The sequence below is a fragment of the Asaia sp. A2 genome (assembly GCF_057319415.1).
In genome coordinates, this window is the sequence record NZ_JBXWTO010000014.1 from 1 (window position 1) to 57,671 (window position 57,671).

45 protein-coding genes, 1 tRNA gene and 3 pseudogenes (1 of these 49 running past the window's edge) are annotated in these 57,671 nt (G+C 59.4%); 34 read left to right on the top strand and 15 right to left on the bottom strand.

Features of this window, described 5'->3' with window-relative positions:
• Nucleotides 1-559: pseudogene (locus ACWNRM_RS11820) on the bottom strand (hypothetical protein); the annotation flags it as partial.
• Nucleotides 560-844: 285 nt separating this feature from the next.
• Here ACWNRM_RS11820 and ACWNRM_RS11825 point away from each other — a divergent pair.
• From ACWNRM_RS11825 to ACWNRM_RS11860, 8 genes and pseudogenes are all read left to right on the top strand, one after another.
• Nucleotides 845-1,645, top strand: coding sequence for a DUF1460 domain-containing protein (locus tag ACWNRM_RS11825; RefSeq protein WP_485172215.1), 801 nt, complete (start codon nucleotides 845-847; stop codon nucleotides 1,643-1,645).
• Between the two features lie 340 nt (nucleotides 1,646-1,985).
• Nucleotides 1,986-4,238, top strand: coding sequence for a TonB-dependent siderophore receptor (locus ACWNRM_RS11830; protein ID WP_485170961.1), 2,253 nt, complete (start codon nucleotides 1,986-1,988; stop codon nucleotides 4,236-4,238).
• Complete coding sequence (locus ACWNRM_RS11835; RefSeq protein ID WP_485170962.1) at nucleotides 4,235-4,549, top strand: hypothetical protein; 315 nt, start codon at nucleotides 4,235-4,237, stop codon at nucleotides 4,547-4,549. Before ACWNRM_RS11830 ends, ACWNRM_RS11835 begins: the two co-directional genes overlap by 4 nt.
• Nucleotides 4,546-4,854 carry a hypothetical protein gene (locus tag ACWNRM_RS11840; protein WP_485170963.1) on the top strand — a complete coding sequence of 103 codons (309 nt, stop codon included), beginning with the start codon at nucleotides 4,546-4,548 and terminating at the stop codon, nucleotides 4,852-4,854. The genes ACWNRM_RS11835 and ACWNRM_RS11840 overlap by 4 nt, the downstream gene beginning before the upstream one ends.
• Nucleotides 4,851-6,428, top strand: coding sequence for a PepSY-associated TM helix domain-containing protein (locus ACWNRM_RS11845; RefSeq protein WP_485170964.1), 1,578 nt, complete (start codon nucleotides 4,851-4,853; stop codon nucleotides 6,426-6,428). The genes ACWNRM_RS11840 and ACWNRM_RS11845 overlap by 4 nt, the downstream gene beginning before the upstream one ends.
• A 172-nt stretch (nucleotides 6,429-6,600) precedes the next feature.
• A pseudogene (locus ACWNRM_RS11850) lies at nucleotides 6,601-7,040 on the top strand (integrase core domain-containing protein); the annotation flags it as partial.
• Nucleotides 7,041-7,376: 336 nt separating this feature from the next.
• Nucleotides 7,377-9,206 carry a Hint domain-containing protein gene (locus ACWNRM_RS11855; RefSeq protein WP_485170965.1) on the top strand — a complete coding sequence of 610 codons (1,830 nt, stop codon included), beginning with the start codon at nucleotides 7,377-7,379 and terminating at the stop codon, nucleotides 9,204-9,206.
• Between the two features lie 416 nt (nucleotides 9,207-9,622).
• Nucleotides 9,623-10,159, top strand: a complete 537-nt coding sequence (locus tag ACWNRM_RS11860; protein ID WP_485170966.1) for a transposase — start codon at nucleotides 9,623-9,625, stop codon at nucleotides 10,157-10,159.
• A 47-nt stretch (nucleotides 10,160-10,206) separates the two neighbouring features.
• Here ACWNRM_RS11860 and ACWNRM_RS11865 read toward each other — a convergent pair.
• The 7 genes and pseudogenes from ACWNRM_RS11865 to ACWNRM_RS11895 all read right to left on the bottom strand — a co-directional run.
• Nucleotides 10,207-10,540: pseudogene (locus tag ACWNRM_RS11865) on the bottom strand (transposase); the annotation flags it as partial.
• 97 nt (nucleotides 10,541-10,637) lie between these two features.
• Nucleotides 10,638-11,435, bottom strand: coding sequence for an L-iditol 2-dehydrogenase (locus tag ACWNRM_RS11870; RefSeq protein WP_485170967.1), 798 nt, complete (start codon nucleotides 11,433-11,435; stop codon nucleotides 10,638-10,640).
• Nucleotides 11,436-11,557: 122 nt separating this feature from the next.
• Complete coding sequence (locus ACWNRM_RS11875; protein ID WP_485170968.1) at nucleotides 11,558-12,808, bottom strand: D-tagatose-bisphosphate aldolase, class II, non-catalytic subunit; 1,251 nt, start codon at nucleotides 12,806-12,808, stop codon at nucleotides 11,558-11,560.
• Nucleotides 12,805-13,797 carry a tagatose kinase gene (locus tag ACWNRM_RS11880; protein ID WP_485170969.1) on the bottom strand — a complete coding sequence of 331 codons (993 nt, stop codon included), beginning with the start codon at nucleotides 13,795-13,797 and terminating at the stop codon, nucleotides 12,805-12,807. Before ACWNRM_RS11880 ends, ACWNRM_RS11875 begins: the two co-directional genes overlap by 4 nt.
• A 58-nt stretch (nucleotides 13,798-13,855) precedes the next feature.
• Nucleotides 13,856-14,626, bottom strand: a complete 771-nt coding sequence (locus ACWNRM_RS11885) for a DeoR/GlpR family DNA-binding transcription regulator (RefSeq protein ID WP_485170970.1) — start codon at nucleotides 14,624-14,626, stop codon at nucleotides 13,856-13,858.
• Nucleotides 14,627-14,778: 152 nt separating this feature from the next.
• The gene (locus tag ACWNRM_RS11890; protein ID WP_485170971.1) at nucleotides 14,779-15,438 is read right to left on the bottom strand and encodes an NUDIX domain-containing protein; all 660 of its coding nucleotides are present in this window, start codon (nucleotides 15,436-15,438) and stop codon (nucleotides 14,779-14,781) included.
• A gap of 210 nt (nucleotides 15,439-15,648) precedes the next feature.
• A complete protein-coding gene (locus ACWNRM_RS11895; protein ID WP_485170972.1) occupies nucleotides 15,649-16,188 on the bottom strand; it encodes a phosphate-starvation-inducible PsiE family protein in 540 nt (179 codons plus the stop codon).
• A 417-nt stretch (nucleotides 16,189-16,605) separates the two neighbouring features.
• Between ACWNRM_RS11895 and ACWNRM_RS11900 the strand changes: the two genes are divergently transcribed.
• The 3 genes from ACWNRM_RS11900 to ACWNRM_RS11910 all read left to right on the top strand — a co-directional run bounded on the left by ACWNRM_RS11900 (nucleotide 16,606) and on the right by ACWNRM_RS11910 (nucleotide 20,225).
• On the top strand, nucleotides 16,606-17,556 hold the full coding sequence (locus ACWNRM_RS11900; protein WP_485170973.1) for a bile acid:sodium symporter family protein: 951 nt from the start codon (nucleotides 16,606-16,608) through the stop codon (nucleotides 17,554-17,556).
• Nucleotides 17,557-17,772: 216 nt separating this feature from the next.
• On the top strand, nucleotides 17,773-18,963 hold the full coding sequence (locus ACWNRM_RS11905; protein ID WP_485170974.1) for a mechanosensitive ion channel family protein: 1,191 nt from the start codon (nucleotides 17,773-17,775) through the stop codon (nucleotides 18,961-18,963).
• A gap of 362 nt (nucleotides 18,964-19,325) precedes the next feature.
• Entirely contained in the window at nucleotides 19,326-20,225 is a 900-nt protein-coding gene (locus ACWNRM_RS11910) for a sugar phosphate isomerase/epimerase family protein (protein ID WP_485170975.1), read from the top strand.
• A gap of 47 nt (nucleotides 20,226-20,272) precedes the next feature.
• On the opposite strand, the gene ACWNRM_RS11915 is transcribed toward ACWNRM_RS11910, so the two are convergent.
• Entirely contained in the window at nucleotides 20,273-21,955 is a 1,683-nt protein-coding gene (locus ACWNRM_RS11915) for a Na+/H+ antiporter (protein ID WP_485172216.1), read from the bottom strand.
• A 77-nt stretch (nucleotides 21,956-22,032) separates the two neighbouring features.
• Here ACWNRM_RS11915 and ACWNRM_RS11920 point away from each other — a divergent pair, with 77 nt between their 5' ends.
• The 6 genes from ACWNRM_RS11920 (at nucleotide 22,033) to ACWNRM_RS11945 (ending at nucleotide 34,291) form a co-directional block, all read left to right on the top strand.
• The gene (locus ACWNRM_RS11920) at nucleotides 22,033-23,397 is read left to right on the top strand and encodes a metallophosphoesterase family protein (protein ID WP_485172217.1); all 1,365 of its coding nucleotides are present in this window, start codon (nucleotides 22,033-22,035) and stop codon (nucleotides 23,395-23,397) included.
• A complete protein-coding gene (locus ACWNRM_RS11925; RefSeq protein ID WP_485170978.1) occupies nucleotides 23,394-26,837 on the top strand; it encodes an AAA family ATPase in 3,444 nt (1,147 codons plus the stop codon). The genes ACWNRM_RS11920 and ACWNRM_RS11925 overlap by 4 nt, the downstream gene beginning before the upstream one ends.
• Nucleotides 26,838-26,847: 10 nt before the next feature.
• The gene (locus ACWNRM_RS11930) at nucleotides 26,848-27,750 is read left to right on the top strand and encodes an SDR family NAD(P)-dependent oxidoreductase (protein WP_485170979.1); all 903 of its coding nucleotides are present in this window, start codon (nucleotides 26,848-26,850) and stop codon (nucleotides 27,748-27,750) included.
• A gap of 143 nt (nucleotides 27,751-27,893) precedes the next feature.
• Nucleotides 27,894-31,202, top strand: a complete 3,309-nt coding sequence (locus tag ACWNRM_RS11935; RefSeq protein WP_485170980.1) for an efflux RND transporter permease subunit — start codon at nucleotides 27,894-27,896, stop codon at nucleotides 31,200-31,202.
• An 8-nt stretch (nucleotides 31,203-31,210) separates the two neighbouring features.
• The gene (locus tag ACWNRM_RS11940) at nucleotides 31,211-33,220 is read left to right on the top strand and encodes a S9 family peptidase (protein ID WP_485170981.1); all 2,010 of its coding nucleotides are present in this window, start codon (nucleotides 31,211-31,213) and stop codon (nucleotides 33,218-33,220) included.
• Nucleotides 33,221-33,298: 78 nt separating this feature from the next.
• A complete protein-coding gene (locus ACWNRM_RS11945) occupies nucleotides 33,299-34,291 on the top strand; it encodes a L,D-transpeptidase (protein ID WP_485170982.1) in 993 nt (330 codons plus the stop codon).
• An 11-nt stretch (nucleotides 34,292-34,302) separates the two neighbouring features.
• Here the strand turns inward: ACWNRM_RS11945 and ACWNRM_RS11950 are convergent, their stop codons facing one another.
• Nucleotides 34,303-35,223 (bottom strand): LysR family transcriptional regulator, encoded by a 921-nt coding sequence (locus ACWNRM_RS11950; protein WP_485170983.1) that lies wholly within the window; start codon nucleotides 35,221-35,223, stop codon nucleotides 34,303-34,305.
• Between the two features lie 110 nt (nucleotides 35,224-35,333).
• Here ACWNRM_RS11950 and ACWNRM_RS11955 point away from each other — a divergent pair, with 110 nt between their 5' ends.
• Entirely contained in the window at nucleotides 35,334-36,374 is a 1,041-nt protein-coding gene (locus ACWNRM_RS11955) for a Rieske 2Fe-2S domain-containing protein (protein ID WP_485170984.1), read from the top strand.
• A gap of 189 nt (nucleotides 36,375-36,563) precedes the next feature.
• Nucleotides 36,564-37,964 (top strand): aspartate ammonia-lyase, encoded by a 1,401-nt coding sequence (locus ACWNRM_RS11960; protein WP_485170985.1) that lies wholly within the window; start codon nucleotides 36,564-36,566, stop codon nucleotides 37,962-37,964.
• Between the two features lie 228 nt (nucleotides 37,965-38,192).
• Here ACWNRM_RS11960 and ACWNRM_RS11965 read toward each other — a convergent pair whose 3' ends face one another.
• The gene (locus ACWNRM_RS11965; protein ID WP_485170986.1) at nucleotides 38,193-38,912 is read right to left on the bottom strand and encodes an MgtC/SapB family protein; all 720 of its coding nucleotides are present in this window, start codon (nucleotides 38,910-38,912) and stop codon (nucleotides 38,193-38,195) included.
• 237 nt (nucleotides 38,913-39,149) lie between these two features.
• Between ACWNRM_RS11965 and ACWNRM_RS11970 the strand changes: the two genes are divergently transcribed.
• Nucleotides 39,150-40,649 (top strand): replicative DNA helicase, encoded by a 1,500-nt coding sequence (locus ACWNRM_RS11970; RefSeq protein WP_031241669.1) that lies wholly within the window; start codon nucleotides 39,150-39,152, stop codon nucleotides 40,647-40,649.
• A gap of 560 nt (nucleotides 40,650-41,209) precedes the next feature.
• Here the strand turns inward: ACWNRM_RS11970 and ACWNRM_RS11975 are convergent.
• Nucleotides 41,210-42,079, bottom strand: a complete 870-nt coding sequence (locus tag ACWNRM_RS11975; protein WP_485170987.1) for an aldo/keto reductase — start codon at nucleotides 42,077-42,079, stop codon at nucleotides 41,210-41,212.
• 240 nt (nucleotides 42,080-42,319) lie between these two features.
• Here ACWNRM_RS11975 and hisG point away from each other — a divergent pair, with 240 nt between their 5' ends.
• From hisG to ACWNRM_RS12025, 10 genes are all read left to right on the top strand, one after another.
• Nucleotides 42,320-43,054, top strand: coding sequence for an ATP phosphoribosyltransferase (hisG, locus tag ACWNRM_RS11980; protein WP_485170988.1), 735 nt, complete (start codon nucleotides 42,320-42,322; stop codon nucleotides 43,052-43,054).
• Nucleotides 43,051-44,346, top strand: coding sequence for a histidinol dehydrogenase (hisD, locus tag ACWNRM_RS11985; RefSeq protein WP_485170989.1), 1,296 nt, complete (start codon nucleotides 43,051-43,053; stop codon nucleotides 44,344-44,346). The genes hisG and hisD overlap by 4 nt, the downstream gene beginning before the upstream one ends.
• A 237-nt stretch (nucleotides 44,347-44,583) precedes the next feature.
• Nucleotides 44,584-44,802, top strand: a complete 219-nt coding sequence (infA, locus tag ACWNRM_RS11990) for a translation initiation factor IF-1 (RefSeq protein WP_023979930.1) — start codon at nucleotides 44,584-44,586, stop codon at nucleotides 44,800-44,802.
• A 10-nt stretch (nucleotides 44,803-44,812) separates the two neighbouring features.
• A complete protein-coding gene (locus tag ACWNRM_RS11995; protein ID WP_485170990.1) occupies nucleotides 44,813-45,421 on the top strand; it encodes a Maf family protein in 609 nt (202 codons plus the stop codon).
• Nucleotides 45,418-46,506 carry a ribonuclease E/G gene (locus tag ACWNRM_RS12000; RefSeq protein WP_485170991.1) on the top strand — a complete coding sequence of 363 codons (1,089 nt, stop codon included), beginning with the start codon at nucleotides 45,418-45,420 and terminating at the stop codon, nucleotides 46,504-46,506. Before ACWNRM_RS11995 ends, ACWNRM_RS12000 begins: the two co-directional genes overlap by 4 nt.
• Nucleotides 46,503-46,688, top strand: coding sequence for a DNA gyrase inhibitor YacG (locus ACWNRM_RS12005; protein ID WP_062165496.1), 186 nt, complete (start codon nucleotides 46,503-46,505; stop codon nucleotides 46,686-46,688). The genes ACWNRM_RS12000 and ACWNRM_RS12005 overlap by 4 nt, the downstream gene beginning before the upstream one ends.
• 28 nt (nucleotides 46,689-46,716) lie before the next feature.
• A tRNA-Phe gene (locus ACWNRM_RS12010) sits at nucleotides 46,717-46,792 on the top strand.
• A 476-nt stretch (nucleotides 46,793-47,268) separates the two neighbouring features.
• A complete protein-coding gene (locus ACWNRM_RS12015) occupies nucleotides 47,269-47,643 on the top strand; it encodes an HAD family hydrolase (RefSeq protein ID WP_062165498.1) in 375 nt (124 codons plus the stop codon).
• A complete protein-coding gene (locus ACWNRM_RS12020) occupies nucleotides 47,640-49,262 on the top strand; it encodes a capsular biosynthesis protein (RefSeq protein ID WP_485170992.1) in 1,623 nt (540 codons plus the stop codon). The genes ACWNRM_RS12015 and ACWNRM_RS12020 overlap by 4 nt, the downstream gene beginning before the upstream one ends.
• Complete coding sequence (locus ACWNRM_RS12025; RefSeq protein WP_485170993.1) at nucleotides 49,262-49,990, top strand: glycosyltransferase family 2 protein; 729 nt, start codon at nucleotides 49,262-49,264, stop codon at nucleotides 49,988-49,990. The genes ACWNRM_RS12020 and ACWNRM_RS12025 overlap by 1 nt, the downstream gene beginning before the upstream one ends.
• A gap of 55 nt (nucleotides 49,991-50,045) precedes the next feature.
• Here ACWNRM_RS12025 and ACWNRM_RS12030 read toward each other — a convergent pair whose 3' ends face one another.
• Together ACWNRM_RS12030 and ACWNRM_RS12035 are read right to left on the bottom strand one after the other, a co-directional pair.
• Nucleotides 50,046-50,777, bottom strand: coding sequence for an SDR family NAD(P)-dependent oxidoreductase (locus tag ACWNRM_RS12030; RefSeq protein ID WP_485170994.1), 732 nt, complete (start codon nucleotides 50,775-50,777; stop codon nucleotides 50,046-50,048).
• Between the two features lie 92 nt (nucleotides 50,778-50,869).
• Nucleotides 50,870-51,085, bottom strand: coding sequence for a hypothetical protein (locus ACWNRM_RS12035; RefSeq protein WP_485170995.1), 216 nt, complete (start codon nucleotides 51,083-51,085; stop codon nucleotides 50,870-50,872).
• A gap of 154 nt (nucleotides 51,086-51,239) precedes the next feature.
• On the opposite strand from ACWNRM_RS12035, the gene ACWNRM_RS12040 reads away from it, so the two are divergent.
• Both ACWNRM_RS12040 and ACWNRM_RS12045 read left to right on the top strand, forming a co-directional pair.
• Nucleotides 51,240-52,154 carry an AraC family transcriptional regulator gene (locus ACWNRM_RS12040; RefSeq protein ID WP_485170996.1) on the top strand — a complete coding sequence of 305 codons (915 nt, stop codon included), beginning with the start codon at nucleotides 51,240-51,242 and terminating at the stop codon, nucleotides 52,152-52,154.
• A 107-nt stretch (nucleotides 52,155-52,261) separates the two neighbouring features.
• A complete protein-coding gene (locus ACWNRM_RS12045; RefSeq protein WP_146926687.1) occupies nucleotides 52,262-52,477 on the top strand; it encodes a hypothetical protein in 216 nt (71 codons plus the stop codon).
• A 26-nt stretch (nucleotides 52,478-52,503) separates the two neighbouring features.
• On the opposite strand, the gene ACWNRM_RS12050 is transcribed toward ACWNRM_RS12045, so the two are convergent.
• On the bottom strand, nucleotides 52,504-54,684 hold the full coding sequence (locus ACWNRM_RS12050) for a protein-disulfide reductase DsbD family protein (protein WP_485170997.1): 2,181 nt from the start codon (nucleotides 54,682-54,684) through the stop codon (nucleotides 52,504-52,506).
• A gap of 10 nt (nucleotides 54,685-54,694) precedes the next feature.
• Between ACWNRM_RS12050 and hrpB the strand changes: the two genes are divergently transcribed.
• Together hrpB and ACWNRM_RS12060 are read left to right on the top strand one after the other, a co-directional pair.
• Nucleotides 54,695-57,223, top strand: coding sequence for an ATP-dependent helicase HrpB (gene hrpB / locus ACWNRM_RS12055; RefSeq protein WP_485170998.1), 2,529 nt, complete (start codon nucleotides 54,695-54,697; stop codon nucleotides 57,221-57,223).
• 238 nt (nucleotides 57,224-57,461) lie between these two features.
• Nucleotides 57,462-57,671, top strand: partial view of a sugar porter family MFS transporter gene (locus ACWNRM_RS12060; RefSeq protein ID WP_485170999.1) — the 5' end (the start) only. The gene runs 1,242 nt beyond the window's last position; only the first 210 of its 1,452 coding nucleotides appear in the window; its start codon is at nucleotides 57,462-57,464; the stop codon falls past the right edge of the window.

Sequence of the window (57,671 nt, forward strand, 5' to 3'; positions counted from 1 at the left end):
TGATGCTGATGCCGGAATAGGTGATGCCGCTGGAGGTAGCATAGGCGCCATTGCTGACGACGAAATTATTGACAGTCCCACCATCCATGGAGAGGCTGCCGCCGCTGGATAGCATTACTCCGTTGCCACTGGCGCCAGACTGGAACTGAAGCCCGCCACCTGACTGGATGGTTGCGTTGGAGACCACGCCGCCGTTTGAGACGACGGAATAATCCATTCCCATTCCGCCCGCGTTGTTCCAGGTATCGGAGAGAGAATATCCACCTGACTGAACATAGGTCAATGTGGAGTCAAAGATGTTTGAGGTGGTGTTGCCACCCGAGCTGAGATACAGGGTGCCGTTGTTGATATAGGAGCTGAGAAGCGCACCGCCGCTGGAAATATTGATAATACCCCCTGTGACGGCTGACATGTTTGATACCGTCGCACCACTCGCAATGTTGAGGGTGACCCTTGCTCCGAGAGAGACCGGGCCAGAAATAACCGCATTACCGCTCTGATATACTGTGGAATCACCATTGAATATGGCAGACCATACGCCCGCAGAGAGGGTATTCATGTTTATTCTCGATTCTTGGTTGTTTTATATAAACATAGAATAGCATTGTCCTTTAATTTACCATCGTCAACTGCCATTTATTCTTAAAAATTTGAAGCAAATGAGATTTATTGAATGAAATCAGCTGTCTATTAATTTATGTTGTAAAAATACGATTTACAAATAATTGCATAATCTATGCTTATAATGTTTTACACTGATCCGGATGGCCTGGTCTTGCGAACCGGTAGGGTGTTCTGGCGAGACATGATATCGCTTTTCCTCAAAGAGAGGGGCGACACTATCATGTTGAAACCACTATATTGGATGGCATCGAGCGTGGCCGTGCTGGCTCACGCAACTTTCGGGTGTGCGTGGGCGGCGGACAGCTCATCCATATCGGTTGATCATGTGCGATTGCATCAGATCGAAACGGCAGTTCCGGCCAGTTCAGGTTTCGTCCAGCGTATTACCGACATTTCGTCGTTGTTCCTGGGGACGCCTTATGTTGCTAATACGCTTGTGGGTGGCCCCCAGAAAACGGAGCAGTTGGTCGCACGCCTTGATGCAGTTGATTGCTATACTTTCATCGATCTTGTGCGTGCTCTTGCGCTTTCAAACAATGAAACAGACTTCATTGCGACGCTAAAAAGAACCAGGTACCGTGACGGGCGTGTAGCCTATCTGAATCGCCGTCATTTTCTGACTGATTGGGTCGCTCTTGCGCCGCATAATGCGCAGGATATCACGCATTCTTTGTCGCCGCAGGCCAGAGTGACGCATAAGAGACTTAATCAGCGTGCTGGCGGGGGCGTCTTCATCCAGGGGCTTGATATCCACCCACGCGATATTGTGTGGCTGCCACCCGAGGCCCTGACATCTGAAGTTGCGTCGAAAATCCATACAGGAGATGTGATAGGGATCTACACCCCCCTTGCGGGACTGGATGTGACCCATACCGGTCTGGCGATCTGGGAGAATGGCCAGCTTCTGTTCCGGAATGCTTCGTCACTCAAGGCAAAGATGCAGGTGGTCGATACGCCTCTGGGGGATTACCTCAAAGGCAAGCCCGGTTTTATCGTGCTGCGCATGCGTGAGGCTGACTGACGTTGCGGCAATGCACGCCTCGCGCGATATTATGGGGACATTGCTCCATGAGAAGTCTTTCCTCGTTGGCTGAAGAGATGCCTCCAGACCTGGTATGACGGGTACCAGCCGCCAGAAGGAACTTCACGCCCGGAAGCAGCCCGACGCGCAAATTGATACGATCTCGCAATGCGCAGGCGGTGGAGGCCGTTGTAAACCCGCAGATCAGGAGTGTGGCCCGATTGCTGCACTTGATCGGTGAAACCTGACTCGGGAGACATTAATGAATTGACAATGATTCGCAATTGCACGAATTCAGCGCCAGTTATTGGCCCACCATTATGATGTTGAATTTGAAACAATGCGCAGGATCACCGGTCTTGTCGCCCTGGCTCTGGCAGGCGCGACCTCCCTCACAACCGCACAGGCAGCAGACACACAGCCGCAATCGATCCTGCGAAAAAAACCGACAGCTGCACAAAAGAAAAAACCTGACGAGATCATTGTCGTCTCGGCCACGGGCCTGTCTCAGGCCGGAGCAACCACCAAGACACGCACCCCCATTATCGAGTCACCGCAGACCATCTCGATCGTCACGCGTGAGGAAATCGAGCTGCGCGCTTCCCCCACCATTGCCGATGCGCTGTCCTATATGGCGGGTGTGCAGGCTGAGCCCTCGGGCGTGGATAATCGCGTGGATGAGGTTTCAGTACGCGGCTTTGGAGCAGGCGGCTTCTCGTCAAACAACAATTTTGTCGATGGGCTGCGTCTGCCTTCTGGCGGGCAATGGACACGTACATCATTCGATCCGTTCGCTCTTCAGCAGATCGAGGTGCTGAAAGGGCCGTCTGGCGCGCTTTATGGCCAGACCGCGCCCGGTGGTATCGTCAATCTCACCACCAAGCGTCCGACCGAGAAATCGCATGGCGAGTTTTTCCTTCAGACCATCGGCTATACCAAGCTCGGCAACTGGCAGGGTCAGGCCTCGGGTGACGTCTCCGGCAAACTCAACAAATCCGGTACGGTGCGAGGACGGATCGTTGCAGTGGCCCGTTATGGCGGCACACAGGTCAATGATGTGAATAGCGGGCGGTATTATGTCTCGCCCAGCCTGACATGGGCCTATGCGCCGGGGTCGAGCTGGACGCTGCTGGCGCAGTATCAGCGTGACACCGGCGGCTCGACCTTCCAGTTCCTGCCCATGACCGGCACGCTTGTGCCGTCCAAGGGGCGCTATATCCGCAATGACGAAAACATAGGCGAGCCCGACTGGAATACCTTTGATCGCACGCAGGTACTGACGGGGTCATTCCTCGAACATCGCTTCAACAATATCCTCACGCTGCGCAACAATACGCGCTACACCTATCTGGATAACCTTTACCGCTCGACGGTACTTTCGGGTGATACGCTGACGAAATGCAGCACCAGCATCAAGGGATGCGTGCCCTATCAGACCGTCAATCGTCGTGCCGTCGAAGGACGCGGGCGCTCGCAGGGTGTGGCGACAGATACCCAGCTTGAGGTCAGGGCCAGAACAGGCATGGTGCGTCATACGCTGTTGTTCGGCACGGATTATTTCTACACAAACTGGGAAAGCTCGCGCGATCTGGTCAATTCGGCGCTTGTGCTGCCCCTGCTGAATATCTTCGACCCGGTGGCGCGTGGCACGACCGGTTATTCGGCCGGTCTGGCGCCGCAGGTCTATGGCGCCACGGAATCGCAGCAGAACGGTCTGTATTTTCAGGACCAGATGAAGATCGAAAATCTCTACATTACGGTCGGCGGTCGTCAGGACTGGGCGCGTGACAATACCCTCAATATTCTGACCAAAAAGCGCTATCTGAACGATAATGACCGCTTCACTTGGCGTGCTGGCGCGGTCTATCGCACCAAAATCGGTCTGGCGCCCTATTTCAGCTATGCCACGTCCTTCCAGCCGCAGGTGTCAGATCCTTCCACCGCACTCGACAACAAGCCTTTCAAGCCGACGACAGGCGACCAGTATGAGGCTGGGCTGCGTTATCAGTACGGGAAGAGCATTTACGTCACTTTCGGCGGGTATCAGATCACACAGCAGAATGTGACGACCCCTGCGCCCAACGGTCAGCTTTGCGGCACGGCGACATGCCTTGTGCAGACGGGTGAAATGCGCGTGCGTGGTCTTGAACTTGAAGGCCGCGCAACCCTGCCTTGGGATATGGCGGTTATTTTCACCGGCACGCGCAGCGCTGCCAAGATTACGGAATCGAACACAGCTTCGCAGATCGGCAATTATATGCCTCAGGCCCCGAAATGGATGGCCTCGCTTTTTGTCGATCAGCGCCTGCTGCATGGCCCGATGCGCGGTGCCGGTTTTGGCGGCGGCGTGCGCTATACGGGCCATTCCTACGGCGATACGGCCAATACGCTCTCCATCCCCGGCTACACGCTCTATGACATGTTCCTGCGCTATGATTTTGGCGTGGCGCGACCCCGCTATAATGGCCTCTCTTTCTCGCTCAACATGCGCAATATCGCCAATAAGCGCTTCGTGGCGACCTGCACGGCGGTCTCCGCCTGCTATTATGGTCAGGGCAGAAGCCTGACCATGCGTCTGGAATATCGCTGGTGAGCGGGGCAAGCTTGTTGGGCCTTGCAGGATTTTATCCGGCCTGCCTGGTCCTGGCCGGGTTTTGTCTGGCCGTGGCCGCTGGCGCTGCTTTCTACCTCGCCAGTGGGCAACAGCAATGGTGTCAGGTACGCCCCCCATCGCGCCTCTGCCTTGGGGCTGGCGCATTGTTCTCGGTACTCTCGCTGGTCGGGTTTGTGGCAGCGACTGACTGGCTTGTCGGGGTTTTCATGACAGTGGCACTGCTGATGCTCGTGCTCAGTCTGCTCCCCCTTGGGGTTGCGCTTCATGCGCGAAAGGGCGCGCGCCCATGAAGGCTGCGAAACTCGATAACCGTCGCTGGCTCGCCAAGACGCTGGCCGGTTTGATTCCCGGTGCTGCATTGGCACTGGGGGCGATGGTTCTGGCCGGACATCTCTGTGGCGCGACAGGCAACCCGATGATGCTCTCATCGCAGTTTCTCATGTGGGGGGCGGCGCTGCTCTGGGTGATCTGTCTCAGCCTGTGCTTCCTGTTTCGCTCAGGCCTGGGGGCATGGTTCGGCCTTGGCTGGATTGCCTGTCTGCTATGGCTGGCCAACACGCTGCTTGCCGGGTTTTTCGGGGGTGAGCAGCCATGAAACTGCGCGCTGATATCGTGGCGGTCTATCGTGAGGTTCATAGCTGGGTCGGTGTGGTGGCAGGCCTGTTCCTGTTCATCGCCTTTTACGCGGGCGCCATCAGCATGTTCGAGCCAACGCTCGAATCCTGGTTGACACCACGGCCCGACCTGCCTGCTGCCGTCTCCATCGAACATGTTCCGGATCTGCTCGACAAGGCCTTTGCCGTCTATCCTGAGGCACGGCGCCAATACAGCATTGTCGTGAGCCCCGATGCCGCCCATCCGGCGCGTCTGGTATGGCCACTGGGCGAAGGGCGTCATGGCCACGGGTCATCGGCCATGATGCTCGCGGCGCTCGATGCGCAGGGCGGTCTTGTGACCACAACGCATAAACCCTCGCCCGTCGCCCAGCTGATCGACACGGTTCATCAGCGCATGGGGCTACCCTTGCCGCACGAGCCCGCCATGATCGTGATGGGATTTATTGCGCTGGCCTATGCGCTGGCTCTGGTGTCAGGCACCATCGTTTTCATCCCGGCACTGGCACGGGCGCTTTTTGCCGTGCGGCTGGTGGGGAGCGTCAGACGCAAATGGCTGGACCTGCATAATCTGCTCGGGTTCTGTTCCTTGCCGTTTCACATCGTCATGGCCCTGACATCGGTTGTCTTTGCCTTTCACGACGTGATTTTTACGGTGCAGGGTGAGTTTCTCTCCCATGCCCAGAGTTCGAGCGCACATGGTCATCATGGGGCGGGGCATGGTGGTGGTCGGGGCATGGGCGGCATGGTTGCACAGCCTCATGCGGGAGTGGGGGCCGTGTTGCTGGCTCCGGCGGAAATACTGGCGCGTCTGGCCCAGACTGCTCCGGGTTTCGTGCCTGACACGCTCGATTATTCCACGCGCCCTGGTGGGCCGTCCGGTTCAGGCGCGGTCTTGCGCGTCTCGGGGCATGATCCCGCCCATGTCATGCGAGGTCCCACCAGCGGATTTGCAACACTCGACCCCTATACGGGCCAAATCCTGTGGAGCGCTTATCTGCCGGGGTACCAGTCGGCAGGGTTTGCAGCACTGACCAGTTTCTTTGCCCTGCATTTTGGCAGCTACGGGGGTGCCCCGATACGCTGGACCTATCTCGTTCTCGGTTTTGCCGGGGCGTTTCTTTTCTATACCGGCAGCAAGCTCTGGATTGCGGTGCGGCGACGCAAGGAGAAGGCCACAGGGTGCCTGACAGACACGCGCAGCACCCGCTTTCTGTCCCGCCTGACGACCGGTTGCTGCACGGGCTGTATGACGGCCATTGCCCTCCTGCTTTGTGTCTCGCTGGTGCTTCCGCACCCATTGAGTGAAGGCGGGGCGTTCCGGCTCTATCACGGCGTTTTCTGGGTGATGATGCTGGGTGCGTTGCCCTTCGCATGGGGCGAGTCCCTCATGCTCTGGCTGGCAACGCTCGCCCATGCGGCGCTGGCAGCCATCGTTCTACTCAGGGGCGGACAGACCGATGCCGTCAACTGGGGCGTGGCCTTAGTGGCGCTCGGCCTGACAATCGTGTTGATGCGGCTGGCCCGCCAGGGGAGCGCGGTGCGTCCTGCCTGACCGGTACAGTGCCCTCTGCAATCAGGGGGGGATCACCGCGAGGTTTATTTGTGACGTGGACCGATCATGCGTTCTACCCAGATGCGCGCAGATCCCTACCCCGGAGAAGTTACGCAATATAACCGGTAGAGGGATCACTATCTGAGCCCCATTCATGGGTCCTGTTTTCTGGGCGAACATGATGGATGCGAAATTTTTCATCGTGGCACTGCAGGAAGTTCCGATCCGCTACGGTGCACCGTAGACCTTCGACACGGATCAGGAGTCACAATTCACGACGCCCCGGTTTATGGATGTGCCGGATGCGCGTTCAATCCTTATCAGCATGGACGGGCGCGGACGCGGGCTGGACAACGTGTTCATCGAGCGCCTGTGGCGGGCGGTCGCTGAAATATGGATGAGCCTCTCTGCACGTGTTTGAGACCGCTTCGGAACCGCGGGCGGGGCTCACGCCCATGGATCGTGCATTACAACGGGCAGTGTCCGCGTTGGGCATTGGCTGGATGCACGCCCGATGAGGCGTATCATGACGTGCGGATGCGACTGGGCCCGGAGTTAACCCAGGACCTGATGGCCAATAGCAACAGCCACGCCGTCAAACAGGCGGCATGACAACGGCCGATTATAGCTTATCAGGCCCGCAAACTTGCCCAAAGAAACGGGACCATCTCTCATGGACAATCAGCCTATGCGGGAAACTATGCCGTTTATAGATCACACAGGACGCCCCCATCGCCTGTGTCTATCACGCCAGCCTTAATGTGGCATTATCGACTCGCACAATGCAATATAAATTCATATTATAATTGAATAGTGATAATTTTTGCTAACATCATTTCGTATATAATATGAAATATATGAATCTATAGTTACACTGGTTTTATTGTATAAACATTTATGATAAATTAACAGTTTAGTAAGAAACAACGATAAAATTAGGTGTGAGTTATGGCATCGTCTTATTCTCAGATCAGTGGTGCGAATCCGTGGGCGGATGGCACTGTTGCCTATGGTGATACGAAAACTATCGACGTGCAGTTCCTGACACCGGCGGCCTCTGCAGGTAGCGCCGGAGGGCTATTGTGCAATCAGGATTGGCCTTCAGCACCTGATGGTCCAATGATTGTCAGCGGTGACTTAAACGTCAATATGAACTTCCCAATATCTACCATGTATTTTGGGTATGGTTACCAGACAATTGGAAGCTATACTCAGCCCACCATCACACCGACAGGAAGTGCAACGCTCACAGGAAGTGGGGCGTATGACGGCACATCTTTCGTTAACTTCATCAATACGACGCATAATGATGGCACTCTTACGATTAAAGACCTGGTTATGTTCTCGGGTGACGCGAACAGTGTCATAGAAGGAAGTGGTACTCTAAATCTTGTTAACTCAAGATTGGTCGGCAATATTGATAATTTCAATGCATGTATGGTTGGATCTATTACGGGAGGTCAGACTATAAATATGAATGGTTCAGATCTCGCCGTTTATATGGACCTGTCGAACGTGACAATAAACATGATGGGCGGTGGTAATTATCTGGCGCTACGCATCACAAACACGGTCTCCAATGTGAAAATCACTGGGTTTGGCAAAGGCGATGTCATTGATGTTCCGTTCACTGCCGATGCGGACACCTGGGTTTATGACCCTGAAACCGGTAATCTCACGATCACAAGCACATCCTACTCACATACCGTCAATATCGGACTTGGATACGACCCGACGAAATTTGCATCGAAGGCTACGGCCTTCCCCGGTATGCAGGGTGTTACCTATCTTGATGATGCGCCCTGTTTTCTTCGTGGCGCCATGATTCTGACTTCAAGAGGTGAGGTCGCCGTCGAGGCTCTCCAGTCCGGTGACATGATAATGGTAGTCGAAGGCAACCTCCTGAAGGAGCGTGCTTTGATTGCCGTAAAGAGTGGAAGAGTAAATACGAGGCTTGCTGCAAATCTCCCGCCCGACGCGGCCTATCTGCCAGTCGTGATCGAAGCAAATGCCTTTGGTAACAATAGTCCAAATGCAGAACTCAATATTACTTCAGATCATTGCTTTGCATTTGACGGAAATCTCATCCCAATACGTACACTCGTCAATGGACAAACGATCCGATATAATAATACCGAGACGACCTACGATTTTTTTCACCTTGAACTCGAGCAGCACTCGATCATTATCGCAAATGGTACCGAAAGTGAGAGCTTTTACAAAAATGGAGCTCATGCGCTTCCGTTAAACACTGATCCAAGCTTTGTTCGGGCAATATACGACCGCATTGTAGCGTTGGCGCCAAAAAACTCTGTCAAGGCTTGTCTAAGCAGACAAACGCCCACCTTTGAGCCACTCACAATCAGGGTAAATGGTCGCCCAGAACGGATCTTCGGCGAGAGGCATGGGACGCACCTCAAGTTCAACTTACCAGCAGGGGCAAATGAGGTCATATTGAGTTGTGAGACACAGCGCCCTTGTGATGTGATCGGCCCTTTCTACGATGACAGACGCTATCTTGGTTATCTTATCGGGTCGATGGTTTACTACGGAAGTGCTGCTACCGTGAGCTTGACCGATCACCTCACGGCGAGTGAGATCTCTGGATGGCACGATCTTGAGCTCAGTTACTGTCGGTGGACGAAAGAGAATGCCTCGGTAAAGATCCCCGCTGACGCGTGCAGTACGCCGGGCATACTATGGATTGAAGTCGCAGCCGACTTGGCCTCCCTAAGCCGTATGAATGAGCCCTCAGGACTTTACGCTCTCTCTGCCTAAGAAAATACGGTTCCAGGCTCATCCAGGCGCGTAGCCCGTTCATCTGATCAAACAACGGAAGTGCGGGTCGAAAGATCTGTCGCTTCCGTCCGCCTGTTCGGTGCTTAAGCTCCTTTATTCGCCGAGTGGCTGATTGCGTGCGCGCAGGTTGACACGAGGCGATGAAAATTCTCGAACGATTTATCGTTTGGGGCATCGGATAATCTCGCGCTGGTTTCTACGTCTGCGGTTCTTTTCACGACATAGGCCAGGGTCTGCAGATGGGTGCGCATACTGACAGCCGCGATACGTCAGGGCGCGGCATTGGCCTGCCGGTTAGAGCGTTTCCTGCTCTGAATGGATCGCTGGGGATTCCCAAAATGGTGGTGATCTGACTTGAGATGACATCCCGAGTGCGGGCGGCTCGGGATGTCATCATGCACATTGTCGCTAGCGCTTGTGGACAAAGCTTGACGCGGGTGCGCAGAATTGACCCAACGCTGCCATTTGAAGGCGGCATTGGACGAGACGATCGGGCGACGGATGCGGAGCGGGCGTTGATTGGCCCGCTGCTGCCAGCTGAGACGGGACGTGGCTGCCGTCCGACTGGTGACAATCGGCGGTTCCTCGACGGCATGAGGTGGATGGCGCGGACAGGCGCGCAATGGCGTTGTCTTCCGCCCTGCTACGGCAGGTGGAACACCTTATTCCGGCGCTATCGCCACTGGGTCGAGCAGGGTGTATTCAATGCGCGGCTGGAGACGCTGGCGAAGCTGGTTGGCCGCGACCGATCGGCAGACATGATCGACAGCACCGTAGCCCGGGCCCATCACTACGCTGCCCGGATAAAAAAGATGCTGGGCCGACCGAGGTGCTCGGCCAATCGCGGGGAGGGTTCACAACCAAACTCCATGCCCGCTGCGACGCCCGGGGCTGCTGCTCGCTTTCATCCTGACGCCAGGACAGTCTCATGATCACTAGGAATTTGGACCGCTGTACCGAACGATCAGGCGGCCTGAGTCCCCTTTTTTAGCCGCAGGCTCGAAGCCGTGCGGTGCGCCTTGAGATACGTCGCATCAAGCATGAACGTCTGAGGCTCGGCTCTTGCTGCAGACAAGCCATCCATCATCCGTATGAAAATACCCACGTCGCCCCAACGCTTCCAGCGATTGTAGAGCGTCTTGTGTGGACCGTATTCCCGCGGCGCATCATGCCAGCGCAGACCATTGCGGTTCACAAAAATGATCCCGCTCAGCACATAGCGATCATCAACGCGATGACTTGCCGTGACTTCTGGAAAAGAACAGCCGCACATGCTCCATTTGGTCCTCCGTCAGCCAAAGCAGATCGCTCAGCCTCAGCCTAGCCTCATCACTGAGCCTGAAGCACATATCCGTATTCAAATCATCAGATTCCGAGCCTAGACAGCCATGTATCGTGGTAGCCGGCGTCTCAGCTCATCCAGTTGCCGCCGTCGATATTATAGGTTTGCGAGACGATATAATCGGCATCCTTCGAGGCCAGAAACACCGCAAGCCCGCCGATCTCGTCAGGACGCGCCATACGCCCGAACGGTACAGATGCGCCGACGATCCGCTTCTTTTCACCAAGAGGCAGGTTCTCATACTGGGCAAAGCGGCGGTCTACATCATCCCAGTGCTCGTTATCGACCACACCCGGTGCAATGGCATTGACGTTGATGCCGTATTTGATGAGATCGAGCCCGGTGCTCTGGGTAAGAGAAATCACGGCTGCCTTCGAGGCGCAGTAGATCGCCACCAGTGGCTCACCGCGGCGCCCGGCCTGCGAGGCAAAATTGATGATCTTGCCGCCATGACCCTGCGCGATCATCTGGCGTGCGACCGCCTGAAGCGTGAAAAGCAGCCCTTCGACATTGACGGCAAACACGCGATGATAGCTTTCACGCGTGATCTCGACAGTCGGAGCGAGATCGAACAGACCGGCATTATTGACCAGAATATCGATACGGCCATAACGCGTGATAATGGCCGCAAGCGCGGCGTCAATGGACTCCTGTCGGGTTACATCGAGCACAACGCCAAGATGATCGGTACCGAGTTCGGCAGCGGCGCTGATCGCTCCCGCCTCATTCAGGTCACCGATAACAACGCGCGCACCTTCGCGTGCATAGCGCTCGGCAAGAGCGCGCCCGATACCGCGTGCGGCACCCGTAATGAGCGCAACACGATCCTGCAATGGCTTGCCCTGAGGGGCGGGGGTAGCATTCATGTCGTGATTCCTATGGTCATCGGATGATGACGGATGGGTCAGTTACGTCAGGAAAAGTCAGACAGGCCGTGCTGGCCTTGCGGGGACCTTGTCTCTCGGGACCCCGCCGCTGGGCGCACGGTTCAAAGCGTCTCGTAACGTTCGAGCACGTCGCGAACCGACTGGATCAGAAGAGCCTGAGGCTCGGCCGCAAGCGCACCCGATTTCACGCGTTCGAAAAGCCGCGGCAGATACTGGCTGATCATGGTTTCAGGAATGGATACCTGTTCCAGCGACTGGATCAGCGCCGTCACGGCCTGTTCGGCGGCAGGTTCGGGCCAGTAATAGCGGATGCGATCGCTATAGCTGAAATGACGCAGGATACGCTGCTCCATCGCATCGCCATGATAATGGCTCTGCCAGTTGGCGGGCGCATCGAGCATGGTCTTTTCCATCGTCCCGACCAGCGAGACCGCCTGCGGGTCGATGAAGCCACGTATGGCATCCAGCCCGTAAAGCGTTTCACGCAGGGCAAAGCTCAGCTCCGGCCCAACCTTCAGGATACAGAACCCGTCCTGCTTCAGTCGGGCCAGCGCCGTGCCCGGCTGATAGTCGGTTGAGTGCGCCTCAAAAACCAGTCCCGGCAGACGCGCTAATGTCGCAACAAGCGCGCTGGCCTGCTCGGGCTGATAAATGACCACATCCTCATGGCCAAACTCCACACCGGGCTGCACCACGATGCCGATCACGCGCGACCAGGCCTCGGGCACCGCCTCGCGAAAGGCTTTTTCATGCACCTGATAGGTCGCACGAACCGCTTCCGGTGTGGTAGGCGTAACGTGATCGAGGGCTTCGGTCGCCCCGCCCGGTGTGGGAATTTCCGTACCGATCACATAGACGGGCCGCCCCGATGCGACGGATTCAGCCCGCTTGGCCAGCATCACGGCCCGCTCTGCCACAATGGCATCAGGCAGATGCTCGGCCTCACCCTTGCAACCCATGCTGGCGTCGAGATGCAGCTTGGTAAATCCCGCCTCGGCAAAAGCCGCAATCATGTCGGAAGCTTTTTGCAGGGCTTGTTCTGCCGGAAGCGACTTCCACGGATTGGGACCGAGATGATCGCCGCCCAGAATGATCTGCTCACGCGCAAAACCCAGCCGATCGGCGATACCGTATACGTAATCGCGAAAATCGACGGGCGTCATGCCGGTATAACCGCCATCCTGATTGACCTGATTGCAGGTCGCCTCAATCAGTACAGCCTTGCCATGCGATGCCGCATGAAGAAGGGCGGCCTCAATGACAAGCGGATGAGCCGAGCATACCGAGGTGACAGCTGTCTTGTCGCCCTGGTCGAAACGCGCCCGCAATGTCGAGATGAGCGAACCGGTCATGCTTTTTCTCCCGTTTTCTGGCCTGCAATGAGCTGATCGAGCGCCGCGAAATCGGACGTACCTTCCATCGGGCCGAAAAACGAAACGGCCCTCGCCCCGGAGGCACAGGCATAGCGCAGCGAGTCTTCGCGCGTCTTGCCGAGCAGGCGGCATGTGACATAGGTCGCGCCAAAGCAGTCGCCCGCGCCTGTCGGGTCGATTTCCTGCGCTTGGAACGGCGCACCGTGGACGGTCTTGTCGGCACAAAAGCAGGTCGCGCCCTCACTGCCCTGTTTGAGCACGATTTCAGAAACGCCCATGTCGAGGATCTCGGCAATGGCGGCCTCCTGCGTGGTACCACTACTGAACAGGAGCAGTTCGGGACCGCTTGGCAGGAAGATGTCGCATTCCTGAAGCATCAATTGTAGGGCTGCCCGCATATCGGGGATGTTGAGCATCTCCTTGCGGATATTCGGGTCGAATGAAACGGTTCCACCCTGCGCCTTGACCTGATGCACAGCGGTCGTCACGGCATCGATGATCGGGAAGGAAAACAGTGAGGACCCCATGACATGGACATGGGTCGCGCGCTTGATCAGTCCACGCGCTGCCTCGTGAAGACCCGTTTGCGAGCAGGCAGACTGACGGATGTTATAGACGAAATCGCGACTGCCATCGGGCCGGTAGCGCACAAACGCACTGCCTGTCGCAAAACTGTCCACGCTGAGAATGGCAGAAACATCCACACCATCACGCCTCAGGCGCTCGATATTGAGCGTACCGAAATCATCACGCCCGACCGCCGAGACGATACCGCACTCCACACCCAGACGAGCGACCTGATCAATGAAAATCGCCGGTGCGCCCGAAGGGTAAGGCCCCTTGAGGGCCATCGGTTCAAGAAAACCCGTCCCCTGGGTCTCGGCCATGATCTCGACCACAATCTCACCGATTGTGATGATGCAACGCGGCGCGTCCGGGGACTGGTCCATCAGAAAACTGGATGCCATGATCGGTTATCCATCGAAGGGGAAAACGGAAGGTGAGAAAAGGGGCCCAGCGGGGCGCTCAGCCGGAGGGAGAGGTGTCATCTGCAAAAACAGACCAGTCCTCGCACAGCACCGCGCCATCGGGCGGTGTGCCCCCATGCAGAACCGACACGGTTTTGCGCCAGGCCAGAACATGACCGCCCTCGTCCGACCGATCGAGACGGTCAGTCAGCAAAAAGACCTGCCGCGCCCTGATGATCGCGCTCTCCAGACAGCTGCCCGTCTGATCGAGACAGGTGAAACCCCGCTTGCTGATCTGGGCTGCCGAAATGACCGCAAGATCCAGATCATAGAAAGACAGGGCATGATCGGCAGCGGGGCTGATCAGCGGATATCCCAGCCGGTCATACTCGCCCCCAAGCAACGAGACCGCCGCATCGCTGGTCCGGCTCGCCATATGGTAGGTTTCGAAGCTGTTGACGACAAAACGCAGGTTTTCGGCCGTCGCATAGACCGGCACGAAAGAAGCGGCCTGGGTGTTATCCAGGAAAACGCACTGCCCCGGCTTGAGCCTGAAAGCGACAGCACGTGCCAGGGCCCGGGCCTCATACAGGGTAGGCCCCTCATCCAGAGGTGCATCGACAGCATAATCGTGAGCCGGCTGGGCACCGCCATTTGTTCTGATGACGAGATTCTGACTTTGCAGATAGGCGAGATCCGACCTTATCGTCACCATGGAGACGTCGAACTGGCTTGCCAGCGCCTCAGTCCGTATGAATCCGGCGCGCCTTACGGCATCGACAATTCCCAGACGGCGTTTGAGAGTCGCGCTGTTCACGCCCATCGACATGGTCAAGAATCTTTCAAAACGAAAACCTATCTTTCGTTTTGTAAGTCATCGTCTTTTGCTTGTCAGCAGTTAAGACAGGCTATCACAGGGTTGTGTCAGGATATGCCCATTGGTCCGTTATCATCGGGTCAGCCGCCGAGCCGGAAACCACCCTATCGCCCTGCGCCTCGAACGCTCAGAAGACCCTTAATTGCCGCATGCTGTAAAAGCAGGATCGTCTTGGCATCCAGAATACGTCCGTCATCGATCATGCGCAGGGCTTCAGGGAACGCGACTTCCATCACGTCGATTTCCTCGCCCTCCCCCTCCAGGCCGCCGCCCGGCCCGATCCGCATCCCGGGCCTGTAAGCCCCGGTGAAGAAATGGATGCGCTCGGTCACTGATCCCGGGCTCATATAATAGCACCCTATGGGGGTTATCTCACCAATCTCGACCCCCATTTCCTCACCAACCTCACGGCGCATGGCGGTAGCCGGGTCATCGTGATCGAGCAGGCCGCCGCAAACCTCAATCAGATCCTCACGATGCCCTGTGACATACGCTGGAAATCGGAACTGTCGGGTAAGCAGGACCACCTGCCTCTCCTCATCGTAAAGCAGGATCGCGGCCCCATCGCCACGATCATACGTCTCTCGTGTGAAGACCTGAGTCGTGCCGCTCCTACGCCGGTAGCTCAGTGTGTAACGTGTCAAAACGCCCCAGTCATTGGCCAGCAGCCGGGTCGAGAGAATTGTGATGCGGTCATCAGGAGATCTGTCAGACGCAGCCTCGTCACCAAAACGAGCAGGCTTGTCAGAAGGCGTTCCTGTCATGGCGATCAATCCCTCTGCCCGACTTTTCGTGTCACGGCCTGCGCCCGCAAGCTCGCCCCCCTACCCTGCGCGGGATCGGACTTCCGGGCTAGAACAACCGTCGCACATCCTGCATCGCATAGGGGACTCTAGGCTGTGTGTTGTAGATAGTGAACAGGGCTGAGACGACAAAGCGAGGGCCGGTCGACCGCATCGCAGCGATGGAAAGGCTCAGACTGTCTCGTGCGTCGAGCCGTTATGACCCGCCCCCGGTGGCCCGACGAGCGCGACAGCATCGGGAATCATGACGCCGGGTGCTGCACTATCGGCAACAGGTTTGCGGCTACGTACCAGCCAGTAGCAGATACCGAGAGACAAGACCGAGGCCGACAACGCCAGAACCCCCATGACATCCACCGCGCTCAGGTCAAGCACGATGAATTTGCGCACTGTTGCCATCATGCCGATCAGCAGTACGGAACGCATCCTGACCAGGCTGTGAGACGGTGTATCCGGTGCAACGAGAATGGAATGTTTGAACTCCAGCGCAATCAGCACTGTAAAGCAAAGGCCGAACAGCGATTGGAGGACAGCCGGGTTGGATGGAACCAGCGTTGCCGAGCGCACCATCTCGAAAACAGCATAGACGACATGCACAAGCCCAAGCGTCGCCACGGCCATGACGCAGAGCGTGAGAATCAGCATGGCGCATTCCTCGAACAGATCGAAGAGCGTTGAGACCTTGAAGAAACCGGGGATACTTTTGATCATGGGCTGTCGATAATATCTTGGTGAGGCGTAAGCCCTCACTCTTACCAGAGCCGCAAAGACACATCACCCGCAGAATGGTTGTCTTTTCGTAATATCGCCCGCACGATACCCAAATAATATTAAAAATATAAACATGACAAAAGCTATATTTTACTATTACAATATGAATAATATATAATTATACATCAAAATCATAATAATGACCCTTTCCTGCTTTTGTCCAAACCTTACAGAACCGTCATTCTCAAGGCCTTCAGCCTTGCGCGTTGCACGGTTCCTGCTTGGGACAATCGCTTTGGAGGAGGGCGCCCCGCACCACTCTGAAGCATAACAGGCATGACCTGCATTTCCCTTCAGATGCCCGGGGCGTTTTCTCCCTCTTGCCAAAGAAGGGTGTTGCGGTGGAAATCGCTCACCATGCGCAAACTCGACCCCTTTCTGCTCAGTCTGATCGCCGCCATCGTGCTGGCCACCTTCCTCCCCTGCTCGGGACCTGTGGCGGTCATCCTGTCGAAACTGACCACATTGCTCATCGCCCTGATGTTCTTCCTCCAGGGCGCAAGGCTCAAACCCGAGGCCGTGCTGGAAAGCGTACGTGACTGGCGGCTTCAGGGCAGCGTGCTGTCCTGCACGTTTCTGCTTTTTCCCCTGCTGGGCCTTGTGCTTCATGCCCTCATGCCGGGTCTGCTCAAGCCCGATATGTGGCATGGGGTGCTTTTTCTGTGCTGCCTGCCCTCAACCGTGCAGAGCTCGATTGCGCTGACCTCTATCGCGAGAGGCAATGTGCCTGCCTCGATCTGTGCTGCCACCCTGTCAAACCTGCTCGGTATCGTGGCCACGCCTGTTCTGGTTGGGCTGATCGTGCAGAAAGGCAATATCTGGTCGGCCCATGCCATCGTGGATATCGCAACCCAGCTTCTGCTGCCCTTCGGCATCGGTCAATTGCTGCACAAGCGCCTTGGAACCTGGGCACACCGCAACAAGAAACTGCTCTCGCTCAGCGATCGCGGCTCCATCGTGCTCGTGGTCTATACGGCGTTCAGCCATGCCGTGGTGGAAGGAATCTGGCATCGCGTATCGCTGCCGGATCTTGCCCTGACCGCCGGGCTCGATATCGTGCTTCTGGGGCTGGTTCTGTTCCTGTCGCGCCTGATGGGCCGCGCACTTGGCTTTTCGGAAGAAAGCAGTATCTCGCTCATGCTCTGCGGCTCGAAGAAGTCGCTCGCCACCGGTGTGCCGATGGCCAATATCCTGTTTCCGATGTCCGTGGTCGGCACGGTCGTGCTGCCACTCATGATGTATCACCAGATCCAGCTTTTCGTGTGTACATTGCTGGCTCGACGTCTGGCCTCACGTCCGGAGGTTTAACGCACAGGCGCAAGGCTGCAGCGGCGCTTCCCATCCGGGCGCCGTCGTCACCTGCACGCCTTTCCTTACCGCTCTTTCATGGGAAACGCAGGCGACATCAGGGGTTAACCCTCTCATGCGTCGGTTTTGCGACATCACGGCAACGTGATAGCAGAACACCCTGTCGCCCCGAGAGAAGAAGGAAAGCCTGTGATCAAGCAAGACTATGTGCACTCCATGTCGAGGGTCCTCGCATGGTTCGACTGGCTCCCGCCATCAGTGGCTTCAACGCTTCTGCTCGTTGCTGCCGCGCTCATTGCCCTGCTTTTCAGCCGCCTGATCACTGAGGCGCTACCACGTCTGCCGGGTTTGCGTCGCATCGCCTTCATCCACGAGACAATCGCCAGGCTGCAAAACCATGTGCGGCTGTTGCTGATGATCGTGGCGGCCTCTGCGGCCCTGCCTGCCACGACGGGTTTTGCCCCCACCACCATCCAGTTTCTGGCGCATTTCTTCGCTTTTGCCGTGATCATCACCATCGGTTTCGGGCTGATCAAGGCGTTCCGCTTCGGCACTGACAAATATCTCGATCGCATCGCCAACCGCGAGCATGTGGATGACATCACGGTTCGCTCGCATCAGACCCAGATCCGCATCCTGCGCCGCCTGATCGAGATCACCTGCGGGGTGATCACCGTGGGTGCCGCGCTCATGGTGTTTGAATCCGTGCGTCAGTATGGCGTGTCGCTGTTCGCCTCGGCAGGTGCCGCCTCACTGGTCGTCGGTCTCTCGGCCCGTCCTGCCCTGTCCAACCTTATTGCAGGCATCCAGATTGCCATTACCCAGCCCATACGCATGGAGGATATGCTGATTCTCAATGGTGACTGGGCCTATGTGGAAGAGATCAACGCGACCTATGTCGTACTGCGTACATGGGATCGCCGACGCTACATTGTCCCCATTGCCTATTTTCTTGAAAATCCTTTCCAGAACTGGACGCACAGCTCCCCCTCGCTCATCGGCTCGCTGTTTTTGTGGCTTGACTACCAAACCCCGGTTGATGAGGTCCGTCGCCTCTTCCACGAGGAACTGGAAAAATCACCCGACTGGGACCGCGACATGAGTTCCGTTGGCTGTCAGGTGGCTGACAGCAATGCACAGGTGATCTCCATCCGCCTCATTGCGGGTGCTGTTGACGCCAATGGCATGTGGAATCTCTGCTGCGACCTGCGTGAGCGCCTGCTCAAGCGTCTGCGTGAGGAACTGCCGCAAGCCCTGCCACGCGGTCGCACCGCCATCGTACCCGGCGCACCCGAAGAACCTGCCTGGCCTGACTCGCTGGTATCACCCCCGGTCAACCGGCCCGGTCCGGGCGGCGTCATGGGCAGTGGCCAGTATAACGGGCCCGATATCCAGACACGCCGCTGAACCTGACCGCTGCAACACCGACTTTCGTCGAACAGGATCAGACACTCGTTCCATAATGATCAGCGCTTCATCAGCGGCGCTGGTCGTTACACCGGAGGCGCCGATAAGGGCTCATCGGCGCGCCCTCGGGATAAATCCCTCGTGAGGCCGACATGCCTCACTGGCGGTTTCCCAACATAACACGCGCACCGCATGGCACCCGGCGTGAAAAATGATGGTTTTCAATCAGTTTTTCATCCTGCCGCGACAGGCATTCTGCCTAGTGTCTCGCAGTCGAACCCGACGCTCACACAGGCTTCTCACCTCCGTATGCAAGGGAGCAAGCGGCCAGAGCGGGTTCGTCCTGAAGGAGGAGCCCAAAGGTGAAACTGGTTCTTGACCCCTATATGCAGCGCCATCTCTCTTTGCCCGATATCGCCCGCGCAACGGCGGGATACGGATTTGATGGCATCGAGCTCTCGCCCCGTGCCGATTTTCTGGACTGGTGGGTGATGCCGCGCGCCACGTCCCAACGCGTACGCGACTTCAAGAAAGCGCTGCGCGATAACGGAACCGAGCTCACCACGCTTCAGCCCATGTATCGCTGGTCCAGCCCGATCGAGGAAGAACGTCAGGCCGCCATGCGCTACTGGCGCCGCGCCATCGAGATTGCCTCGGAGATGGAATGCAGGATCATGGTGTCCGAGTTCGGTCGCGGCACCTCGCCCGAACGCGCAGCCGGCCTGCCGCCCGGCGTCGCCACGCCCGAAACCTGTGAAGCCGCTTTCTGGCGCTCGATGGATGATCTGGTGCCCCTGCTGGAACGCTCGGGCATTACGCTCTCTCTCGAACCCCATCCGGAAGACTGGGTCGAGACCTTTCATCCGGCCATCGATATCATCCGCAATATCGGCTCGGACGCGGTCAGGATGTCCTACATCGTGCCGCACACCTTTTTCTACGGTGAGGACATGGCGGCCATGTTGCGTGAGGCGGCCGATATTCTGGTGCATATCCGGGTGGCCGATACATTCGACCACCGCAAGTCGTCAGAGCTGCGCTACATCGTCAACCCGCCAGGCGCAAAGGTGCGGGTGCACCAGCATCTTGATATTGGTCAGGGCGAAATCGACTGGGCCACGTTCTTCGACACGCTAGCCGAGATCCGTTTTGACGGGGTTCTCTCTTCCTGCGTGTTTGCCTGGGAAGACAGGGCAGAGGACTCCACCCGCTTCATGCTCGGCACCATGCGCAAGGCACTGACTCAACGCGGCATGATGTGACGATGCGCATGTCCCCGGCGCGGCTTACCCTGGCACCGCGCCGGATATCAGATGTCTTTCGGCAGGCGCTGCACGCGCGAGCGCAGAAGCTGTTCCTCGAAATCGAGCTCCTGCTGCAGATCCCATTCCGTCTGGTCGTTGATTCCCCGCTCCACAAACAGCCGGTGCAGGGTCTGGCGCTGGGCCCGCAGCAGCAGCAGGCGGGTCGCCAGCTCCAGCCTCTCCCGGCGCAATGACAGGCTGCGGCTCATGAGGGATGTCTGTGGTGCCTCATCGATCTGGCTCAGGCGGTTCTGATAGGTCTGCTCCAGCCGGTCCAGCACATCAATCCTGAGCGCGTTATCAGCTGGCTCCGCCTGACCGTCCTGTGCGCAACGTGTTCTTTCATCATGCAGCAGGGTGACGGCCGTATGGAGCAGAGCCTGACGGGCCATGTTCTCCTCTGCAGCATGGCGCTCCATGCCGCGCTTGGGCAGAAACAGGATGCAAAGCGGCATGAGCAGTCCGGCACCGGCAAGCGAAATCACGATGACCCCTGCCGCAATGGTAATCAGCAGGTCGCGTGAGGGAAACGCCCCCATGTCACTCCCGAGCGCAGGCAATGACAATACGGCCGCCAGTGTCACGGCTCCGCGTACCCCTGCAAAGGTGAGCAGAACGGAACTCAGAAAATCGGGCCAGACAAACGGCGTATGGCTCCATCGGGCCACAAGCCAGCGGCGCAGGATAGAGCACCAGATACCGATGAAACGCAGCACGGTCATGATCAGATAGATCGCACCGATCAGGGCCAGCAACTGCAGGATCGAAACCTGCCGCTCATGCGCGATCTGCACCCCACCCCGCATGAGCGCCGGCAATTGCAGCCCGAGCAGCAGGAAGATGAGCGCATTGAAAATGTAGTTGACCATACCCCAGACCGTGGTGGCCTGAAGCCGCGTGGCAGTATTGGTCTCCTCGATCATGCCCATCATCTTGATGACCATGCACGCCGCAACAGAAGCCAGAATACCAGAGCAATGCACCCGCTCGGCCACGATATAGGTCACAAAGGGCAGCAGGATCATGAGCGTGATCTGCAAGGGCGGGTCATCAAAGCCGCGTCGTAGCAGAATACGGTTGAGACGCGCCGAGACATAGGCAATGACCGCCCCGATCGCGAGGCCGCCAAACGCCACGAGCAAAAATGAATCGAAGGCCTGACGATAGGAAAATTCCCCCGTCATGGCGGCCGCCGTGGCGAAGCGGAAACAGACCAGACCGGAAGCATCGTTGAACAGCGCTTCACCCGAAAGCACATGAATCATGCGCTCGGGCACATGCTTTCCCGCCAGAAGACTCGAAACGGCCACTGTATCGGTAGGTGAGAGTGCAGCGGCGAGCGCAAAGCAACAAGGCAGATCGAGCGTCGGGATCAGCCAGTGAATGGCGTAGCCACAGCAGATGGTGCTGAACACGACCAGCCCGAAGGCCAGAAAGAAGATCGTACCGCGCAATTCATGAAATTCGCGCAACGGCATGCGAAACGCATCGGCAAAAAGCAGTGGCGGCAGAAAGACCAGCATGAAAAGGTCAGGGCGCAGGCCGATCCTGACGCCCAGAAGGGCCGCCGTCACACCCAGAGTGATCTGGATGAGCGGCGGGGGAATACAGTTTCTCAGCGCTTTGGCCAGCAGACTGCTCGTCGCGGCGAACAGGAGAAGAAGCAGGATATTATCGGCAGGTATCATGACTGAGGCGAGATCCGGGTGTGCCATCGTGAAGCATGCAGCGCTTCCTTCTTTCCAACGGCGCGCAACACACATGAATGCGCTACAGTGCCGTCATGAGCACGTTCCGCTTTCTGCACGCCGCCGATCTTCATCTCGATAGCCCACTTCGCGGGCTTGAACGTCATGACGGTTTGTCCATGGAGCGCATACGCGATGCCTCGCGACGAGCACTCGACAATATGGTGACGCTTGCCATTTCCCATGACGTGGCTTTCGTCGTCATCGCAGGGGACCTGTATGACGGCAACTGGAAAACGATCAGCACAGGGCGCTACATGGCCCAGGCTCTCGGTCGGCTCATCCGGCATGGCATCCGCGTCTTTCTGCTTCAGGGCAATCATGATGCCGCCTCGATCCTGACGCGCGACCTGCCACTGCAACAGGGGATCGACCGTTTTCCCTCGCGCAAACCGGGCAGTTTTCGCATCGATTCCCTTGGCGTCGCCCTGCATGGCCAGAGCTTTGCCGATCGCCATGTCCCGCATGATATGACCCCTGCCTATCCCCCACCGGTGGAGGGATATTTCAATATCGGGGTTCTGCACACGTCACTTTCAGGTCATGGCGAGCACGAGACCTATGCCCCCTGCACACCAGACGGTCTGCGTGCCAAAGCCTATGATTACTGGGCGCTGGGCCACGTCCACGAGCGCATGATTCTCGATGACGGCACGCCGATCGTCTATCCCGGCGTACTTCAAGGGCGTCACATACGCGAAACAGGCGAGAAAGGCGTCGTGCTCGTCACGGTCGAGGACCATCGTGTGACCTCGATCGATCCGCTCTCCTGCGATGTGGTGCGCTGGGTCGAAACGCGTTTCGACTGCGCCAATCTCACTCATGAGCCCGATCTGCATCAGCATCTCGGGGCCCTGTTTCAGGATATCGCGCGCGCTCATCCCGATCATCTTTGCGTACTGCGTCTCGTCCTGTGTGGCCAGACCGCCCTGCATGACACGCTCAGGCGTCAGGGGGCGTCGCTACGCGAGACAATCCAGCATCTTGCAGCCATGAGTGGCGGCGAAATCGAGCTGGAAAAACTCATTCTCGACACAGCGCCGCTTACCGCACCGGGTTCAGGAGCCCCCGATGGCGTCCTGCCGGATGACAGCGCCCTTTCCGCCCTGATCCATCGTGCCACGCAGGATGCTGCGCTTCTGGACGATATCGGCCGTGATCTTGATCTGTGCCTCAGGACGCTGAATCTCGGTGAGATCGCGCCCAATTCCCTGCTCGATCATATCGAGCGGCGCGACTGGGCCGCGCTTCTGCCGGGGCTCGAAAATGCGCTTTGTGAGAAGCTCTCCGGCCATTCGGGGAACGAGGCCTCCCATGATGCGGGATACGATCCCAAAGGCCTCTCCAGCTTGCGTGACGGCACGCAGGGAGAGACGCCATGAGAATCGCGCAGCTCGATCTGATCCGCTATGGCCGCTTTGCCGACCGCCACTACGATTTCACGACGTCTCAAACCGATCTGCACGTGCTGCACGGGGCGAATGAGGCAGGAAAATCCACGACGCTTCAGGCGATAGGCGATCTGCTTTTCGGCTTTCCGCACAACAAGGCGCAGGACTGGCGTTTTGATGCCGCCCAGCTGCGCATCGGCGGTGTGATAGAGCATGACGGGCACTCTTTCGGCGCGATCCGCAAGCGCGGCACCAAGCAGACCCTTCTAGCCCCCGATGGCACGACACCGCTCGATGAAAACGGGCTTATCCGTTGTCTCGGCGGTGTGGATCGTGCAGCGTTCGAGCGCCAGTGGAGCCTCGATCATCAGCGCCTGCGCCTTGGTGGCGATGCCATGGCACGTTTTGAGGATGATCTGGGCCAGCAGCTTCTGGCTGCGGGGTTCGGGCTTGAGAACGTTCAGTCTGTACTCGACGAGCTTGACGCTGCATCCGGTGCTCTGTGGAAGAAGAACGGACGCGGCACGCGGCTCAATGCCCTGCGTACGCGCCTGACCGATGCCCGCACACGCCTGACTGCCGCAGAAAAGGACAGCCAGCGCTGGACTGCGCTCAATCGCGAATCAGATGAGGTGACGGCGTCACTTGGCCAGATCCAGGCCCTGCTGCGCGAGACTCTGACCGAGCGCAGCGGGCTCGAGCGCCTGACCCGGCTGCGGGGCGACCTTGAACGACATGCTGCCCTGACAGCCCTGCTGGAAGCTGAACCACCCCCGGTTTTCTCGCCAGACGATCACACCCTGTTCGACGAACAGCTGGGGCGTCTTGTCGCTGCGCAGCAAAAAGCCGACCGGCTGGCGGAGCTGCGCGAAAGCCTCATTTCCATGCGGGCGGCCTGCACCCCCGATCACGCCCTTCTGTCCCATGAAGCGACAATCGACGCGCTGGAAAGGCAGGAGCGCGACCTTGCCCCGGCCAGACGTCGCTGGCCCGAGCAGGAGCAGACACTGGCCGATCTCGATTTCTCACTGCGTCGCGAAGGGCTGCGCGGAGAATACGAGGAAATTCTCTCGGCCCTTCCCACACCTGAATCCCTCGCAAGGCTGCGCCCCCTCGCCCTGCGTCACGACATGCTGATCCAGCGAGAGGCCGAAGCCCGTACGGCGCGTCTCGCCGCCGAGGAACGTCTCGCCCTGGCAAAATCGCGTGCCGACACTGAGGAAACACGCCCCCTTTCCTCGCTGCAGATCGCCTTGCAGCAGGCTGAAAGACGCGATGGCATCGATGCCGAACTGGCCAGCCTTGAGCGTGAAAAACAGGCTGCAGAGACCTCTCTCGCCCAATCATGGCGCGACCTCGCCCCTTGGCAAGGCACGATCGACGCGCTGCAGGGCATGGCTGTCCCTGATGCCCCCTTGCTGGAAGCCCAGACCCTTCTTTTCCGTGATTTCCAGAACCGCGATACTGCACTGGGCGAAACGCTCGACAATATCGCTCATGCTCTGGCGCGACAGAATCTGGCCAGAACTCATCTGGAGCAGCGGCAGATCGTCTCGATCGGCGCCCTGAAAGAAGCGAGAGCCCAGCGCGACACCCTGTTCGAGGCTTTCGCCCATGATTCCCGTGACAGATCAGCACGCAGCGCCTTCATCGAGGCACGCGACCATGCCGATCATCTGGCGGACAAACGCTTCGACGAGGCCGAGGAATCGGCAAAGCTCACCCAGATCGAACAGGAAATCGAGCGTCTTTCCCTCGATCGTGCGCATCTCGTCACACAGCGCGATGCCCTTGGGGCGGAAACTGAAAAGACGACCGCATCCTGGCATGAGGCATGCGCAAATCGCGCCCTGCCATCGCTTGAGCCGGAACGTTTGCGCGGCTGGCTGGCCCTGCGCGCCACGGCACTCAGGAATCATGACGCCCTGCAACAGGTGATCATGCGCCGGACCGAACGTGCCGCCCAACACAGCACTGCGCTCGACATCCTGCGCAATGTCCTGCCTGACATGCCGAACTTCACCCTTGTCAGCGATGCGCTGGTCTGGGCACAGGCGCGCCGCCAGACATGGCAGCAGGAAGCCGATCGTCTGGCCCGCATCCGTGCCGATATCGAGCAGGAACAGCGCAGTCTGGAGAGCGAACTCAGAAAAGCCCAATCCCTGCACGACGAACAGGCCGCACTAAAAGAGGAATGGTCATTGCAGGCCGGTACCGACAGCAGCACAACGGCATCGATCCCGCTGCAATCGGCAGAAGCCATCGACCGTCTTTCGGCCCTGCACGGTGCTGCAAGCGAAGCGGCCCGATTGCATCAGGCCCTGAAGGCCCAAAAAGAGGCGGATAACGCGCTCGGCCGCGCCATTGCCGCCTTCGCAAAAAACCTGCCGGGGCATGAGGCCCTCAGCCATCTCGATAGCGCAGCCTGCCTCGACCGTCTTGCCACCCTGCTGCGCACCGCCCGGACGGATCGTGACAAGGCTGCTGCTCATGATACCGATCTGGCACGAAACCTCACGGCCCTGAACGAGGCACAGTACGCCTGCGACGTGCTGCGACAGGCTTTCCTCGCTTTCGCGCGCAGGATGCCGGATCACGAACCCGCAACAGCGAGCGTGGATGCGGCCATGATCGAAAAGCTTCGCGTGCGGATCGAGCATGAAAAAGCCCGGCAAGCAGCGCTGGATGAAAAAACAGCCCTTGAGCGCCGTATCGCTCTGGAGCGCGATGCCCCTAGTCTCGATCAGCTTCAGGAACAGGCCAGAACCCTGCCGCCCGATCTCGTAAGCCTTCGCCTGTCTGAACTCACGAGTGACTATGAGGCTATCGAGCGCCGCCGTGAGGAGAACCTCAAACGTCAGGGTGAAATCGCCAATGACATGCGCCAGATCGAACAGGCTCATAATGCCCGTGATGCTGCCCTGGATATCGAGACCTGCCGCACCGAAATGGCCAATGCCGCCGAGGCCTGGGCCAGCGCGCGTATCCAGTCGATGATCCTGAGCCATGTGGCGCGCCTTCAGCGCGACGAGAACACCAACCCCCTGTTGAAATCGGCAGAGTCCATATTTGCCGCGCTGACCTGCGGGCGATATCGCAGGCTTACCATTGCCGAGGATGGCAAGGCGCCTGAACTGGCTGCGATGCTGGAAGATGAAAAACTGATCCGCCCCGGTGCCATGAGCGAAGGCACACGCGACCAGCTCTTTCTGAGCCTGCGCCTTGCGGCCCTCGATCAGGCGCAGGCGCGCGGCATCACCCTGCCTTTCATTGCCGATGACCTGTTCATCACCTTCGATGAGGCCCGCGCCGAGGCCGGTTTCAGAACACTTGCCGCGCAATCGCAGCGCAACCAGATCCTGTTCCTGACCCATCACGCCCATCTGGCTGACATGGCCGCCTCATTTGGCGCGACACGACACAGCGTATAGGCTGAGGCGCATGGATTATCGCACGATCTTCATTACCGGCGCGGCCTCGGGCATTGGCCGCGCCCTCGCCCTCGCCCTTTCCTCACCCGATCGCCTTCTCTATCTCGCCGATTGCAACGCGACGGGGCTACAAGCCACCCGGCAGGGCTGCATGGAGAAAGGCGCGACCGCCCACATTACCTGTCTCGACGTAACGGATCGCGAGGCGATGACGCGATGGTGCGCGCAGGGTGCAGAACACGATGTCGATCTGGTTCTGGTCTGCGCCGGGGTTACTGGTGGCGTGAGCACAATGGACCAGGACGGCGCGGCTTTTGAGACAGGCGACCAGATCAGGCGCATGATGGCGGTCAATATGGATGGCGCACTCAATGCCGTCCTGCCCATGATGGCGCGAATGCGCGAACAGCCCTTGCGCAAGGCGGGGCGGTTGCGCAAACAGCGTGGACAGATCTGTGCCATTGCCTCGGTGGCCGGACTGGTCTCCTATCCCGGCACCCCTTCCTATTCGGCCTCGAAAGCAGCGCTCGACCGTTTTCTTGTTGCCAGCGGGGCCTATAGCCGCCGTGCCGGTATCTATCTCTCAAGCGTGTGCTGCAGCTTTGTGGCGACCCCGATGGTCGCGCAAAACCGCTTTCCCATGCCCGGCCTGATGCGCGTCGAGAAGGCAACCGCCCATATCCTGCATGGCCTTGCCAGACGCAAAAGGCGGATCATCTTTCCTTCCTGGCTGGTCCTTGGATCGCGCTTCATGGATATGCTGCCGGTGCGTCTGGCCGAGCTGTATTATCTGCATCAGCCGACAGGCCGACCGGGCTCCATGCCGGGCATCAATAACCCGGCCTGCAAGGATATGCCCGCTTCCAATACCGAGCCTGCCCCCGAGAGCAACCGACAGGGCGCTCTACCCTGAGCCCCGAATTGTGAACGCAGGCGGGTAGCGACCGGACGGGAAAAAGCGATCCGGGACAGGTCATTGTGACAAAATGACGAAAAGATAATCGGGTAACACTCCGATACGAAGTATTCCCCGGGATTTTTTGCTATGGAGGCGAAATGAATTTCTGTCGTCTCTTCATCATGCGCCCCGTGGCGACGATTCTACTCGCCCTGTCGCTGCTCGCAGCCGGAGCCATCTGCTACCCGCTCATGCCGGTGGCGAGTCTGCCTGATATTGGGTCCTCTACCATCAACGTCGAAATCGAGCAGCCCGGCGCCAGCCCGGAGCAGATGGTCAGCTCTGTCACGACCCCGCTTGAGCGTTATCTCGGCCAGATTGCCGGTGTAAAGCAGATCGAGTCCGACAGCGAAAACAGTTTTGCCTATATCCGCATCGATTTTGTGGAGTCGCGCAATATCGACGGTGCCCTGCGCGACGTTCAGGCAGCCCTGCGTGCGGCTCGCGCGGACCTGCCGCAGGGCACGCTTGACCGTGATCCTTATGCCTACAAGGAAGATCCGACCTCACAACCGGTCTATCTGCTGTCTCTGACATCCGATGTGATGACCCTGCCCAAGCTGTTTGATCTGGCCCAGATACGGGTCAAGCCGCTGTTGGCGCAGATCAAGGGCGTGGGACATGTCCAGGCCGTGGGCTCCGCCGACCCTGCCGTGCGCGTCGACGTCAATCCCTACGCTCTCTACAAATGGGGGGTGGGCTTTGAGGACGTCAGACAGGCTCTTGCTTCGGCCAACGCGAATACCCCAAAGGGCTTCCTTGATTCGGGGGGCCAGCGCCTCATGCTGGAGACAAACGATCAGGCCGAGACCGCCGCGCAATATCGCGACCTGATCATCGGCTATCGCAATAGCCTCAACCCCATCAAGCTGTCTTCCGTCGCCGAGGTCACAGACAGCGTACAGGACCTCTATCAGGCCGGGTATTTCAACAACAAGCGCGCCATCACGCTCATTGTGCGAGGCCAGCCTAAGGCCAATACGGTCAAGATTGTCGATGCCGTGAAAGAGCGCATGGCCATGCTGCGCTCGGTCCTGCCGCCTGGTGTCGAGATGGACACGGCCATTGACCTTTCATCGAGCATACGCGCCTCGATGGACGACACGCAGCTGACACTTGGCGTGTCCATCATTCTCGTGATCGGGGTGATCCTGGTCTTTCTGCGTCGCCTGCGCTCGACCATCATCCCTGCCGTGACCGTGCCGATTGCCCTTGTAGGCACGATTGCCGTCATGAAATGGCAGCACTTCACTCTCGATATCATGTCGCTCATGGCGCTCACTATCGCGGTCGGTTTCGTGGTGGATGACGCCATCGTGGTTCTGGAAAACATTGCCCGCCATATGGAGGCGGGCATGGATCGGATGAGCGCCAGCCTGCGTGGCTCATCTGAAATCGGCTTTACGGTCCTGTCGATCACGGCATCGCTCATTGCGGTGTTCATCCCGCTCCTTTTCATTCCCGGTCAGGTCGGCGCGATCTTTTTCGAGTTCGCCATGACCATCGTCTCGGCGCTTCTCATCTCCCTCATCCTGTCCCTCACCCTCACGCCCATGATGTGCGCCTACTGGCTGGATGTGGAGCATGAAGAACCCACCGGAAAAACACTGCGAGACCGGGTGCTGCGGGCCATAGACTGGGCACTGGAGGGGATTATCAGCCTCTACGGTCAGACTCTGCGTGTCGCCCTGCGCCATCACGTCCTGACGTTTCTCACGCTGCCGCTCAGCTTCATCGCCCTGGTCGCTTCCATCGTGCTCATGCCCAAGACAGGTGTGCCGGCTCAGGATATTGCCCTTATTGGCGGATCTGTCAGCGGTGACGACACCATGTCGTTCAGCGAGATCACCAAACGCATCCATTATGTCGGTACGGTGATGAAGGATGACCCCGACGTGCTGTCAGTCACGAGCTGGAACAACAGCAGCAGTGACGGACAGCTTTTCGCCCGGCTGAGCGACAAGCGCACCCGCACGCGCACCGACACGCAGATCGTGGAGAGCATACGCAAGAAGCTGGGTGACATGCCGGGCCTGCGCACCTCATTCTTTTCGGCGGGCGACCCCAATGGCGGCGGCGGTCAGCACCGCAGCGGTGCCTTCCGCTATGTGCTGCGCGATCAGGATGTGGCCGAGTTGAAGCTTTGGGTGCCGCGTCTTGTGGCCCGACTGCGCAAGGAAAAGATGATGTCGTCCGTATCGACCAATATCGAGGGTCACGGCGCATCGGTCCATGTCAAACTACGTCGCGATACCGAAGCGCGTTATCTGGTGACACCGCAGCTTGTAGGCAATGTGCTCTATGATGCCTATGGCCAGACCGTGGCATCTCGCATCCATACCGAACTCACCACCCATTCCGTGGTGATGGAGGTGGCGCGCGCCTATCGTGAATCACCCGAGCAGCTTCGCAGTACGTGGATCTCCACCGCCTCCGGTACGCCAGCAGGTGCCGTGCGCTCCAACCAGATCCGTGTGCGCACATCGGGCAGCAGCACAGCCTCGACTGCAACACAGCTCAGCCAGGCCTCATTGCGCAACGCCATTGCCAACCAGATTACCGGCAACAACTCCAACGGTTCGGCCGTGGCCTCATCGGTCGAGACCATGATCCCGCTCATCAACGTGGCGGATCTGGTCATGGAGCCGACACCAATGGAAATCGATCATCAGGATGGCATGACCTCAACCGCCATCAGTTTCGACCTGATCGATGGCAAGACCTATGAGGATGCCCGCAAGCTGATCGAGGATACACTCAGGAATATGGGTGCGCCTGCCGGTCTGACAGGCGAGTTCTCGGGGCTTGCCGGTGAAACCAAGGAGATGCTGGTCAATGAGCTTCTGGCCTTCGTCGCCGCGCTCTTTGCCATGTATATCGTGCTCGGGATTCTCTATGAGAGCCTGATCCATCCCTTTACCATTCTCTCCACGCTGCCTTCGGCCGGTATCGGGGCCATTCTGGGGCTCTGGGTCGGAGGGGAGTCGTTCAGCCTCATCGCCATGATCGGCATGATCCTGCTGACCGGCATTGTGAAAAAGAACGCGATCCTGATGATCGATTTCGCGCTCTATGCCGAGAAGGAACTGGGGCACACCCCGCGCGAGGCCATCTATGAAGCCTGCCTTACGCGTTTCAGGCCCATTCTCATGACCACCCTTGCTGCCGCGCTGGGCGCGGTGCCGCTGATGACAGGTCACGGCTATGGGTCGGAAATGCGTCGCCCGCTGGGGATCGCGATTGTGGGCGGCATGCTCATCAGCCAGCTGCTCACGCTTTACACCACCCCGGTCGTCTATCTTTACATGGATGCCATCGGCCGCTTCGGCACGAGAACATGGCATCGCATTTTCCCGTCCCGCCCGGCAGGGCGCCCTGTTTCCACCCCCCTCTCATCCGAAAGCTGAAGCCGATCATGTCGCTCCTTTCCTTGTCGCGGGTCCGCCTGCTCGGCACATCGCTGCTCTCTCTCGGGATGGGGAGCGCAGCCCTCGGCGGCGTAACCCTGGCAAGCGCACAGGCGCAGGCGGCACCGCTGCATTTCTACACTGCGCCAGCGCTTTCACCCGATGGACATTCTCTGGCCTCACTCGACAGCATGGAGGCCGTGGGAACTGCCGAGGCGGCACCGGCCAGCCTTGTGATCCGCAGCCTGCCCGATGGTCACGCCACGACCGTTGCGCTGCCCTGCAAGGATTGTGCGCCCTCCAGCCCCAGCTGGAGCCCCGATGGAACCCGTCTGGCTTTCATCATCCGCCATAAGAACACGCAGAACCGTGAAGTCCTGAGCGTTACAGCCGATGGCAAGACCGTAACCAGCCTGCTGAAATTCACGGGCTCGCTTCAGGATCTGCGCTACGGCCCCAAGGGGGGCCTTGCCGTTCTCGCCATTGCCAATGCCCGTCGTGACCCCGGTGCCCTGCAGGCCGGCGCGCCTGAGACGGGTGAGATCGACGCAACGGAAGACGAGCAGCGTATCGCAACCGTCGAGAAGGACGGTCTTCACTGGCAGTCGCCCGACGGTTTGTATGTCTATGAATATGACTGGCTGCCCGACAGAACCCCCGCCTTCATCGGCACAACAGCACCGGGCAATGGTGATGCCCATTGGTGGTCGGCACATCTGTCTCGCTTCGCCGATGCGAAAGAGCAGGTGCTGTACACCCACCCGCTTTCGCAGCAGATCGGCCTGCCGCTCGTCTCGCCCGATGGCCGGAGCGTCAGCTTCGTCGCAGGGCTGATGAGCGATTTCGGGTTCTTTGGCGGTGATGCCATGCAGATCGACCTGTCACAACCCAAGGCCGCGCCGGTCAATCTGACGCGCACCCTCAAGGCTACGGTAACCGGGCTGAGCTGGTGTCAGGGGCGCCTGATCGCCTCGACCATTGCAGGCGCCATTACCGTGATGCGGTCCATCGATGACAAGCCTTCCCTCATGGCAAGCGCAGATGGCCTGCTTTCCGATGGAAGTGGCGAACCCCGTCTGACCTGCGCAGGCGACCAGAGCGTCGTGATACGTCAGAGCTTCACGAGCCCACCTGAAATCTGGACCGGTCGCCTTGGCGCCTGGCAGCAGCTCACCCACGCCAATGATGGCCAGTCCGTGCCCTACACCGCCTCCAGCATCAGCTGGGTGAGTGACGGATTCAAGGTACAGGGCTGGCATCTCGCCCCCCGGTCACGCCCCGCCGCCATGACCCGCAACAGCAAGGTGCCGATGATCACCATCATTCATGGTGGCCCTTCATCGGCCGTCACGCCCCGTTTCCTGCGTCCCACCGGCGATGCGGCCGTGTTGCTCGATGCTGGCTACGATCTGTTCCTGCCCAATCCCCGCGGCAGCTATGGCCAGGGCGAAGCCTTTACCATGGCCAACCGCCGCGATTTCGGTCACGGCGATCTGCGCGACATCCAGCGCGGCATTGATGCATTGGAAAAAGCCGCCCCAATCGATGAAAACCGCCTTGGCGTGACCGGCTATTCCTATGGCGGGTATATGACCATGTGGATCGTGACACAGACGAACCGCTTCAAGGCCGCGGCAGCGGGTGGCGGCATCGCGAACTGGCAGTCCTATTATGGCCAGAACGGTATCGATGCCTGGATGCCGCCCTTTTTCGGGGCCACGGTCTATGATGACCCGGCCATCTACGCCCACTCCTCGCCCATGACTTTCATCAAGCAAGTCAGGACCCCAACCTTTATTTACGTCGGAGCCAATGATGTGGAATGTCCACCTGCGCAGAGCCTTGAGTTCTACCATGCCTTGCGCGCGCTCGGAATTCCAACCAGCCTTGTGATCTATCCCGGTGAAGGACACGGGATGCACGGTCACGACCATGCGAGCGATGCACAAAAACGTATGCTGGCATGGTTCAGCCGCTATCTGAATGAAGGTGCCCCCGGCAAGATCGGAGCAAACTGAGCCCACGCTCACACGTTGCGGCTATAGAGCCTTGGAGTTGAGATGCAGACGAGAAACAGGACCTTGATGCCGGGTTTCATGACCCAGACCAGACTGTCCCTGCCAGGCCTGTTCCTGGGGTGCATTCTCTCTGCCAGCGCTCTCTCGGGCTGTGCCCAGGCCCAGACGAAAAACATGACAGAGGCTCTGGCCGCCCCGGCGGCCCAGCCGCCACTCCCCGCCCAGGCGGGAGCGGTCTCCGCTGTGCCGGATCATGCGACGACACCGCCCATCGTCATTCCGCCGTTGCCCGTTCTGTCGGAGCATGATGCCCGTCTCGAAGCCAGTCGTCTGACGCTGAGCATGAAAAAATCGGTCTCACGCTTTACGACCTATACCCCCGAGCAGCGTCAGCGCTTCATCCGCCTCGCCCGTGCCGCCATTGCCAGCACGAATACGCCCATCGACCGCCCGCAGATCCTGATGGTGGTCGATCGCAACCCCAAGGTTCAGCGCCTGTGCTTTGTCCTGGCCATGCCGGGCAATGCAGAATGGGAGACTCTGGGGGGAACCCCTGTCTCGACCGGTCGCGCAGGCCGCAAGTTCTATTACATCACCCCCACAGGCGTATTCATCAACTCGCCAGATCGTCTCGGCTACCGTGCCCTGGGCACGAAAAACGAGAACGGCATACGTGGCATCGGTGCCAAAGGCATGCGCGTCTGGGATATGGGCTGGCACAACGCCGTCAAAGGCTGGCTGCCCACCCATGAAACAGGCGATATCCGGCTCGAAATCCACGCGACCGACCCTGACTTCCTGGAACAGCGCCTCGGTCATCCTGCGTCCGAGGGCTGCATACGCATCCCTGCCACCATGAACGTATTCATGGACAAGAATGGTCTGCTGGATGCGCAATATGAGCAGGCCGCCAGCTACGACACGCGTTTTCGCGCCCTGCTGCCCAAGGACCGCACACCTACGCCGATCGCGGGCGATGCTCTGGTTGTCGTCGATTCAGCCGATGCCGTTCAGGCCATTTCCTCGGCCAGTATCGGCCATCAGCCTCTGGTCAATCACCACGAAGGCTAGGACATGACCGCTCAGACAGCCGGAGCGGAATAGGCTAGTTCCGGTAGGCCCTGCTCGAGCGCCTGCGCCACAAGCCGCGCTGCCACAGGCAGGGATCGCGCCTGATCGACGCAGAATCCGAGCGTCAGAGGGCGTATCCGGCTGTGCTCGAGCGGCACAAAGGCAAGTGTCCCGGCCTCGATCTCTGGCAGGACATCGATATAGCTGAGCAGGCTGACCCCGACCCCATGACGGACCAGCGCCCTGATCGCCTCGATATCATCTGAGTCGCAGACCGGATTCAGTGCCAGTCCGGTTTCCTCGGCCAGCCAGGCAATCTTCTGTCCCAGCGCCAATGGCGGTCGTGGTGCGATCACAGGGTAGAGGCTGCACTGGCTGAACCGCGCCGTCTGCCCTTCGGTCAGCGGATGGCCGGGTGTCGTGACAAACCCGACAGGAAAGGCAACCGAGGCCCGCACCTCAAGGCGATGCGACACTACAGGATCGAAAACCAGCGCCAGATCTCCCTGCCCTTCGAGCAGGGCCGGCGAAATCTCGTGATTGGTCATGACACGGACGCCCAGCGTCACCCCTGGATGCTGCTCGCGTATGGAGGCCACAATACGTGGAACCAGCCCCCTTGCCATTGCCTCCGGAATAAGCAGCGTCACATGGCCGCGCTTGAGCCCCTTGAGATCCTCCATGCGCGTCCGGCAATCCTCGAATTCCCGCTCCCAGCGTCTGACCTGAACGAGCAGCATCTCGCCTGCTGCCGTCAGCCGAAGCCCTGACGGCAGGCGCTCGAACAAGGCAGCACCCAGACGGGCCTCACCCTGCAGGATCTGCCGGTCGATGGATGAGGCCGAAATACCGGTTGCCTCGGCCGCGCGCCGGATCGACCCATGCTGCGCCACGGCCAGAAAATAACGCGAGAAACGGGAGAAGACCGGCATGATCGAGTGCTCTCTTTTTTGAAACGCCCTGTAAGGAATTTGGATATATCCTCGAACGGGGTGGGCGTGACATGTCTTTGTGACGATCCACTCCTTCTGCGGGGGCTTTCATGTCCGAAACACTCGACCGCCCGATACAGCTTCCGCGCCAGTGCAGCTTTGACGCAGCAGACTGGGCCATTCTCTCGCGCTTCTGGTATCCCGTCGCGCTGAGCCGCGACATCGGCACCGCTCCTGTGGCGGCCACATTGCTGGATGAAACGCTGGTCATCTATCGTGCGGGTGACGATATCGTGGTGGCACAGGATATCTGCCCGCATCGCGGTGTGCCGCTCAGCCTCGGCACGGGTGATGGCGAGACCATTGCCTGCGCCTATCACGGTTTTCGCTTTGGCGGGTCAGGGCGCTGCGTGCGTGTTCCTGCCCATCCCAGCTCTGCCATACCGGGCAAGCTGCACCTGAAAACCTTCCCCATGCGCGAGTGCTATGGTCTGGTCTGGACGTGTCTCGCTGGCGAGACGCCCCATGACGTGCCGACCATGCCCCACTGGCATGACCCGGCCTATCAACAGATCACCTGTCCCTCGATCGACATCGCCGGGTTTGCCGGTCGGCAGGTCGAGGGGTTTCTGGATGTCGCACATTTTGCCTTCGTGCATGCCGACACCTTTGCCGACCCTGAAAACCCGGTCGTTCCCCCCTATATGCCGCGGCGGACAGAGGAGGGTTTCGAGGTCGAATATCGCAGCTCGGTCGGCAATTACCCCATTGGCGTAGAAGGGCGTGCCCCGGCGGGTTTTGAGTGGCTGCGACACTTCCGGACCTCCCTGCCCTTCACGGCAACGCTGGAGATCCATTTTCCGGAAGATGGCCGTCTGGTGATCATGAATGCCGCCTCACCCGTCTCTGCCCGCAAGACACGCATGTTCGCGCCGATCTGCCGCAACTTCGATACCGATATCCCCGTCGAAGCCGTCTATGACTTCAATCGCCGCGTCTTTGAGGAGGATCGTCTGCTCGTGGAGGCCCAAAAGCCCGAATGTCTGCCCCTCGACCCGACACTTGAGGCCCATGTCATGGCCGATCGCAGTTCGATCGCCTATCGCAAGGGGCTGCGTGATCTGGGGCTGAGCCGGTTCTTCACAGCCTGACGCCATCACTTCTGCGGTGCAACGCTCTGCATTTCCAGAGGCATGTAAGGCGCACACCGCAAGGCTGCGCAATATCCCCTGCAATGATCGCATGGCTCATGCCCCTAATGGACATGCCCTGAGCCCCCCGTCTGGCTTGTCATGCACGGCATGATCATTTCCTCTGGTAACAGGACTGAGGAGACGATCATGCCAGCCACCAGAACGGAACACGACCTTCTCGGCACACGCGAGGTGCCGGCAGAGGCGTATTACGGTATCCACACGCTGCGTGCTGTCGAGAACTTTCCCATCACCGGACGACAGATCAGCGCCTATCCCGAGCTGATCAATGCCCTGGCCGCCATCAAGCAGGCGGCAGCCCAAAGCAATCATGACCTTGGCCTGCTCGATGCCTCTTGCACGCGCGCCATTGTTGCTGCCTGCGAGGATGTGCGCGCTGGCATGCTGCATGACCAGTTCGTGGTTGATGTCATACAGGGCGGGGCCGGCACCTCGACCAACATGAATGCCAACGAGGTCATCGCCAATCGCGCCCTCGATCATCTGGGACGGGCTAAAGGAGATTACGCAGCGCTTCACCCCATCGATCACGTCAATATGGGCCAGAGCACCAATGATGTTTATCCCACGGCCCTGCGTATTGCCGCCATTCACGGCGTGAACCATCTGACCGATGCCATGACCGTGCTCCGCAAGGCCTTCATGGCCAAGGCAACGGAATTCCATGACATTCTGAAAATGGGCCGCACCCAGCTTCAGGATGCCGTTCCCATGACGCTCGGGCAGGAATTTCACACCTATGCCGTCATGCTGGACGAAGATCAGAAGCGCCTACAGGAGGCCATTCTTCTGATCAGCGAGATCAATCTGGGCGGCACGGCCATCGGCACCGGCATTGCGGGCCATCCCGCCTTTGCCAGAACCGTCTGCGGCCATCTGAACATGATCACCAATCTGCATCTGCTGACGGCCTCGGATCTGATCGAGGCGACACAGGATTGCGGCGCTTTTGTTCAAATGTCAGGCGTTCTCAAGCGTTTTGCAGTCAAGATTTCCAAGATCTGCAACGATCTGAGGCTGCTATCCTCCGGCCCTCGCGCCGGGCTGAACGAGATCAACCTGCCGCCCATGCAATCGGGCTCGTCGATCATGCCGGGCAAGATCAATCCCGTTATTCCGGACGTGGTCAATCAGGTGGCTTTTGAAGTCATCGGCAACGACCTGACCGTCACCATGGCCGCCGAAGCCGGACAGCTACAGCTCAATGCCTTCGAGCCTATCATTGCCCATAGTCTGTTCAAGAGTCTCACCCATCTGCACGCTGCCTGTCTGACACTCGAATCGCGCTGCATTCGTGGCATCACCGCCAATGCCGCCCAGCTTGGGGCGATGGTCACCCATTCGATCGGGCTGGTTACGGTGCTCAATCCCTTTATCGGCTACGAAACCGCCACTGCCATCGCGCTGGAAGCCCATCGCACCGGACGCGGCGTGATCGAAATCGTCCGTGAGCGCCAGCTCGTTCCCGAGGAAACCCTGACCCGTATTCTCTCTCCGGAAGGGCTTTGCCATCTGCACAGCTTCTAGGCAGTGCTTCCGCAGACAATTCTCTCAGGGCTCTGCCCTGAAACCCGCCAAAGGGCAGTCGCCCTTTGGATGCCCCTGATCTGCCGTCCAGAGTAAATCCCGTTTTTTCGGGCCGGAGTATGCCGTTTCTGACTTGTTCGGGCACATCTCATCGCTTCGGGACTGTTCCGAGGCGATGCCTATCGGGCGCACGGGGCGAACCCCGCAGCCATACGAGATGACAGACGCCTAGTCCGGAGCCTCATCCTGCTTTTCGCTCCAGACCGCCTGCACGCCAGGGAGGTGCATCAAGGCTGTCACGACATCATCCGGGGCTTTGAGGCCGTGTACATGCACCGTCATGATCAGCCGATCGCTTTCGTCATGACGTTCCTGCGCCATATGGCCCAGCGAGAAGCCAAGTTTCCTGAGCGCAGCACAGACAGGATCGACAAAATCGATATCAGCGGCACCGCGTACACTAACCTTGAACCCGTGACGCGGGGCACGCGGGAAATGCAGAAGCCAGCCGGGCGTCAGGAACATGATCAGCAGATAACCGATTGTCGTCAGCACGGCGACGATTGTCATCCCCGCGCCGCACGCCATGCCGATAGCCGCTGTCAGCCACACAGAGGCGGCAGTGGTCAGGCCACGCACCGTATCGCGCCGCATGAAAATGACACCGCCACCGATAAAGCCGAGGCCCGACACGATCTGGGCCGCAACACGCGACGGATCGACTACCACACGGTCCGGGGTGAGCACGTCATCGAAACCGTATTTGGAGATCAGCATGAACAGCGCGGCGGAGACCCCAACCAGCGTATAGGTGCGAAACCCCGCTGCCTTCTGTCGATACTCACGCTCAAGCCCGATCAGCGCCGAGAGCAGAAAGGCCAGACCGAGTTCCTGCACCTGCAACAACCCCTCTCCGGGGATATGGGCAAAAAGGGCGGGATGGGTCATGGCTTGGTCTCACAAAACGATGATGCCAGAGGGATGCACCTCCAAGGCCCGGTGCCCGGCCAGCAAGGCCAGAGACAGATACCGGCAGGCAAGGGCCTCGAACGAACCCCATACGGCCGCCTCCCCCCATTAGCCGGGCAGGGAGGGGAGAATCGACTTATTGCCCCTAGGTGGCAACACCCCATCCTCTTAACTTGATCGAATCGCCATCGGGCGTGGTAGAGGGGCGCTGTGACCATGACCGATACCCCTGTACGAGCTATGGCCGATGACGGCCTGACTGCGCTGCTTCGGCGCACCCCTCCTGCCAATCCGGAGGCAGAGCGCGCCCTGCTGGGTGCATTGCTGACCAATAACAAGGCCTATGAGCGCGTCTCGGATTTCCTTGAGGCAGCCCATTTCGCCGACCCTCTGCATGGGCGGATTTTCGAGGCCATCGCCCGACGCATTGATCGCGGCATGCTGGCCGATCCGATCACCATGCGCGCCGAATTCGAACATTCGGGCCTGCTGGATGAGGTAGGCGGACCGCAATATCTGGGCCAATTGCTGATGGCGATGGTCGGTATCGTGAACGCCGGTGATTACGGGCGCGCCATTCACGACGCCTGGATACGCCGCCAGCTGATTGATATTGGCGAGACGGTCGTCAACAACGCCTATGGGGCGCGTGCCGACCTTGAGGGCGGCGACCAGATCGCGGCGGCGGAAGAAACACTGTTCAAGCTTGCCACCGACAAGGGGCAGGATGGCGGTTTCGTCACCTTCGAGCGCGCCCTGACCGGCGCATTGCAGGTCGCCGAGCAGGCCTTTCAGCGCACAGGCGATGTGAGTGGCCTGACATCAGGGCTGCGCGATTTTGACAAGAAAACCGGCGGCCTGCATCCGTCGGATCTGCTCATTCTGGCCGGGCGGCCGGCCATGGGCAAAACCGCCCTGGCCACCAAGATCGCCTTCTCGGCTGCACAGGCGCTTCTGCGCGAGGCCGAAGACAAGGGCATCAAGCCGCGGGGCGCTGTCGCCATTTTCTCGCTCGAAATGTCATCGGAACAGCTGGCGACACGTATCCTCTCCGAGCAGTCCGAAGTGTCGGGTGAAAAAATTCGTCGTGGCGATATCGGCCAGCGCGAGTTCGATCGCTTCGTGCGTGTCTCGCGCGAATTGTCGGAACTGCCCCTGCATATTGACGATACCCCGGCTATTTCGCTTTCCGCCATGCGGACACGGTGCCGCCGTCTGGCACGCACCAAGGGGCTCAGCCTTGTGGTGGTTGACTACCTCCAGCTCATGCGCCCTGCCATCGGGACCAAACCCGAGAGCCGCGTGCTCGAAATCTCGATGATCACCCAGGGGCTCAAGGCCATCGCCAAGGAACTCTCGGTGCCGGTCATCGCCCTGTCGCAGCTTTCGCGTCAGGTAGAATCGCGAGAAGACAAGCGCCCGATGCTTTCGGATCTGCGCGAATCAGGCTCGATCGAGCAGGACGCCGACGCCGTGATGTTCGTTTATCGCGATGAATATTATCTCCAGCAGCGCATGCCCAAAGACAGCGCTTATGAGAGCATGGACAAATATCAGGTCGCGATGGAGGAATGGCAGCGCAAGATGGCGCTCGTGCATAACAAGGCCGAACTGATTCTGGAAAAACAGCGTCACGGACCAACCGGTACCATCCCACTGTATTTCGAGGGCGAATTCACCCGGTTTGGCGATCTGGATACGGTACACGACGTCTGAGGGAGTACGCAGGACGCGACAGGCGGCCATGCTCCATCAGCGGAGCCCGGCCCTTATCGTATTGGCCGCGTGACCGAACGACGTAACAAGACAGGTAACGGGATGTCTGCCTGAAAAGCGCGTCGTAAGTCCCACCCCCGTCACTATCCGAACTCGCTCGCCTGTCGCCTTAGGCTTTGACCCGGCAAAAGGGCCGCTTTTTACTCGACGGATATCGAGCCGGAATGGAGTGCACTTTGTCAGGGCTCAGGATGCCGGACGGCACCAAGGCCTCCGTATCAGAACCTGAGTGCTCAAGGTGCACCGGCGAGTACGGACCACCATCAGAGATGGCGTTACGTCAGGCCTCATTACCGCTTGGAGGGGGATGCGTGATCCCCCAACCCAGATAGAGCGAAGCCAGAAGCAAGACCCGCGGGGCACGCGAACCTCGCCCTGTTAGAGAAGCCGTCTGCCTTGACCAAAAGCAGCGGCTTCCTCTCTCGATATAAAGCCCGCATTCTCGCCCCCGTAGGACGTCAGCGCCCCTTCATGTGAGCGCCGGTCGGGTGAAAATGGGCTCAGAAATCTGCCGTGAACGGGTTGGGGCCAGTGCGTCCATCCTCCCGGTCGAGGGTGGCGATACGGCTCATATCGTCCTCATCGAGGCAGAAATCGAACACATCGAAATTCTCATCGATGCGCTTCTGATGCGCTGATTTGGGGATGACGACATTGCCCTGATCAAGATGCCAGCGGATGGTCACCTGACCCGGCGTCTTGCCGTGCTTCTTCGCGATGCTGGTGATGATCTCGCCATCCAGCCCCGTACCGCGTCCCAGCGGGCTCCAGGCTTCGGTACGGATATCGAGCGATTCATTGAAAGCCCGCAGCTTCTTCTGCTGGAAGGCCGGATGCAGTTCGATCTGGTTGAGCACCGGCTTGACCCCGGTTTCCTCGATCAGACGCGTCAGATGTTCGGGCTCGAAATTGCAGACACCGATCGACCGGATACGCCCCTGTTTCTTGAGTTCGATGAGCGCTTTCCAGCTTTCGACGTACAGATCCTTCTTCGGCATGGGCCAATGGATCAGATAGAGGTCGACCACATCGCGACGCAGCTTTTTCGCGCTGACATCGAAGGCACGCAGGGCGGCATCATAACCCATGTCGCTGGCCCAGAGCTTGGTAGAGACATACAGATCCGGATGATCCTGCAACGCGTCGCCTACACCACTCTCATTGCCGTAAAACGCGGCCGTATCGACCATGCGATAGCCTGCCTTGGCGGCATAGCGCACGATCTCAGCCGTTTCGTCGGCCGGGGTCTTGTAAACACCAAGGCCGAATTGCGGGATGCGTGCCCCGTCATTGAGTTGCAGATGGACCTGTTCTTCATCGGCACGCGGGGTGGCAATGGCGAGGTCAGGGGTAAATTCGCTGCGAGACATTCAGGGCTCCTGTCATTCCCGAAAAGACGGTTCTTGCCCAATCTAGCGGATTGCGACGCTTTGGGTTGCAGGTCCGCCCGCCTTCCTGGCAATCAGGATGGTCATCACTGCGTGAGCCATACCTCCTGTCGCCAGCGCGTAAGGCCCTGCGGCCCGAGGGCTGACGGCCAGTATCCCGGACAAAAACCTTGCGGCCGCCCGGTTCTTGACTGAGCAAGATTGTGCTACAGGAATGTCGTGATGAATGCCGTATCCGAACCCGCCTCCGAATCCCGTGACAATGCCCAGCACGCGCCTCTGAACGATGCGCCGCTCGTTCTGGCACTGCCAAAGGGGCGTATCCTCAAGGCGCTAGGCCCCGTGCTCGAACGCACAGGGCTTTTTCAGGATGGCAGCGCCATTGGCGAAGGGACACGCAGCCTGCGTTTTCCAACGCTCGACCCCAAGGTCGATGTGGTGCGCGTACGCTCTTTCGATGTCGCGACTTTTGTGGCGCATGGTGGCGCGCAGATCGGCGTTTGCGGTGCCGATGTGCTGATGGAATTCGACTATCCCGACATCTATGCGCCGCTCGATCTCGGAATTGGCGGCTGCCGCATTTCCATCGCCCGCCCGGTCAGGATGGCCGGTCAGGACGGCGATCATGACAAGACCGCAGCCAGTTCGCATCTGCGTGTTGCGACCAAATATCCGACCATCACGCGACGTCACTTCGCTGCCAAAGGCATCAATGCCGAGATCGTGCATCTGCACGGCGCCATGGAACTCGCCCCCACACTCGACATGGCCAGCGTGATTGTCGATCTGGTGGATACCGGCTCGACCCTCAAGGCCAATGGCCTGCGTGAGACTGATGTCATCGCGCATGTCACGAGCCGCCTCATCGTCAATCGCGTTGCCCTGAAAACCCGACCCGACGCCATTCGTGCCCTGATCGAACGCTTTCGCGACGCCCTTCAGGAGAAAACAGCATGAAATGGCTGCAAAGCACCGACACGGATTTCGAATCCCGTCTCGTAACGCTGCTTTCTGACCGGAGCGCTGTTGAAACCAGCGTGAGCACGCCGGTGCGCGATATCATCGCCACCATTCGTGAGCAGGGTGACACGGCTCTGTGCGACTATACGGCGCGTTTCGACCGGTTGAGCCTCGCCCCGGAAGGGCTGGCCATCACCGCAGACGAAATTGCACGCGAGGCTGACAAGGTCGATGCCGATCTGATGGAGGCGCTCAATCTCGCCGCTTCACGCATCGAAGCCTTTCATCGGGCGCAGATGCCTTCGAACCTCGCCTATAAGGACGAGACCGGGCTGACCCTGGGCATGCGCTGGACGCCGCTCGATGCCGTCGGGCTTTACGTGCCGGGTGGCAAGGCCGCGTATCCGTCCTCTGTGCTCATGAACGCCATGCCAGCCCGTGTGGCAGGCGTTGGCCGCATCGCCATGTGTGTGCCCTGCCCCGATGGCGTACTGAACCCGCTCGTTCTGGCGGCTGCACGTGTCTGCGGCGTGAGCGAGATCTATCGGGTTGGCGGTGCGCAGGCTGTGGCGGCGCTCGCTTATGGCACGAACAGCATTCGCCCTGTCGATCGCATCGTCGGTCCGGGCAATGCCTATGTCGCCGAGGCCAAGCGTCAGGTGTTCGGTCACGTGGGGATCGACTCGATTGCCGGTCCGTCCGAAGTCGTGATTGTGGCCGACAACCGCAACAACCCGCGTTTCGTGGCGCTCGATCTGCTCGCTCAGGCAGAACATGACGAACTGGCCCAGGCAGTACTCATCACAGACGATGCCGGTTTTGCCCGATCTGTGGTGGAAGCCGTAGAGACCGAACTCAAGACCCTCCCCCGTGCTGCCATTGCCGGGAAGTCATGGGCCGATCATGGCGCGGTGGTGATTGTGCGCGACTGGAATGAGGCCGCTGAAATTGCCAACCGCTTCGCCTCTGAACATCTCGAGGTCATGCTGGATGATGCCGAGCAGTTCTCCACCCTGATCCGTCATGCCGGTGCCATGTTCCTTGGTCGCAATTGCCCCGAGGCTGTAGGCGATTATGTCGGTGGGCCGAACCACGTTCTGCCCACAAGCCGCACGGCACGTTTTGCCTCGGGCCTGTCGGTGTTTGATTTTCTCAAGCGCACCACCACGATCTCAGCCGGGGCCGATGGTCTGCGCGCTGTCGGTCCGGCAGGCGTCAGGCTGGCCAAAGCCGAGGGGCTCGATGCCCATGCGCTGAGCCTGTCGGCACGACTCGACGCTCTGGGCTGAAGTCTGCTGGCGGCATCGCCCCGGTCATGGTCCCTGATCCTGCCATTCGTGACGGTAGGGAAGAAAGTCCGTAACCCGGGGTGACAAGGCTAACGCGCAGAGGCCAAAACGCCTCTTTTCAGGGCCAGAATCACCAAGAAACTTGACGTAGCGACGTCGAGCCAGCACATACGCGGCATAATTTCATCCTGCCGGGGATTTTCCGGCCTGTATCAGAACACAGTTTCAAGGACTCAGATGTCAAAAGAAGACATGATCGAATTCAGCGGCACGGTGACCGAGCTGCTGCCAAATGCCATGTTCCGCGTCACACTCGACAACGAGCACACCATTCTGGCCCATACCAGCGGCAAGATGCGCAAGAACCGTATCCGCGTTCTGGCTGGTGACCGCGTGAATGTTGAAATGACCCCCTACGACCTGTCCAAGGGCCGCATCACCTTCCGCTTCAAGTAAGAGCGTTCGCGTGACAGACGGCACAAGGCCGGAGCTGGTTCTTGCCTCGGCATCGCCGCGACGGGTGGACCTGCTGCGACAGATCGGGCTGACCCCGGATCGCATCGACGCGGCCGATCTGGACGAATCGCCACGACAGAACGAGACGCCCCGCGCCTGCGTGGCGCGTCTGGCCCGCATGAAGGCCGAACTTGTCGCCACGCGCTGCCAGCAGGAAGCCCTTGTTCTGGCTGCTGACACGCTGGTCGCCGTCGGGCGTCGCATCCTGCCCAAGGCCGAAGACCGCGCAACGGCAGAACGCTGCCTTCGCCTGCTTTCCGGTCGTCGTCATACAGTCCTGACTGCCGTCTGCGTGCTACCTGCCGGTGGCTGGGCTGCCGGACGTGAGGTGGAGCGTCTGGTCGAGACCGATGTGACGTTCTCCCGCCTCACCGAGGCGCAGATAGCGGCGCTGCTCGATCAGGGAGACTGGCAGGGCAAGGCTGGCGGCTATGCGCTTCAGGGTGCCGCAGCCTCTGTCATACGCTATGTGGGCGGTAGTCCCTCAGCCGTGATTGGCCTTCCCCTTTTCGAGACGGCCCAGATGCTACGTGGCCAGCCCTGTCGCTTCATCGTATGATGGAATGTCGCATCGCCTGGTCACCGGGCGAGGCACGCATCGCGGTTTGCGATGAGGATAGACTTGTCGATTTTGCCCTGTGGCGCCCAGGCATGCCCGACGGCTATGGGGACATCCACGCCGTACGCGTGCAGAAATCCGCGCCCGCTCTGGGCGGCGCTTTCGTGCTTCTTGGTGACAACAGCTCCGGCTTTCTCACCGGCACCCATGCCGAAGGAGCTCTGGTCGCCGCACGCGTGACGCGCAGTGCCCAGAATGGCAAGGGGCTACGCCTCAAGCCCGTCAGCCACACACTCACGGCGACCGACCGCCCCGGCCTTGTCGCACGAGGCCCCTCACCGCTTGAGGACATCGCAGCGCGTTACCCGGACGCCGCATTGCTGTGTGACTCCCCAACCCTCATGGCCCTGATCCCTGCTGCCCTCAGGCCACGCATCACCCGTGTCAGCCGCGCCTTCGACGCTGTGCTCGATGCTGAATGCGATGACCTGATGACGCCGCAAGCAGCGTTGCCCCATGGCATCAGGGCGAGCTTCAGCCCGACCCCTGCATTGACCGCCATCGATCTGGATGACCCCCATCCCGATCAGCGTCGGCAAATGGACGGGTTCACAGCCAATCGTCACGCCTTTGCGGCTCTGGCGCAGCAGATACGCATGCGCAATCTCAGCGGGGCAATTCTGGTTGATCCGGCGGGAGTCCCCCTGCGCAAGCGTCCAGCGCTGGGCAGGTTTCTGGCCGAGGCGCTCGAAGGCGATCCGATGCAACCGCGCATGCTGGGCGCGACTGCGCTGGGTCTGCTGGAGATCGTTCGTACCAGGGGGCGCGCGCCCTTGCATGAGTGCCTTTCCAGCCCCGGTGGCCGTGGCCTGCAGGCGCTGCGGCAAATCCTGCGCGACCGGCCAGTGAGGCCGACGGAACAAAGGGCCACCCCAACACCGGTTCTGCAGGCGTCGCTGGCTGTCACACGCGCATTGGAGGCGGACAATCAGGCCGTGGCACAGTTCTCGCTTGAATGGGGGGCACCGCTCACCCTGTACATGATGCCTGATTACCCTGACAGCTACTGGAGTTTCACCCCATGAGCCTGTGTCCCATCTGCCAGAAACCGACGCTCCACGCCTTCAGGCCATTTTGCAGCAAACGCTGTGCCGATGTGGATCTGGGGCGCTGGTTCAATGAAAGCTACAGCGTTCCGGCCGTGGATGAGGATGAAGCCGAAAAAAACGGCTTTCCCCCGCTTGATCACCGTGACGGCTTGGAGTAAACCCCCTTTCACACCGTCAGGTGACGGTGCCCAAGTAGCTCAGTTGGTAGAGCATGCGACTGAAAATCGCAGTGTCACTGGTTCGATCCCGGTCTTGGGCACCATATTCCTCCCCAAAATATCAAATATGCAAGCAAAGCAAATCATACCCGATGCGCTTATGCCGGGCGGATACATTCTCTCGGACGCTTTCTGGTGTCCTCCCGCTGATTCCTTCTGCATGGCAACAGCTGCTGCACATGACACGCCCCTGACCCGTTGACTTATGGCGCCAAGGCTTCTCAGGCTTGGCATACATTCGACTTCAGCCTGCCACGGTCAGACGCTTGTTTCCATCCGCTCACCATGGTCGCCGACCTGCTATTGCGCTCCCAAATGGGCAAAGGCACGGCTTCTTTGCAATCATCGGTCAATCTGAACAATTCAGCCTCATACAGGCAATGTTTATGGACAAATAATGCATGATTTGTCATATAAATATCAGAAAAACAAAGTTTTTCATCTCGCTCAGTTGTCTGGCAATTTCAATTCAAACCCAATAGGTAGTTCAGTCAAGAATTTGCGGAGCTCGACCCTGGCTATGAAGCGTCTCGTTATTGATCTCGACGACACCCTCACCATCAGCAATCCTGATCTGTCATATAGCGAAAAGGAACCCAACCTTCCGCTCATTGCCAAGCTGCGCGAATACAAGGCGCAGGGATTTGAAATCCTAATCCAGACGGCACGCAATATGCGCACCTATCAGGGTGCTGTCGGCAAGATCAACGCGAATACACTTCCCGTCATTCTTGAATGGCTCAAGAAGCACGATGTCCCCTATGACGAGATCTATGTCGGCAAGCCGTGGTGCGGCACCGAAGGTTTCTATGTCGATGACCGTGCCATTCGCCCCCGGGAATTCGTCACGCTCTCGCTCGCTGAAATCAATGCATTGATCGAATCAGGCAAATGAACCCCTCTTCCTCCATCGCCCTGATCATGTCCGGGGCCTATGTCACGCAGGAACTCGTTGCAGAGTTCGGGCAACTGCCACCGTCCTTTCTGCCGCTTGGCGTAGGACGTCTCTATGACATTCAGGCGGACAGCCTGAAGGCGCAGGACCTCAATATCAGCCAGATCTATCTGGCTGTTCCAGAGAGCTATGAAGTTCCGGCCTATGACCTGCACAGGCTGGAACAGAAGGGGGTATCGTTGCTCCCCCTGCCTGACGGCATGTCCCTGGGTGAAGCTGTTGTCTATGCGATCAACGTTCTGAATGCCTATTCGGTCGGCATCCAGATCCTTCACGGCGACACGGTACTCGGCACGATTCCAACCGGCCTCAATGTTGTCGCGAGCCACCGGGAGGGTGATGACTACTCCTGGGCGGTGATCAATCACGATGAGGGCGCGATCAGCAGCCTCGAGACGATCGAGGCCACCAGCGAGGAAGACCTAGAGCGCCCGATTGCGTGCGGGTTTTTCTCATTTTCAAACGGGGTCGAGCTTGTTCGTGCCATCAGCCAGGCCCGTGGCAATTTCATCACGGGCCTCAATCTCTATATCAAGCATCGCCCTCTGACTCTCAAGCAGGTCGATGGCTGGTATGATTTTGGCCATATCCAGACCTATTTCCGGTCGCGCCGCCTTGTCACCACCGCCCGCGCCTTCAATTCGCTGCAAATCACGCAAAGCACGGTTCGCAAGCTTTCTGAAGACCGCTTCAAAATGAAGGGCGAGGCCAACTGGTTCGAGTCCATCCCCGCAGCGGTGCAGCCCTATGCGGCCCGTCTGCTCGACAAGGGCGAGAACGACAGCCAGGCGTTTTACACCACTGAATACCAGTACGCGCCCAACCTCTCCGAGCTTTACGTGTTTTCCTCCATCGGTCGTGTCACCTGGAAGAAGATCCTGACGAGCAGTTCGGAATTCCTCGAACTCTGTGCCACCACCCACAGCGATGCACCACGTGAGGCCTATTCGCGTCAGCTCATGGGGGGCAAGACCGTCGAACGCCTTGAGCGCTTTGCCAGAGAAACAGGGTTCGATGTCACGCGCCCTCTGACGTTCAAGGGTCGTGCAATGCCGTCGCTCATGACCATTGCCCAGGAGATCGAGGCCCTCATCACGCATGACCCGTCGGCGCGCGCAACGCTGATGCATGGTGATTTCTGCTTCAGCAACATCCTCTACAATTCGCGCAACAGCCGTATATCGGTCATCGATCCACGTGGTTACGTTTTTGCAGACAAGCTCGAAATCTGGGGCGATTTCCGCTATGATATCGCGAAATTCTCCCATTCCGTCGATGGGCTGTATGATTTCATTCTGGCGGGTCGTTACACCCTGACGCAGCAGTCAGAGTACGATTTCGATCTGGAGTTCGATGCCTCGCCCCAGCGTGACTGGCTGCAGAACTCCTTTGCCGAAATGAAGATTGCAGGTCTGTCTACGGCAAGCCGGGAAACGCGCGCCATCATGACATCGCTTTTCGTTTCCATGTTGCCGCTCCATTCCGACCGGCCGGACAGGCAGAAGGCATTCATCGCCAATGCCCTTCGTCTGTATGCCACGCTTGAAGGACTTGCGTGATGATCGTCATCCCCATGGCTGGCCTCTCCAGCCGCTTCACCAAAGCCGGCTATCCGGTGCCCAAATACATGCTTCCCCTGCATGGCAAGAGCGTGTTCGCCCATTCGATCGAGAGCTTTTCAGCCTATTTCGAGAGCCAGCCTTTCGTGTTCATCGCCCGCACGGTGGCGGACACGGAAACCTTCATCCGTCGCGAAATCGAGGCGCTTGGCATTCGTGATGCGCGCATCGTCATTCTCGACCACGAAACTGCAGGCCAGGCCGAGACGGTGGAATTTGGCGTCAAGCAGGCTGGTATGTCTGCCGGGTCGCCCCTGACTATTTTCAATATCGACACGTTCCGCCCCAATTTCCGCTTTCCCCAAGGGGCATGGTTCGGGAAATCGGATGGCTATCTCGAAGTGTTCCGTGGGTCGGGTGCCAACTGGTCCTATGTCGGCGCGGCGGAAAACAGCGATGAGCCGCTGGCCATTCGCACAACCGAAAAGCAGCCGATTTCAGATCTGTGCTGTGACGGACTCTACCATTTCGCCCGCAGCGGCGATTTCCTGAAAGCACTCGAACAGGAACGTCTCACCCCGTCATCTCCTGAGCTTTATGTGGCACCACTCTACAATCATCTGATCAGGGACGGGATGAAAATCCATTATGAAGTGATCCCGCCTGAGGCGATCACCTTCTGTGGGGTACCTGCCGAGTACGAGGCCCTCCTGGCCGAAGCCGGATAACGAACTGTCGCGTTGTCTTCTGCTCCGGAAAGAGCGCAGAAGGCAATGTCCTTGGTCAGGCGAGCAACCCGCCATCGACCGCCAGAGATGATCCGGTGATGTAGCTCGAACGCTCATTGACCAGAAATGACACGACATGAGCAATATCCTCGATCGCGCCATAGGCTCCGGTCGCAACGAAACGAGCCAGAATTTTCGCCGCCTCGGTGTCTGACGGGTTCATGGCCGTATTCACCGGCCCCGGCTCCACCACGTTGATCGTGATCCCCCGATCACCCAGATCGCGCGCCACACCCTGGGCGAAACCGCGCAAGGCGGCCTTGGTGCCGGAATAGAGCGACAGGCCCGGCAGCGGTGCACGACCACCAAAAGCCGATCCCATCAGCACGATACGCCCGCCGGGCTTCATATGACGCACGGCGCACATGGTCTCGATCATCGGGCCACGGACATTGAGATCGAGCACCTTTTCAACATCGCTGGCCGTGATCTCGTCGATCGTACCCTTGGGGTACATGCCTGCATTGCACACCAGAACATCAAGACGACCGAACACGCGCACAGCCTCGGCCACAACGTTCTCGTTGCCAGCCACTGTGCTGCCGTCGGCCTGAATGGCCAGCGCCCTGCGACCCAGCGCCTCGACCTGCCTGATTGTCTCCTGCGCCCCGGCCTCTTCGCCGGGATAGGAAAAGGCGATGTCATAGCCTTCGCTGGCGAGTTGGCGGGCAATTCCGGCGCCAATCCCACGGCTGGCACCTGTCACCAAAGCAAGTTTTGCCGTCATTGATCAGTTCTCCCGTTTTGAAAAAAGGCCAGATAGACATTCAGGCCGACATATCTGAGAGCGTCCGCAACGAAGATGAGATCCATCATCTTTCAGGCCTGGAGCAATCGGCAGGACTGGTCGAGCGTCCTGTAATGCTGGCAGAGATCACGCAGAATAAGGCGTTTCTGCCCAGACGAGAGACAGATCCTGCGTCGCTCGAGCTTTCTGATTTGCTCCCGCCAGACACGATATAATTGCCTCATCTGCTGTGACTGGGCGCGGGTGGTCATGAGCCCCTTTGCGGGTGACATGGCGTGATCTGGCATGGCAGGCTCCTGATGCAGTGAAACTCCCGTCCTTGCGGAACATGCAGACCATGCGCGTCCACACCGCAGCACCGTTATCTCTCGAATCCTCAAAACTTGCCTTATCGTCTTGCAGTCCCATATTGACGTGATGAGGCAACAAGCTGACGCAACCATGCTGGGCGACGTGCAGTCCCTTGTGCGAGCCCATTGTCCGCGCAAAAGCACCCGCACGGCTGTCGATTTTCTGACGCTGTACCGCTCGGAGACCACGACCGACCCGCTGCTGGTCGTCTATGAGCCACGCCTGTACATCATCATTCAGGGGGCGAAGAGGATCAGGATTCACAAGAGCAGCTTCGACTACGACCAGAACCATTATCTCGTTGCGACGGTCGATCTGCCTCTTTCGGGACATATCACACGCGCCACGCCCGAGGCGCCTTATCTCGCCGCCTGTATTGCCTTCACGCCTGAGGAAATCGCCGGCGTGATTGCTGAAACACGGGCTGACCCGGGCCTCAGATCCCCCCTGCACAGCAGTCTTGGCCTGAGTGCCGTGACCCCCGATCTGCTCGACGCCCTGCGCCGTCTGCTCATCGCCCTCGACAATGATGACGACCGGACCTTTTTGGCACCCATGCTCAAGCGGGAGATCATCTATCGCGCCCTGCAGGGTGATCAACGCCACGTCCTGCACGAAATTGCCGACCAGAAAAGCGATGCATCACGCATCAACCAGGCGCTTGCCCATATGCGCGCCCATTTCATGGAAGAGACCGAGGCCTCGGCCCTTCCCCGTCTTGCAGGGATGGGGCGATCAACGTTCTATCGCAAGTTTCAGGAGGTCACGGGGTTATCGCCTGTCCAGTATCGCAAACGCCTGCGTCTTCAGGAAGCACGCCGCCTGATGCTCTATGAAAACCGCCTTGCCGCCGATGCCGGTTTTGCTGTGGGCTATGAAAGCCCCTCGCAATTCACGCGTGATTACAAGTCGATTTTCGGTATGCCACCCCATCAGGACGTGTCGCGCATACGCGCCATCGGTATCGAGCGATATCGGGAGCTGAATGAGGCTGTCTGGGTGTGATCCGCTTGCAGGCTTGCCGTTATCGGTTCAGCCCCTAGAATTGGAGAGATCGCGCAGGGGGCCCCTGACAGTCCCACGGCGCGACACGAGAACAGCCAAGGTGTCTCATGAGAATTCTTCCCCTGCTCGCTGCCATGCTGCTGCTGGCTTGCTGCACCCACCCCCACCCACCAGAGGATGACACCCGCGCCGGGCTCCTGCGTCCAGTGACGGGGACCGGTACCGGGTCAGGTGGTACATCCGTCAGCATGAAGGGACCATCCGGCCATGGTCCGCATGGTCACATGTATATGGGCTCGGGCTTTGGCGCTTCCACGCCCTGACGCTTGGATGTCCCGGGCTGGCGATCCTATTTGAGAACGTCCAGCACCTCGGAAACAGTCAGGATCTGCGGCAGGATCACACCCTCCTTGTGGGGGGCATAATAGACATAAAGCGGCACGCCATCGCGCTCATGCGCACGAAGATAGGCGCTGATGGTCTCGTCACGATTGGTCCAGTCCCCCTTCATGTATGTCACGCCCCGCGCAGCGAAGGCCCTCTGCACGGGCGCTGCCTGCAGGGCAACGCGCTCATTGACCATGCAGGTGATGCACCACGCCGCCGTCATGTCGATAAAGACGGGCTTGCCAGCATCGCGCAACGAGGCGAGCCGATCGGGTGAATAGGCTACGACGCCATTTTCACTATGAGCGACAAAGCTGGGTGAAGCTGCCTCGCTATCAGCAACGCGCACAAGACTGGCGCCCGCCAGAAGCAGGATAATAACGGCCACAGCCCGACCGATAACGACCCAGGGGGTTGCACCCCTGATCATCGCCTCGCGTTGCGTCAGGCCGAACAGCCAGGCTGCCAGCCCCAGCGCAACCGCGCCGCCCAGCCCGACTGGCAGGATCATGGCGCCACGCTGCACACAGGCAACCCAGAAAAGCCAGACTGCTGTTCCCAGAAGCGGGAAGGCAAGAACCTGCTTGAGAATAGCCATCCAGGCACCGGGCTTCGGCATATGCCGGGCCAGGAACGGAATGGTGGCAATCGCGACATAAGGCGATGCCAGACCGAACCCCATGGCGAGGAAAAGCATGAGTCCTGCCCATGCCGGTCCACCCAAAGCCGCCGCAATGGCTGCCCCCATGAACGGCGCCGTGCAGGGCGTGGCGACGACCACAGCCAGCAACCCGGTCAGCATGTCGCCCCATATGCCGTGGCGTGGCGTGACATCCTGACCAAGGCGTCCTGCCGTTACCTCGAAAACACCCAGCAGGTTCAGGGCCATCATGACAAGCAGCCAGGCCACACCAAGCACGAAGACAGGCGACTGGAACTGAAAGCCCCACCCTGCCGCCGAGCCCACGCTGCGCAGCACGATCATGGCGATACCCAGCGTGGCAAAACTGCCCATCACACCGGTCATATAAGCAAGCGCACTGCTGATCTGCTCATGGCGATTCGACCCGCCCAGACGGGCAAGCGAGAACGCCTTCATGGCCAGAACCGGGAATACGCACGGCATCAGATTGAGAATCAGCCCACCCAGAAAGGCAAAGATCACCAGTTGCCAAAGCGCCGTATGGGGAGGAACCGTCGCAGACGGAGCTTCTCCCGCACCGGGAAGCGTCACACCCGAGCCCGCACGCTGCCCGACCGCCTCCGTGCCGGGACTGGTGTTAACCCATAAAGCGGTCTGCTGCCCCGCCTGATCCTGAAGCACCACGATACCATCAAGCGTCGCGGGTTTATGCGCTGCATCGATCCAGTGAAGGCCAAGCGACACCTTGCCCTGACCGACCTCCAGCTTCTGCGGGGCAACCTGATCGATCACGCCGGTTACGGAGGGCATGAACCAGGCCCGGCTCACGCTCTCACCCGACAGCCCCTGACCACTCAGGGTCAGCGTCGCGTCTGATGTCGTTGTAGCGGCAAAAGGTGACGGCATGGGGCTTGCCTGCGCCGCCTTGACGAATAGCGGCCCCTCGGCGGCGCTGTTGGGCGCCGCATTGCCTGAAGGCAGGGTCAGGCTGAAATCACCCGATTCAGGCACACAGGTTGCCGCACATACCAGCCATTCCGCATGGGCCTTGAGTGTCACCTCACCCGCCTTGCCTTCCAGCTTCAGGGTCTGGGGCAAAAGCACGTCACCCGTATAGGCGTAGGACATCAGCCCCCCTTCGCTGATGCGTACAGGGGTGGGAAAGCTGATCAACTCGCTCTGGCCGGTCATGGCTCCGCTGGCCGTGGTTTTCAGTGTGGGGGGTTCGCCCGCATCACCGGCATTGAGCCAATAGGTATGCCACCCCGGCTTGAGCTGAAGACGCAGCCCGACATGCAGATCCCCCCCGGCCGTGACGCTGTCGCGGTCAGTCACCAGGGTGGCGGTGTCATGGGCCGAGGTGACAGGAGCACTCTCGGCAGCAAAGGCAGGAGCAGAACCGAAGGCGAGCAGAGTGAGGACAACAGGAGACAGCTTGCGCAGCATGAGACCAATCGCTGTGAAGGAAGAGAATTGCCGACCGCCCCGCGGACGCGCCATAGAAGTCATTATGACCGGTCCCCTATTGCCCGCCAATCTCATTTCGCTTCCCGTTCTTCCTGTCTGTGCAGCCCTGCCCGAGCTTCAGGCCGTGCTCGATGCCGGACGCAATGCCGTATTGGTTGCGCCGCCCGGCGCAGGCAAGACCACTTTGGTGCCGCTTCATCTTTTACAAGCCCCCTGGCGCGAGGAAGGACGCCTGATCGTCGTCGAGCCCCGGCGTGTTGCCGTGCGTGGGGCCGCCCATCGCATGGCCGCCCTGCTGGGCGAAGCCACAGGCCAGACAGTCGGTTATCGCACGCGCACGGATTCGGCCGTCAGCGCGGCCACCAGAATCGAGGTGGTGACAGAAGGGCTGCTGCTGCGACGCCTGCTGACCGACCCGCTGCTTGAGGGCGTGTCGGCCATTCTGTTCGACGAGGTGCACGAACGCTCGCTTGATCTCGATACAGCGCTTGGTTTCGCACTCGATCTGCAACGCACCATGCGCCCCGAACTCCGTCTAGTGGCCATGTCGGCCACAACGGATGGGCGCGCCTTTACCTCTTTGCTCGATGGCGTCCTGGTCGAGAGCGAAGGCCGCGCCTTTGCGCTGGACATACGTCACGCCAGACGGGACATCGCAGCCCTGCGCGAACTGCCCGATGTCATGGCGCGCACCATACGCAGCCTGCTGGCTGAGGAGGAAGGCGATATTCTGGCCTTTCTACCCGGTGTCGGCGAAATCAGACGCTGTGCGGCAGCACTGGCCGATGCCCCGGCACTGATCGTCCCCCTCTATGGTGAACTCGATACCCGCGAGCAGGATCTGGCACTCAAACCTGCCGAAAGGCGCAAGGTGGTGCTGTCCACCTCGATTGCAGAAACCTCGCTCACCGTACCTGGCGTCCGTATCGTGGTGGATGGCGGATTTGCCCGTGCGCCGCGTCTCGATGCCGGGTCCGGCCTGTCACGGCTGGAGACCATGCGCATCTCGCGGGCCACGGCGACACAGCGTGCCGGGCGCGCCGGACGCGAGGCACCAGGCATTGCGGTACGTCTGTGGACAGAAGCCACTGGCCGCGCCCTGATTGCCCATGATCTGCCCGAAATCCAGACCAGCGACCTGACCGGCCATTGCCTTGACCTTGCCGCCTGGCACGAGGTCATGGGCACGTCCCCAGCCGCCGTGCCTTTGCTCGATACACCGCCCGCCGGTGCCTTTCAGGCCGGCTGCGCCCTGCTCACGGCGCTCGGGGCACTCGATGAAGCAGAAAAGATCACGCCGCTGGGCGCTGCTATGGCACGGCTCGGCGCACAGCCCCGTCTGGCTGCGATGATGTGCGCAGCCCGTACCCCATCCGAAAAGGCCACCGCCGCCGCCCTCGCTGCCCTTCTGGAAGAACGCGACCCGCTACGCCCGCGTATCGTCCCCGGTCAGCGCAGCCCCTTGGTACCCGCTGATATCCAGACGCGTCTCAGCCTGATCGAGGGCGCCGAGCATCACCCCCATGCCGACCGGGCGAGCCTTGCCCGTATCCGGCAATCCGCCCAGCGCTATCAGAAGCGCCTCGGGCTGAGCCAGCGTCTTGCGCCCGACCCAGTCAGTGCGGCGGCCCTGCTTGCCGCCGGCTTTCCCGATCGCGTGGCCATGGCCGCGGGCGAAACGGGACGATATCGCCTGTCGGGAGGAGGATCGGCCCGACTGAGCGCCATCGACCCGATGGCGCGCGAAACCCTGATCGTCGCCCCTGCCCTTCATGTGCGTACGGCAACCGAAATCTGCCTCGCCGCCCCGCTCGATCTCGATAACCTGCCTGCAACCTTGCTGGCCCGTACGGAGGAACAGGTCGAGACCGCGCTTGATACGACAACCGGCAACGTGATCGCCCGCAGAAGGCTGCGCCTTGGCAATCTGGTACTGCGCGACCGTTCTGCCCCGGCAAAGCCGGAGGAGGTGCAGGCGCTGTTGCTGTCACGCATACGCGCCGATCTGGCTGGCAGCCTCACCTGGTCCGAGTCATGCCAGCAATTTCGTGCCCGGCTCGCCCTGGCAAGGGCCCATCTCGATGAGACCCTGCCTGCCGCCGATGACGAAACCCTTGCCGCCACTCTCGATGAGTGGCTGCTCCCCTATATCGATGGCATGACGAAGCTCAGCCAGATACAGGCGCTGGACCTGCTGCCCCTCCTGCGGCAACGCCTCGACTACACCCAGCTCAAACAGCTCGATCAGGCTTTACCGACGAGCCTCACCCTGCCCGGCGCACAACCCGCTATCGATTATCGCGATGCAACACCCACGATCTCGGCCCGAGCGCAGGCCTTCTACGGGCTGAAGGAGACACCACGCATCGCCAATGGGCGCATCAAGCTGCAATTTGCCCTATTGTCACCTGCGGGTCGCCCGCAGGCCATCACTGCCGATATCGCCGCCTTCTGGACCACAGGCTGGGCCGACATGCGACGCGACATGCGCGGCCGTTACCCGAAACATGACTGGCCGGAAAACCCCGCGACAGCCAGCCCGCCCCCGCCCAGACGTCCACGCGACACCTGAGCGCCAGACAGCCTCGCGCGATTCGTCACACAAAACGTGACTATAGAACCACGAAAATGTTACGCATGACACCGTGATACCCGATCCACCTGACGAATCCTGTGATTTGTCCGCACTGGGCTGGTTGAAATCACACGTCGAGACTCTTTCGTAACGAAATCTTGTCTTTCGTATCGAAAATATCTCTCGCACCACTTGGGCACGGATCGCCTGGATGATCCGCGTCTGAGAGGCCATCATGCGTTCGACTCACCCGGCAGGCACGTCCGGCACAGCCCTTGAAAACAACACCCACTCAGGGCAGGCGGGACACCGACGCGTGTTCATCGCGTCCTGCGTGGCAGGTCTGGCGGGTATTCTCTTTGGCTATGATCAGGGCATCATTTCCGCAGCACTCCTGACACTGGGTGACAGCTTCACTCTTGGCACGCTGGGCAAACAGGCCATT

What these genes read in the sequence shown, in the direction of transcription:
- ACWNRM_RS11825 (WP_485172215.1), top strand. Translation starts at nt 845, where the DNA reads ATGTTGAAACCACTATATTGGATGGCATCGAGCGTGGCCGTGCTGGCT.
- ACWNRM_RS11830 (WP_485170961.1), top strand. Translation starts at nt 1,986, where the DNA reads ATGCGCAGGATCACCGGTCTTGTCGCCCTGGCTCTGGCAGGCGCGACC.
- ACWNRM_RS11840 (WP_485170963.1), top strand. Translation starts at nt 4,546, where the DNA reads ATGAAGGCTGCGAAACTCGATAACCGTCGCTGGCTCGCCAAGACGCTG.
- ACWNRM_RS11845 (WP_485170964.1), top strand. Translation starts at nt 4,851, where the DNA reads ATGAAACTGCGCGCTGATATCGTGGCGGTCTATCGTGAGGTTCATAGC.
- ACWNRM_RS11855 (WP_485170965.1), top strand. Translation starts at nt 7,377, where the DNA reads ATGGCATCGTCTTATTCTCAGATCAGTGGTGCGAATCCGTGGGCGGAT.
- ACWNRM_RS11860 (WP_485170966.1), top strand. Translation starts at nt 9,623, where the DNA reads ATGCACATTGTCGCTAGCGCTTGTGGACAAAGCTTGACGCGGGTGCGC.
- ACWNRM_RS11870 (WP_485170967.1), bottom strand. Translation starts at nt 11,435, where the DNA reads ATGAATGCTACCCCCGCCCCTCAGGGCAAGCCATTGCAGGATCGTGTT.
- ACWNRM_RS11875 (WP_485170968.1), bottom strand. Translation starts at nt 12,808, where the DNA reads ATGACCGGTTCGCTCATCTCGACATTGCGGGCGCGTTTCGACCAGGGC.
- ACWNRM_RS11880 (WP_485170969.1), bottom strand. Translation starts at nt 13,797, where the DNA reads ATGGCATCCAGTTTTCTGATGGACCAGTCCCCGGACGCGCCGCGTTGC.
- ACWNRM_RS11885 (WP_485170970.1), bottom strand. Translation starts at nt 14,626, where the DNA reads ATGTCGATGGGCGTGAACAGCGCGACTCTCAAACGCCGTCTGGGAATT.
- ACWNRM_RS11890 (WP_485170971.1), bottom strand. Translation starts at nt 15,438, where the DNA reads ATGACAGGAACGCCTTCTGACAAGCCTGCTCGTTTTGGTGACGAGGCT.
- ACWNRM_RS11895 (WP_485170972.1), bottom strand. Translation starts at nt 16,188, where the DNA reads ATGATCAAAAGTATCCCCGGTTTCTTCAAGGTCTCAACGCTCTTCGAT.
- ACWNRM_RS11900 (WP_485170973.1), top strand. Translation starts at nt 16,606, where the DNA reads ATGCGCAAACTCGACCCCTTTCTGCTCAGTCTGATCGCCGCCATCGTG.
- ACWNRM_RS11905 (WP_485170974.1), top strand. Translation starts at nt 17,773, where the DNA reads ATGTCGAGGGTCCTCGCATGGTTCGACTGGCTCCCGCCATCAGTGGCT.
- ACWNRM_RS11915 (WP_485172216.1), bottom strand. Translation starts at nt 21,955, where the DNA reads ATGATACCTGCCGATAATATCCTGCTTCTTCTCCTGTTCGCCGCGACG.
- ACWNRM_RS11920 (WP_485172217.1), top strand. Translation starts at nt 22,033, where the DNA reads ATGCGCTACAGTGCCGTCATGAGCACGTTCCGCTTTCTGCACGCCGCC.
- ACWNRM_RS11925 (WP_485170978.1), top strand. Translation starts at nt 23,394, where the DNA reads ATGAGAATCGCGCAGCTCGATCTGATCCGCTATGGCCGCTTTGCCGAC.
- ACWNRM_RS11930 (WP_485170979.1), top strand. Translation starts at nt 26,848, where the DNA reads ATGGATTATCGCACGATCTTCATTACCGGCGCGGCCTCGGGCATTGGC.
- ACWNRM_RS11935 (WP_485170980.1), top strand. Translation starts at nt 27,894, where the DNA reads ATGAATTTCTGTCGTCTCTTCATCATGCGCCCCGTGGCGACGATTCTA.
- ACWNRM_RS11940 (WP_485170981.1), top strand. Translation starts at nt 31,211, where the DNA reads ATGTCGCTCCTTTCCTTGTCGCGGGTCCGCCTGCTCGGCACATCGCTG.
- ACWNRM_RS11945 (WP_485170982.1), top strand. Translation starts at nt 33,299, where the DNA reads ATGACCCAGACCAGACTGTCCCTGCCAGGCCTGTTCCTGGGGTGCATT.
- ACWNRM_RS11950 (WP_485170983.1), bottom strand. Translation starts at nt 35,223, where the DNA reads ATGCCGGTCTTCTCCCGTTTCTCGCGTTATTTTCTGGCCGTGGCGCAG.
- ACWNRM_RS11955 (WP_485170984.1), top strand. Translation starts at nt 35,334, where the DNA reads ATGTCCGAAACACTCGACCGCCCGATACAGCTTCCGCGCCAGTGCAGC.
- ACWNRM_RS11960 (WP_485170985.1), top strand. Translation starts at nt 36,564, where the DNA reads ATGCCAGCCACCAGAACGGAACACGACCTTCTCGGCACACGCGAGGTG.
- ACWNRM_RS11965 (WP_485170986.1), bottom strand. Translation starts at nt 38,912, where the DNA reads ATGACCCATCCCGCCCTTTTTGCCCATATCCCCGGAGAGGGGTTGTTG.
- ACWNRM_RS11970 (WP_031241669.1), top strand. Translation starts at nt 39,150, where the DNA reads ATGACCGATACCCCTGTACGAGCTATGGCCGATGACGGCCTGACTGCG.
- ACWNRM_RS11975 (WP_485170987.1), bottom strand. Translation starts at nt 42,079, where the DNA reads ATGTCTCGCAGCGAATTTACCCCTGACCTCGCCATTGCCACCCCGCGT.
- hisG (WP_485170988.1), top strand. Translation starts at nt 42,320, where the DNA reads ATGAATGCCGTATCCGAACCCGCCTCCGAATCCCGTGACAATGCCCAG.
- hisD (WP_485170989.1), top strand. Translation starts at nt 43,051, where the DNA reads ATGAAATGGCTGCAAAGCACCGACACGGATTTCGAATCCCGTCTCGTA.
- infA (WP_023979930.1), top strand. Translation starts at nt 44,584, where the DNA reads ATGTCAAAAGAAGACATGATCGAATTCAGCGGCACGGTGACCGAGCTG.
- ACWNRM_RS12000 (WP_485170991.1), top strand. Translation starts at nt 45,418, where the DNA reads ATGATGGAATGTCGCATCGCCTGGTCACCGGGCGAGGCACGCATCGCG.
- ACWNRM_RS12005 (WP_062165496.1), top strand. Translation starts at nt 46,503, where the DNA reads ATGAGCCTGTGTCCCATCTGCCAGAAACCGACGCTCCACGCCTTCAGG.
- ACWNRM_RS12015 (WP_062165498.1), top strand. Translation starts at nt 47,269, where the DNA reads ATGAAGCGTCTCGTTATTGATCTCGACGACACCCTCACCATCAGCAAT.
- ACWNRM_RS12020 (WP_485170992.1), top strand. Translation starts at nt 47,640, where the DNA reads ATGAACCCCTCTTCCTCCATCGCCCTGATCATGTCCGGGGCCTATGTC.
- ACWNRM_RS12025 (WP_485170993.1), top strand. Translation starts at nt 49,262, where the DNA reads ATGATCGTCATCCCCATGGCTGGCCTCTCCAGCCGCTTCACCAAAGCC.
- ACWNRM_RS12030 (WP_485170994.1), bottom strand. Translation starts at nt 50,777, where the DNA reads ATGACGGCAAAACTTGCTTTGGTGACAGGTGCCAGCCGTGGGATTGGC.
- ACWNRM_RS12035 (WP_485170995.1), bottom strand. Translation starts at nt 51,085, where the DNA reads ATGCCAGATCACGCCATGTCACCCGCAAAGGGGCTCATGACCACCCGC.
- ACWNRM_RS12040 (WP_485170996.1), top strand. Translation starts at nt 51,240, where the DNA reads ATGCTGGGCGACGTGCAGTCCCTTGTGCGAGCCCATTGTCCGCGCAAA.
- ACWNRM_RS12045 (WP_146926687.1), top strand. Translation starts at nt 52,262, where the DNA reads ATGAGAATTCTTCCCCTGCTCGCTGCCATGCTGCTGCTGGCTTGCTGC.
- ACWNRM_RS12050 (WP_485170997.1), bottom strand. Translation starts at nt 54,684, where the DNA reads ATGGCGCGTCCGCGGGGCGGTCGGCAATTCTCTTCCTTCACAGCGATT.
- hrpB (WP_485170998.1), top strand. Translation starts at nt 54,695, where the DNA reads ATGACCGGTCCCCTATTGCCCGCCAATCTCATTTCGCTTCCCGTTCTT.